Annotated in this window: 43 protein-coding genes (2 of these 43 running past the window's edge); 21 read left to right on the top strand and 22 right to left on the bottom strand. The window is 50.1% G+C overall.

Features of this window, described 5'->3' with window-relative positions; all coding sequences use genetic code 11:
• From IEX60_RS12170 to dxs, 9 genes are all read right to left on the bottom strand, one after another.
• Window positions 1-968, bottom strand: the 5' portion of a protein-coding gene (locus tag IEX60_RS12170; RefSeq protein ID WP_229717546.1) for a hypothetical protein. Its footprint begins 808 nt before the window's first position; 968 of the gene's 1,776 nt are visible here — the first part of the coding sequence; the start codon lies at window positions 966-968; its stop codon lies beyond the left edge, outside the window.
• A gap of 2 nt (window positions 969-970) precedes the next feature.
• The gene (locus IEX60_RS12165) at window positions 971-2,233 is read right to left on the bottom strand and encodes an MFS transporter (RefSeq protein ID WP_188750979.1); all 1,263 of its coding nucleotides are present in this window, start codon (window positions 2,231-2,233) and stop codon (window positions 971-973) included.
• Between the two features lie 15 nt (window positions 2,234-2,248).
• The gene (locus tag IEX60_RS12160; protein ID WP_188750977.1) at window positions 2,249-3,301 is read right to left on the bottom strand and encodes a glycoside hydrolase family 130 protein; all 1,053 of its coding nucleotides are present in this window, start codon (window positions 3,299-3,301) and stop codon (window positions 2,249-2,251) included.
• A 3-nt stretch (window positions 3,302-3,304) separates the two neighbouring features.
• Window positions 3,305-4,798, bottom strand: a complete 1,494-nt coding sequence (locus IEX60_RS12155; protein WP_188750975.1) for a RagB/SusD family nutrient uptake outer membrane protein — start codon at window positions 4,796-4,798, stop codon at window positions 3,305-3,307.
• Window positions 4,799-4,819: 21 nt separating this feature from the next.
• Window positions 4,820-7,903, bottom strand: a complete 3,084-nt coding sequence (locus tag IEX60_RS12150; protein ID WP_188750973.1) for a SusC/RagA family TonB-linked outer membrane protein — start codon at window positions 7,901-7,903, stop codon at window positions 4,820-4,822.
• A 121-nt stretch (window positions 7,904-8,024) separates the two neighbouring features.
• Window positions 8,025-12,149, bottom strand: a complete 4,125-nt coding sequence (locus IEX60_RS12145) for a hybrid sensor histidine kinase/response regulator transcription factor (protein WP_188750970.1) — start codon at window positions 12,147-12,149, stop codon at window positions 8,025-8,027.
• 41 nt (window positions 12,150-12,190) lie between these two features.
• On the bottom strand, window positions 12,191-13,831 hold the full coding sequence (pafA, locus tag IEX60_RS12140) for an alkaline phosphatase PafA (protein WP_188750969.1): 1,641 nt from the start codon (window positions 13,829-13,831) through the stop codon (window positions 12,191-12,193).
• A gap of 92 nt (window positions 13,832-13,923) precedes the next feature.
• Window positions 13,924-15,045 carry an acyloxyacyl hydrolase gene (locus tag IEX60_RS12135; RefSeq protein ID WP_188750967.1) on the bottom strand — a complete coding sequence of 374 codons (1,122 nt, stop codon included), beginning with the start codon at window positions 15,043-15,045 and terminating at the stop codon, window positions 13,924-13,926.
• 20 nt (window positions 15,046-15,065) lie between these two features.
• Complete coding sequence (gene dxs, locus IEX60_RS12130; protein ID WP_188750965.1) at window positions 15,066-16,994, bottom strand: 1-deoxy-D-xylulose-5-phosphate synthase; 1,929 nt, start codon at window positions 16,992-16,994, stop codon at window positions 15,066-15,068.
• A gap of 211 nt (window positions 16,995-17,205) precedes the next feature.
• On the opposite strand from dxs, the gene IEX60_RS12125 reads away from it, so the two are divergent.
• From IEX60_RS12125 to IEX60_RS12115, 3 genes are read left to right on the top strand one after another with little or no spacing between them, the layout of a single operon-like run.
• Window positions 17,206-17,826 (top strand): DUF5683 domain-containing protein, encoded by a 621-nt coding sequence (locus IEX60_RS12125; RefSeq protein ID WP_188750962.1) that lies wholly within the window; start codon window positions 17,206-17,208, stop codon window positions 17,824-17,826.
• Window positions 17,827-17,845: 19 nt separating this feature from the next.
• Window positions 17,846-18,598: a segregation and condensation protein A gene (locus IEX60_RS12120; RefSeq protein WP_188750960.1), complete on the top strand. Its 753-nt coding sequence runs from the start codon at window positions 17,846-17,848 to the stop codon at window positions 18,596-18,598.
• A gap of 44 nt (window positions 18,599-18,642) precedes the next feature.
• Window positions 18,643-19,923 (top strand): alpha-hydroxy-acid oxidizing protein, encoded by a 1,281-nt coding sequence (locus IEX60_RS12115; RefSeq protein ID WP_188750958.1) that lies wholly within the window; start codon window positions 18,643-18,645, stop codon window positions 19,921-19,923.
• Here IEX60_RS12115 and IEX60_RS12110 read toward each other — a convergent pair.
• The gene (locus tag IEX60_RS12110) at window positions 19,910-21,859 is read right to left on the bottom strand and encodes a tetratricopeptide repeat-containing sensor histidine kinase (RefSeq protein WP_188750956.1); all 1,950 of its coding nucleotides are present in this window, start codon (window positions 21,857-21,859) and stop codon (window positions 19,910-19,912) included. The two genes, IEX60_RS12115 and IEX60_RS12110, sit on opposite strands and share 14 nt — an antisense overlap.
• Before the next feature lie 107 nt (window positions 21,860-21,966).
• Here IEX60_RS12110 and IEX60_RS12105 point away from each other — a divergent pair, with 107 nt between their 5' ends.
• Window positions 21,967-22,590 carry a response regulator transcription factor gene (locus IEX60_RS12105; RefSeq protein WP_188750954.1) on the top strand — a complete coding sequence of 208 codons (624 nt, stop codon included), beginning with the start codon at window positions 21,967-21,969 and terminating at the stop codon, window positions 22,588-22,590.
• 63 nt (window positions 22,591-22,653) lie between these two features.
• On the opposite strand, the gene IEX60_RS12100 is transcribed toward IEX60_RS12105, so the two are convergent.
• Entirely contained in the window at window positions 22,654-23,181 is a 528-nt protein-coding gene (locus tag IEX60_RS12100; protein WP_188750952.1) for an outer membrane beta-barrel protein, read from the bottom strand.
• 190 nt (window positions 23,182-23,371) lie between these two features.
• Here IEX60_RS12100 and IEX60_RS12095 point away from each other — a divergent pair, with 190 nt between their 5' ends.
• Window positions 23,372-25,237: an outer membrane protein assembly factor BamB family protein gene (locus IEX60_RS12095; protein ID WP_188750950.1), complete on the top strand. Its 1,866-nt coding sequence runs from the start codon at window positions 23,372-23,374 to the stop codon at window positions 25,235-25,237.
• A 112-nt stretch (window positions 25,238-25,349) separates the two neighbouring features.
• Window positions 25,350-25,886, top strand: a complete 537-nt coding sequence (locus IEX60_RS12090; RefSeq protein WP_188750948.1) for a Riean_0653 family protein — start codon at window positions 25,350-25,352, stop codon at window positions 25,884-25,886.
• A gap of 13 nt (window positions 25,887-25,899) precedes the next feature.
• Here IEX60_RS12090 and aat read toward each other — a convergent pair whose 3' ends face one another.
• From aat to IEX60_RS12075, 3 genes are read right to left on the bottom strand one after another with little or no spacing between them, the layout of a single operon-like run.
• A complete protein-coding gene (gene aat / locus IEX60_RS12085) occupies window positions 25,900-26,565 on the bottom strand; it encodes a leucyl/phenylalanyl-tRNA--protein transferase (RefSeq protein ID WP_188750946.1) in 666 nt (221 codons plus the stop codon).
• Between the two features lie 5 nt (window positions 26,566-26,570).
• Window positions 26,571-26,942, bottom strand: a complete 372-nt coding sequence (gene rbfA / locus IEX60_RS12080) for a 30S ribosome-binding factor RbfA (protein ID WP_188750944.1) — start codon at window positions 26,940-26,942, stop codon at window positions 26,571-26,573.
• A gap of 58 nt (window positions 26,943-27,000) precedes the next feature.
• Entirely contained in the window at window positions 27,001-28,605 is a 1,605-nt protein-coding gene (locus tag IEX60_RS12075) for a Na+/H+ antiporter (protein WP_188750941.1), read from the bottom strand.
• A 461-nt stretch (window positions 28,606-29,066) separates the two neighbouring features.
• On the opposite strand from IEX60_RS12075, the gene IEX60_RS12070 reads away from it, so the two are divergent.
• Genes IEX60_RS12070 through IEX60_RS12060 form a run of 3 tightly spaced genes read left to right on the top strand, consistent with a single transcriptional unit; the run spans window position 29,067 to window position 30,461 of the window.
• Window positions 29,067-29,408, top strand: a complete 342-nt coding sequence (locus IEX60_RS12070; protein WP_188750939.1) for a response regulator transcription factor — start codon at window positions 29,067-29,069, stop codon at window positions 29,406-29,408.
• 60 nt (window positions 29,409-29,468) lie between these two features.
• Complete coding sequence (locus IEX60_RS12065; protein ID WP_188750937.1) at window positions 29,469-29,945, top strand: DUF4293 domain-containing protein; 477 nt, start codon at window positions 29,469-29,471, stop codon at window positions 29,943-29,945.
• 42 nt (window positions 29,946-29,987) lie between these two features.
• Window positions 29,988-30,461 carry a hypothetical protein gene (locus IEX60_RS12060; RefSeq protein ID WP_188750936.1) on the top strand — a complete coding sequence of 158 codons (474 nt, stop codon included), beginning with the start codon at window positions 29,988-29,990 and terminating at the stop codon, window positions 30,459-30,461.
• 1 nt (window position 30,462) lies between these two features.
• Here the strand turns inward: IEX60_RS12060 and IEX60_RS12055 are convergent, their stop codons facing one another.
• A complete protein-coding gene (locus tag IEX60_RS12055) occupies window positions 30,463-31,002 on the bottom strand; it encodes a tetratricopeptide repeat protein (protein ID WP_188750934.1) in 540 nt (179 codons plus the stop codon).
• Between the two features lie 112 nt (window positions 31,003-31,114).
• On the opposite strand from IEX60_RS12055, the gene ung reads away from it, so the two are divergent.
• Complete coding sequence (gene ung / locus IEX60_RS12050) at window positions 31,115-31,786, top strand: uracil-DNA glycosylase (RefSeq protein ID WP_188750932.1); 672 nt, start codon at window positions 31,115-31,117, stop codon at window positions 31,784-31,786.
• A gap of 4 nt (window positions 31,787-31,790) precedes the next feature.
• Here the strand turns inward: ung and IEX60_RS12045 are convergent, their stop codons facing one another.
• A complete protein-coding gene (locus tag IEX60_RS12045; protein ID WP_188750930.1) occupies window positions 31,791-32,261 on the bottom strand; it encodes an Lrp/AsnC family transcriptional regulator in 471 nt (156 codons plus the stop codon).
• A 233-nt stretch (window positions 32,262-32,494) separates the two neighbouring features.
• Here IEX60_RS12045 and sufB point away from each other — a divergent pair, with 233 nt between their 5' ends.
• The 3 genes from sufB to sufD are packed head-to-tail and all read left to right on the top strand — an operon-like array spanning window position 32,495 to window position 36,048.
• A complete protein-coding gene (gene sufB, locus IEX60_RS12040) occupies window positions 32,495-33,946 on the top strand; it encodes a Fe-S cluster assembly protein SufB (RefSeq protein WP_188750928.1) in 1,452 nt (483 codons plus the stop codon).
• A 21-nt stretch (window positions 33,947-33,967) separates the two neighbouring features.
• Window positions 33,968-34,732 carry a Fe-S cluster assembly ATPase SufC gene (gene sufC / locus IEX60_RS12035; RefSeq protein ID WP_188750925.1) on the top strand — a complete coding sequence of 255 codons (765 nt, stop codon included), beginning with the start codon at window positions 33,968-33,970 and terminating at the stop codon, window positions 34,730-34,732.
• Window positions 34,733-34,749: 17 nt separating this feature from the next.
• Window positions 34,750-36,048, top strand: a complete 1,299-nt coding sequence (sufD, locus tag IEX60_RS12030) for a Fe-S cluster assembly protein SufD (RefSeq protein ID WP_188750923.1) — start codon at window positions 34,750-34,752, stop codon at window positions 36,046-36,048.
• A gap of 412 nt (window positions 36,049-36,460) precedes the next feature.
• On the opposite strand, the gene IEX60_RS12025 is transcribed toward sufD, so the two are convergent.
• Window positions 36,461-37,855: an alpha/beta hydrolase gene (locus tag IEX60_RS12025; RefSeq protein WP_188750921.1), complete on the bottom strand. Its 1,395-nt coding sequence runs from the start codon at window positions 37,853-37,855 to the stop codon at window positions 36,461-36,463.
• Window positions 37,856-38,029: 174 nt separating this feature from the next.
• Between IEX60_RS12025 and glmS the strand changes: the two genes are divergently transcribed.
• The 7 genes from glmS to IEX60_RS11990 all read left to right on the top strand — a co-directional run bounded on the left by glmS (window position 38,030) and on the right by IEX60_RS11990 (window position 51,401).
• A complete protein-coding gene (gene glmS, locus IEX60_RS12020; protein WP_188750919.1) occupies window positions 38,030-39,871 on the top strand; it encodes a glutamine--fructose-6-phosphate transaminase (isomerizing) in 1,842 nt (613 codons plus the stop codon).
• A gap of 9 nt (window positions 39,872-39,880) precedes the next feature.
• Window positions 39,881-42,067, top strand: coding sequence for a DUF4954 family protein (locus IEX60_RS12015; RefSeq protein WP_188750917.1), 2,187 nt, complete (start codon window positions 39,881-39,883; stop codon window positions 42,065-42,067).
• An 89-nt stretch (window positions 42,068-42,156) separates the two neighbouring features.
• Complete coding sequence (locus IEX60_RS12010; RefSeq protein WP_188750915.1) at window positions 42,157-42,753, top strand: RNA polymerase sigma factor; 597 nt, start codon at window positions 42,157-42,159, stop codon at window positions 42,751-42,753.
• A gap of 54 nt (window positions 42,754-42,807) precedes the next feature.
• On the top strand, window positions 42,808-44,019 hold the full coding sequence (locus tag IEX60_RS12005; protein WP_188750913.1) for a FecR family protein: 1,212 nt from the start codon (window positions 42,808-42,810) through the stop codon (window positions 44,017-44,019).
• A 180-nt stretch (window positions 44,020-44,199) separates the two neighbouring features.
• Window positions 44,200-47,505: a SusC/RagA family TonB-linked outer membrane protein gene (locus IEX60_RS12000; RefSeq protein ID WP_229717545.1), complete on the top strand. Its 3,306-nt coding sequence runs from the start codon at window positions 44,200-44,202 to the stop codon at window positions 47,503-47,505.
• Window positions 47,506-47,518: 13 nt separating this feature from the next.
• Window positions 47,519-49,387 carry a RagB/SusD family nutrient uptake outer membrane protein gene (locus tag IEX60_RS11995; RefSeq protein WP_188750911.1) on the top strand — a complete coding sequence of 623 codons (1,869 nt, stop codon included), beginning with the start codon at window positions 47,519-47,521 and terminating at the stop codon, window positions 49,385-49,387.
• Between the two features lie 85 nt (window positions 49,388-49,472).
• On the top strand, window positions 49,473-51,401 hold the full coding sequence (locus tag IEX60_RS11990; RefSeq protein WP_188750909.1) for an ATP-binding protein: 1,929 nt from the start codon (window positions 49,473-49,475) through the stop codon (window positions 51,399-51,401).
• 12 nt (window positions 51,402-51,413) lie between these two features.
• Here the strand turns inward: IEX60_RS11990 and IEX60_RS11985 are convergent, their stop codons facing one another.
• Together IEX60_RS11985 and IEX60_RS11980 are read right to left on the bottom strand one after the other, a co-directional pair.
• A complete protein-coding gene (locus tag IEX60_RS11985; protein ID WP_188750907.1) occupies window positions 51,414-52,694 on the bottom strand; it encodes a sugar MFS transporter in 1,281 nt (426 codons plus the stop codon).
• 127 nt (window positions 52,695-52,821) lie between these two features.
• The gene (locus IEX60_RS11980) at window positions 52,822-53,931 is read right to left on the bottom strand and encodes an acyltransferase family protein (protein WP_188750905.1); all 1,110 of its coding nucleotides are present in this window, start codon (window positions 53,929-53,931) and stop codon (window positions 52,822-52,824) included.
• 398 nt (window positions 53,932-54,329) lie between these two features.
• Between IEX60_RS11980 and glgX the strand changes: the two genes are divergently transcribed.
• A complete protein-coding gene (gene glgX / locus IEX60_RS11975) occupies window positions 54,330-56,450 on the top strand; it encodes a glycogen debranching protein GlgX (protein WP_188750903.1) in 2,121 nt (706 codons plus the stop codon).
• A 17-nt stretch (window positions 56,451-56,467) separates the two neighbouring features.
• Here the strand turns inward: glgX and IEX60_RS11970 are convergent, their stop codons facing one another.
• From IEX60_RS11970 to IEX60_RS11960, 3 genes are all read right to left on the bottom strand, one after another.
• On the bottom strand, window positions 56,468-56,650 hold the full coding sequence (locus IEX60_RS11970) for a hypothetical protein (protein WP_188750901.1): 183 nt from the start codon (window positions 56,648-56,650) through the stop codon (window positions 56,468-56,470).
• Window positions 56,651-56,669: 19 nt separating this feature from the next.
• On the bottom strand, window positions 56,670-56,951 hold the full coding sequence (locus IEX60_RS11965; protein ID WP_188750899.1) for a hypothetical protein: 282 nt from the start codon (window positions 56,949-56,951) through the stop codon (window positions 56,670-56,672).
• Between the two features lie 69 nt (window positions 56,952-57,020).
• Window positions 57,021-57,671 carry the 3' portion of a M20/M25/M40 family metallo-hydrolase gene (locus tag IEX60_RS11960; RefSeq protein ID WP_188750897.1) on the bottom strand. 657 nt of this gene lie beyond the right edge of the window, so 651 of the gene's 1,308 nt are visible here — the last part of the coding sequence; its start codon lies beyond the right edge, outside the window; the stop codon is at window positions 57,021-57,023.

Here is a 57,671-nt window from a genome sequence, read left to right as displayed (position 1 = left end):
CCTTTGCGGCATACCGACGTGCCGTCAAAGGTCCATCCGAGAATCTTCTGTATGTCGAAGTCCGTGCCCTGCTCGGCATTCATCCGTGCGGCGGTATAGGCTCCATAGGGCATCAGGATTTCGTAGAAGCGATTCTCGGATTGCGATTCGAGTGCCCGCTGGGCCCGTTGGGCGGCTTCCAGGTAGCGCTTATCGCCGAACTTCCGGTAGGCGCCATATAGCACCCATGCGTGGCCGGCGGCTGCATCTTCCTGTGCGCAGATCCAATTGGATTCGGGTTCCATCCGTGCATAGTCGAAAAACGTATGGCTGTAATTGCCCGCCAGTACCGAGTCGGCCCGGTAAAACTGCTCGGCAATACGGCGCGCCAGCGTATCGAAACCGGCTTCGTTGGGATAGCGGTCGTAGATGGCGTAAAACAGCATGTTGGGGTAAACGTCATACCACCAATCGCGCCCATAGCCGCCGCCCAGCAGCGCGACTTCGGGGGCGGTGTTGTTCATCATGATGTTCCACCCGTTGTCTTTGTTGAAGTAATTGCGCAGCATGCCCACATAGTTCATGCCGTCCTTCCGCTGCTTGTCGATGCCGACCAGGGTAGCCCCAAGCACGCCTCCCATCGTGGCCAGCGATTCATGGAACATGCCCTTGTTGTTTTTCAGGCCCTGGCGGGCATCCCCCATGGCGGTATACAACCCCAGCGTGGGCTGGTTGAAGTTCTTATGGGTGCTGTCCATCCAGATCAGGGGCCAGTATTCACCCTGCGCGTCAAAATCGTATACGGTGCTGTCATAAGCCACGGCCATCGCCCGCCAATCGATTATTTCAAGCGGCTGCGGCAACTGTGCCATGGAGTCGATGCGCGGCAGCCGTTGCTGGGCTACCGGAGTGCCCTGGATGGCAGCGGGTTCGGAACAGGAGGCCAGCCACAGGCCGGCGACGAATAGAAAGATCGTATTTCGGAACATAATCAAGTTAGTTTATCGGCTGGCAACTGCTTACTCAGCTCGGCATTGCCACGCAACAGGCGTTTGGCAACAAAAATAGAACATAATTGCAACAACGCAATCAGAATGATGGCGTATCGGAGCGCGGCTTCTTCGCTCACGTAGACGGCCAGTGCGATGAACGTAAACGCCCCGAGTAGTCGGCCAGCATAAAGCCCCGCTTCGTGGTTGAGGATGTAGGCAAATTCATGGCGGTTTTCAATGCGCTTCAGGATATCGATCACACTGAACTGGATGGGGAAATAAGCCAGATCCAGCAACGGTTTGGCAATCAGCAAAAACAGCATGAAGAGCAATACGCCCATGGCGTCAAAAAACACGCCGTTGATCACCGCGGCCAACGCGAAACAAACCAACCCGATGGTAAAGATGAGCAGACGGTGTGAAGGTTTGGTGCGGCGGCCGAGGATATACATGATGATCGCGGCCACAATGGCCCCGGCTGATTGTGCCGTGCCGAGCGCACCTTCCTGTCCCACCAGCCGCATGATCAGCATGGCCGGGGCCGTAACCAGGAACCCTTGGGCAAGTCCCTTCAGCGCGGCCAACAGCAGCAAGCGGTACCATTGCCGATGAAATTTGAAATAAATGAAGCGCTGCCGGGCAGGATTGGTGAACGTACCGCGGAAACACATCACCGAGGCGATCACCGTGGTGATAAATACCGCGAGCGTTACGATGCGGTAGGCGGCATTGGCCTCCCCGCCGGTATGGCCCACCCACTCGATGAACCATCCGATACCAATGGGTACCAATACGGCGATAATCGTATAAAAAAAGGTTTCCAGCCCATAGTAGTAATTGCGGTTCCCGTCGTGTGTGATGGATAGAGCCAGGTAATCCCGGTTGGCCCAGTAGAATCCGAAAGACATACCCATGGTCAGCCCGGCTACGGCGATACCGGCGATATCCAATGTTTTCAGTGACATCATAATCGTCATCGACACCGCACTGAGCATCATTCCGACGGAATAGAGCGTTTTGATGTTGATGCGGTTGAGCAGATACCCGTTGAGCAGGAATGTGAGCGGAATACCTGTATAGATCGTAAGCTGGTAGACTACCACCTTAACCGGGTCGTTGGAGTTGCGCATGACGTAGGCGGCTACGAAAATGTCAATGACCGGCAAGACGAAAGCGTAGATCAAATTGGTCAGTACCAGCACCCGGAAGTTACGCGGTTGCTGCCGGAAATGGGCGGCCTCTGCCTGAAGTTTTTTGAACATATTTATACGGTTACATCAAAGGGTATCGAGGATTTCACGGACGGAAAAATGGGCGCCGCATACATATTCATCAGCAGCACCGTAGTAGATGGTCAGCCGATCGCCGTCAACCACGTGCCCGTTGGTAAACACGACATGACCGAAAAATCCGGTCGTCTCATACGGCGCGGTAGGTTCCATGATGGGGTGTTCGCTCCGGCCAAGGACAACCGAGGGATCGTTGAGGTCGAGCAGCAGGGCCCCGAGGCAATAGCGGTGGTTGGCGTCTGCTCCATGGTAGATGGCCAACCATCCCTTATCGGTACGGATGGGGGATGCTCCGGCTCCCACGCGTTGGCTGTCCCAATATCCGGTCCGTGTGCGGGCGATCAGCTTATGCCCGCCCCAGTGGATGCCATCGGGCGAGCTGGCGAGCCAGATATAATTGCCACCGAGGTCGACACTGCTGGGGCGGTGGAAGGCATAGTAACTGCCACCGATCCTGGCCTCGAACAATGCACAGTCCTTGTTATGGGGAGGGAAAATCAAGCCGTGGTGTACAAAGTCCTGCCAGTTTTGCGTGGTGCGCAGTCCCACGGCCACACCGTTGGGCGACACCGCGGTAAAGGTAAGGTAGTAGTCGGCGCCCAATTGGCTTACGCGGCAATCTTCGATGCCGAACGTTTCGTACAGTCCCTGACCCCACAAAGGGCCATAACCCGGCCCTTCGCGGAATACGACGCCATCTTCGCTGCTCAGTAGCCGCAAATGCGAAAGTGTGGTCAGGTAATCCACACCCCGGAAGTTGATGACCCGCGGATCCGAAGCGTCGAGGTCCGGATCGTCGGCCGGCAGGGTGATGATCTCCATGCCGCCTTCGGGTTTCAGTACCGGAAAAGACAGGATACCCGCCCGCTGCGGGGGGCGCTCCGCAACACGGACGATAAGCCAGGTTTTGCCCTGATACCGGAATACACCCGGATTGAGCAGGCAGGCAATCTCCAGCCCCGGTGTGGAGGGCTGGAGATCCGCTGGCGATAACAGGGGATTTTGTTCGAAACGGATGGATAGATCAGAATTTGTTGACATCTGCTAATAACCTTGGTTTTGCGTGATGGAACCCGCGGATTTGTCTACTTCGCCCTGCGGGATCGGATAGAGGTAATTGCGGTCCTGGAAGTTTTTGCCGAGGCCGGTCAGTACCGCTTTTGCCGTGCCCCACCGGCGCAGATCGCTGAAGCGGTGGCTTTCGAAGCCCAGCTCTACACGGCGCTCGTGGTCAAGCCACTGCTGTACCTGTGCCTTGTCAGTTACTGCTGCATTCCGGGCGGGCAGGGTACCTGCCGGGGCCGTGCCTCCGCCGAGAACCGGTGTGGTACGTGCCCGTGCTCGGATGTCGTTGATGATCCCTACGGCTTCGGCATAATTGCCCAGTTCGTTGTAGGCCTCGGCTTTCCAAAGTAAAACGTCTGCCCAACGGATATAGACCCGGTTGTTGGGCGCATCTTCATTGCCTTTGTTCCCATCGTTGGTTGCTCCGAGCAACTTATAGACATTTCTGTTTTCGGTGTCTACCGTGTAGGCCAGCCGGGGATCGTTGGGTTCGAACTCCGACAGGAAATCTTCGGAAGGAGCGATAAATCCCCAGCCCATCAGAGCAGTGAGTCCGTTGCCCCGGCGGGGTACCGTTCCCGAGCGGTGGTCATACGCGAAGATCACTTCGTTTTCGGTAAACTCCTTGGCCACATCGAAGGCATCAAAGTAGTTGGTGTTCAACTGGTAATAGCCAAGCTGTTCCAGTGCAGTAACCTTGTCCACCACGGTTTGCCATTGGCGGTTATAAAGCGCTGCTTTGGCTTGGAGAGCGATTACAGCACCCCGTGACGCACGCCATGGCTGGGCGGCATCCGCGTATTTGGTGGCGGGCAAAAGCTCCTCGGCACGGGAAAGGTCGGTCGCGATCTGCTGCCAAACCTCTTCAGCGGGCTGACGTTTGGCGGCCTCATAAATCTCGTTGAAATCGGTAAACGGATGGGTCAGGATGGGTACGTCTCCGAAGTTTGTGACCAACCCAAAGTTGTTGAAGGCACGGAGGAAATACATCTCGCCCAATAACCGATTACGCAAGGACCCATCCATGCCGATCTCAGTCATCAGCGCCTGATCTTCCAACTGGGCAATGGCCCGGTTGGCGCGGGTGATTCCCTCAAATCCATAGGCCCATACGCCGTTAAAGGCGGGATTCATGGATGTAAAATTAAACGAGCTCACTTCATCCATCCACGCCTGGTCACCGTCGGGCGCCCATTTTTTTAGCATATCGCCCGAAGCGATGTCTTCGATGATAAAGTCATTGCGGACGACCAGCCCATTGTCCCAATCCCAGTCGCCCAATAGGTTTAGGGTGGTGGATAAGGGCACATAAGTTGCATCCACCAGGGCCGACACCGTGGAAACGGATGGTTGAGTGGTAATCATGTCTTCATTGATCTGGCCGATGGGAGGACGGTCCAGGTATTTTTCGCAGCTGTTCAGTGTCAGGGCAGCAATAGCTGCAGTAGCACCGGTAACAAATATCTTTTTCATGGTTTCCTTTTTAGCTGGTTTTTAGAAGGTAACATTAATGCCGAAAAGAAACGCCCTGGATAGCGGATAGGTACCCATATCCATGAGATCCGTTGATTCAGGGTCCAGTCCGGTATACTTGGTATGTGTAAACAGGTTTTGACCCGATGCATACAGGCGTATGTTCTGTACACCCCAATTTGCCTGCTGCAGCAGGCTGCCAAAGGAGTAGCCCAGTTCGACGTTTTTCAACCGCACATAGGAGGCATCTTCCACAAAGATGCTGGAAATGCGGCTGCTGCCGTTATCCGTGAAGCTGACACGCGGAATGCTGTTTGTGCTGCCTTCGCCATTCCAGGCACCCAATACCGCAGTGGTATAGTTAAACGGACGGGTATCGTAGTCGAGTATTTTCTTCGCATCGTTATAGCGGTCGATCCCAGAGACACCCTGAACCAATATCGCCAGGTCAAATCCCTTCCATGCGCCGGATAAATTGATACCATACGTCAGGTCCGGAATGGGGCTGCCGATAAAGGTGCGGTCTACGTCGTTGATGATGCCGTCTCCGTTGAGATCCTTGAAGCGGATATCCCCCGGCACAGCCGATGGGTTAGCGGTACCGGACAGGTGTTGTGAAATTTCGGCCGTATTTTGATAAACGCCCTCCATGATAAAGCCGTAATAGGCATCCAACGGATGGCCCACTTGGGTACGGCTTACCGTACCGGAGATATAGGGTAGATTACTGTGCAGTTTTTCCACCTCGTTTGTGAGCGTTGCCAGGTTTGCGTTCAGGGCATAACTGAACCCTCCGGAGGTGCTGCCCCGGTATCCGGCACCGAACTCGAAGCCAGCGTTGCGTACTTCTCCGGCATTTACAACGGTGGGATCTACATCACCTCCCAGGCTGGGCAGGCTGATGGGCAGCAGAATGTCTTTGGTCTGCTTGATAAAGTAATCCGCTGTGAGGCTTAGTCGGTTGTTGAAGAAACCGGCATCCAGACCGACGTTGTGCTGCGTGGTGCTTTCCCAGCGCAGATCGGCGTTACCATACCGGGCTACGACGAAATTATCACCCTCCTTGCGGTACAGCGTCATGTAGTCGTAATTGCCCAGCGAAGCTTGATTGCCCAGCGATCCCGTACTGAGGCGAAGCTTCAGATTGGATAACCAGTCGATGTCGCGCATGAATGCCTCGCGGGAAATGACCCATCCGGCAGAGACGGAAGGGAAGTAACCCCATTGATTGTTCTGTCCGAAACGTGAGGACGCATCGGCCCGCAGGTTGGCGGTAAGCAGGTACTTGCCATCGTATACATAGGTGGCCGTTCCGAAGAGGGAGAATAAGGCCCATTCGGAGCCGATGCCGCCGTTCCAAAGGTCGAGTTCCGTACCACCCAGGTCGATATAGCGGAACGCATCGTCTTCGTATTCAAAGCGGCTTCTGGATACGTTGATGGACGAACCTGTGAAACGGATAAATTCCGTCCCGGCCAGGGCATTGAGGGCATGTTTGCCGCCGAACACCTTGTCGTAACTCAGCGTGTTGTTCCAGGTGAAGGTGAAATCGTCGCCACGGTCTTCGTTGAGCGTGTTGGGGCGGTTCTGGCGGCCCAGTCCTTTGTCGGTGTCGTTCCCGCCGCCATCGTCATCGCCGAAATTGCGGAAGAAGGCTTTGTTGTGATTGAAGTTGAGATCGGCACCGAAGTTGGTTTTAAATTTCAACGATTTGTCGCGCAGCACATCGAACTCGGCAAATACATTGCCGAACGTCTTAAACTGCGAACGGGTATTGTCCGTGAAGTAGGCCAATGCGATGGGATTGGAGGTCAGCTCATATTGGCTCCGCTGATCGGCACCCACACCTTTATAAAAAGGCAGGTCGGTAAACGGATCGTCTGCCGTATAGGTCGGATCGGAAGGATCTTTATACACGCTTAGGACGGGAGGCCTCAGCAGCGCATGCCGGATGATTCCCGGCGCATCGCCGCGGGAGGAAAGGGGGTTCCGCTGCTCGTAAGACAATTGTAAGTTGGTTCCAACCCGCAAGCGATCCGTAAGGTCGCTGTTTATGTTGGAACGGAAGTTGAGCCGCTCATATGTATCGTTGTCAAACACAACAATACCGTTTTGCCGGTAATAACCTCCCGAAAGCAGGTACCTTGTTTTTTCGGTTCCTCCGCTGGCTGTCAGTTGCACGTTCTGTGAATGACCGGTCTCAAAAAGTTCGTCCAGCCAATCGGTGTTGGCCAGATCGGTACGGTTCTTTTCGGCTGTATACGGATTGGTGCCACTGTAACCGGCATTATTCCACGCTTGTTCAAGCGTATTGAGATACTGTTGGCTATTGAGCATCGTGGGAAGATCGGCTACGCGCTGTACCCCGTTGAAATAGTTAATATCCAGGGTTGGTTTGCCTGCCTTGCCCTGCTTCGTGGTAATAACCACCACCCCGGCTGCTGCACGGGCACCGTACATTGCCGCCGCAGAAGCATCCTTAAGGACATTCATTGATTCGATATCCTGCGGATTGATGAAGGTGAAATTTGTTGAAGGTACGCCGTCGATAATATACAGCGGGTCATTACTGCCGATGGTGCCCACACCCCGGATACGGATGTCAATGGGATCGCCGGGAGCACCGGTAGCCTGGCTCACCTGGACACCGGCCACCTGGCCCTGCAGTACCTGTCCGATATCGGGTACCCGCCGTTTTGCCGCGGCTGCCATATCCACACTGCCCACTGCACCGGAAATATCCGTGCGGCGTTGCGCGGTATAGCCCACTACGACCACTTCATCCAGGTCATTGGCCGAAGACTGTAGGGTCACGGAAACCGTACCCGCGTTGCCCACGATGATCTCCTCGGAGACATACCCGATGAAGCTCACCAAAAGGACATCTCCCGGGGAGGCGCTGATCGTAAACGATCCATCGTTGCCGGTACTTGTTTTTTGTGTACCACCTTTTCGTTCCACGGTGGCTCCGGCAAGCGGAAGGCCCTGTTCATCCACCACGCGCCCATGGATGGGTTGTTGCGCCGCATAGGCGGAACCCAAGGTAACTGCCAATACCAACAGGGACACAAATAGCTTGTTAAATAGTTGATTAATTGGTTCCATTCGTCATAAATTTAATATAGCACAATTGGTAACCACAAATGTAAGATCAGGGTTGTAGCAAGGACTGTACTATAATCTCAATTTTATGTACAAACGGTTAAAATATCTGTAAACAAGTGTGTTATGTGTTGATTTGGGTGCGAAATCGATACTCGTTCGGCGAACACCCATAGTGTTTTTTGAATTCCCGGAAGAAATAGGACTGATTGTTAAATCCGGTTTGGTAAAAGATTTCGTTGATCGTGAGCGTAGTCGTAGCCAATAAATGCGTGGCTTGTTTGAGCCGGATATGGCGGATAAATTCGGCAGGCGTCATGCCGCTGATGATCTTCAGTTTCCGGTAGAGCTGCATCCTGCTCATCGATAAAGCTTCTTCCAGTACGGTGGCGTTCAGTTCGGGATCTTCGAGGTGCTTCATGATTTGGGCAACCAACGGCTCAAGGAAGCGCTCTTCCTCGGGATTGCCGGTATGGATCACTCCTTCGATTGAATCGGCCTGCAGGAAGCGTTTGTGCAGCCGTGCCTGCTGTTCAAAAAGGTTTTTCACCCGGATGAGCAGGTGACTGGCGTGGAAAGGTTTGGCGATATACGCATCTGCACCCACCTGATAACCTTCGTTGCGCTGCTCCAGCGTACCTTTTGCGGAGAGGATGATAAAGGGAATGTGACAGGTGGCAGGCGTATTTTTCACCTTGTCGCAGAGGGTAAGGCCGTCCATACCAGGCATCATCACGTCACTGATGATCAGATCCGGTGGATGCTGCTGGAGTACACCGATGGCTTCGATGCCATCGGAGGCTTCGTAAACGATGTAATGTGTTTTAAGTACCTCACGGATGAGAAATCGGATTTCCTGTTCATCTTCTACCACCAATACGGACTTTTTATGGGCCTCGGTGAGCTTTTCTAGCAATGCTACCTTATTGTAGGCTGCTGAATCCAGTGAGTGGGTAGCCGGCGTAGCCATTTCGGTATAGATCGGTGCAATGGACGTGTTGATCTCTGCCGGATGGAACGGCCGTCCTTCGGCAGGTATGGGCAGGGCGACATCAAAGATAATCCATCCTTCTTCAATGGAGGCGTGGATGCGGCCGCCCAGCACACCGACGAGTTCCCGTGTGAAGGCCAGCCCGATACCGGTGCTGTAGGTACCGGAAACGCCGGAACGCCGGCTCTGGAATTGTTCGAAAATGCGTTCGCTTTCCTCCGGTGCCAGGCGGCATCCGGAGTTGGAAACCTGCAGAAGCAGCGTGGATAAGCTAACATCCGTGCGTGCAGTAAAGGTAACGTGCTGGAACATCCCTCCGTGTTTGAATGCGTTGGACAGCAGGTTGAACACAATCTTTTCCAGTTTATCGCTGTCCACGGCAAATTGCATTCCGTCGGGTATGTGCAGTTCGTAGGTGTTCTGTTGCCGTACACTCAGGGGTTTAAATACCTCACAAAGTTTGGACAGCAACGCCGAAACGTCTTGGAGCTGATACTCTGCGGTGAGGTGTCCGGCCTGGGCCTTGCGGAATTCGAGCAGCTGGTGCACCAGGTAGGTGAGCCGCGAAGTCTGTTGTTTCAATAACGCAACCAGGGGCTGCGACCTGGCAGATCGGGGCGGTGTGGGATCGCCCTGCAGGTTTTCGATTTGCTCGGCAACGCCCACGAGTAGCGTGAGTGGGGTCTGTAATTCGTGGGCAATATTCGTAAAAAAGGACAACTGGCTTTCGTGTAGCGCTTCGTCTTTTTCGCGGAGTGTCCGTTCCAATTGCAGCCGGTGCTGGATTTTAAGCTTGTTTTTACGGCCGATATACCACCAATAGGCTACACCCGCCAGCGTGAGCAGCGCACTTAATGTCACCGGCCAGGTTTGCCACCAGTACGGGTTGACCTGCACGTCCATTACGGGGGTTGCTTCGGTCCACATGCCGCTGCCGTTGGACCATTTGATGAGCAGCCGGTACGTGCCGGGCGGAATGTTGCTGTAACTGATGTGCCCATCCGAGCGGTCGTATTGCCAGGTTTTATCATGCCCTTCCAGCATCCAGGCAAACTGGCACCTGTCGGCGTAGAGGTAGCTGAGTGCATGTACCGTTGCGGAAAAATAATTGTCTTTGCGCGATAGCGTAACCTGTTGTTCCATTCCTTTCCGGGGGCGGAGTACCCAATACTGGCCTTCGTTTAATCCCCGGTTGCCCAGTTGCAGGCTGCGGATGATCGCATTGGGCAGCAGCGTATCCTGGGGGATCTGCTGGGGGTGGAAGTAGCTGAAACCGTAGATGCCGCCGAAATAAAGGAATCCAGCAGGGTCTTTCCATACAGCACCGTCGCTGAACTCGGCACGGTGCAACCCATCGTTTTCCTGAAACTGCACCACCTGGCCGCTGGAGGGATCGATCCGGGCCAATCCCCGGTTGGTACTGACCCAAATGTGGCCGAAGCCATCGGCGGTAATAGCGTGGATGGTGTTGTTGGGCAACCCCTCGGCGGCGGTGATACGCTGGAAAACCGGTTCTCCGCGGGTAATGTCGGTAAGCGATAGCCAATTCAGGCCGTAACTGGTGCCCACCCATAGGCGGTCGTGCGTGTCGCGGTACAGCGAGAGAACGTCGTTGTTGCTGAGGCTTCCTTCGTAGGTAAATGCCTTGAAATTGATAATATGGCCACTTTTTTTGTCCAATAGCGATAGTCCACCGTAGCGGCAGGCAACCCATAGCTGGTCGTTCCGACCGAAACACAGTGAATAGACGATGTCATTTGCCAATCCCTGATTCGAGGTTTTGTATCGGTACTGTTCGATGAATTCAACATGCAGGTCGCCGTGATGCGAGCGGACGACGCGCAGGTGCAGCAATCCATAACCGCTTGTACCCACCCACAGTGTCCCATCGGGATCTTCGAGGATGGCATATACGGATCCGAATGCCGGGAAGTCGGCGTGGCCATCCAACTGTGTCCAGTTAGCCAGTTGTTTCCGGCGCGGGTCATAGATGCTCAGACCACTTCCGTCTGTGCCAATATACACCAGGTCGCTCTGTATACCCTGCACGATGGTAAATACATCCTGGTTGACTAGTTTGCCGGTGAGTCGATTGTCCCAGGCAACGTTATCTGCGTTTTGAGGAGCAAAATCGGACAGGATGGATATGCCACCTCCTTTTGTGCCTACCCAAAGGTCGCCGCTGATTTCGGCAAAAGCACGGACGGGGGGACGTGAAAAGGCATCGGAAGAGGATAAGGTACGGAAAGGCGTATTGTATTGCGAAACGCGGACAAAGCCGTTGCCATCCGTGGCCACCCATAGCAGCTGTTCCGGCCCGTTTGCCGCCCACCCGCGTATCTTCATCCCCTGCAAAGGTTGCAAACCCGCAGCCGGGGGTTGGGGTGCGAAAGAGACATCGAATGTACGCAAGCCTTGGGTAGCCAGCGCTACATAGTAACGCGAGCCGTACCAGGTGATGGCACTGACGGCACTCCCAAGATCAGCCACCTGTTCCAGTTCGAATGTACCGGGGTCAACCCGGTAAAGCATACCCTTTGGGTCACTTAAGAACAGGAAACCGTTTGCGAGATGTAGCCGTGATACAGATGTTTCGGCCGCCGGAAGGCGATGTGCCAAGTGAAAGCCATCTTCATTGAGCGTGTAGGCGGCGATTTCACCTGCTTCCGTACGTACCCAAAACCGGTTGACCGCGTCGATACTGAGATCCGAAAGGGTGCCGGTAAGTCCGGGGAGCTTACAGCTGACAAATGTGTCGCGCCCCGCATCGTAGCGCATCAGGGTTTCTGTAGGGGTGCGGGCAAACAAGCGGCCGTTGGTATCGGCAATCAGGCCAAAACCATTTTCACCGATCCCCTGCCCGCGTCCTGTTCCGTAAAAATAATGCTTGAAAGTGCCGGTTAATTTATCGTAACGGGAAATGCCTTCTACGGTACTGATCCATATGCGGTGGTCGCGATCTTCCAGCAATCCCCTAACAATGTTGCTGATCAGTCCCTGTCTTGCGTCGCTGCCGCCGAAGTTGAATACGTGAAATTCCTGCCCATCGTACCGGTTCAATCCATCCCAGGTACCTATCCAAAGCATTCCGTCGCTGTCCTGCAGCAAGCAGTTCACCGCACTGTTCGACAATCCATAGCGGTTATCCAGTTGCAACAGGGTATAAGCCGATTCGTTGGATTGGGAAAAACCGGGTAGCCAACTTGCCCAAGCAAGTACCAGTGTCGAAATGATTGTTGCTGCCCGACGGAAGTGCATGTTCAAAGTTACACATTCCCGTGCAATCCAGCGTATGGCCGCTACTTGTTTAGGATCTCTACCACCGGTTGCCCGATGTTGCCGTTGGGTTCTTCGATATGGAGCAGTGCGGCCACCGTAGGAGCAATGTCGGTCATGTGTGTCTCGCGGTTGGTACTGCCATGTTTGATACCCCAGCCCATCATCACAAAGGGAATGTGTGCATCATAGGAAGCCCAGGTGCCGTGCGTAGTGCCCCTTGAGCGGGGCGACCCGCTGTACCATTGGGGATCAAGGATGATCTGGATGCAGCCACTCCGTTTGGGATTATATCCATTGACAATACGCTCGCGGATGCGTGCGGGGATACTGGATGAGCCGGCATTTTCCATATCCGTTACGAAGGATACGCCTTCGAGTGTACGGAGAAATTTGATGGCTGTTTCCCTGATGTCCTCTTCGTCCAGCTCGTTTGCCTGAATGATGTCGTAATCCAGGTGCACCTGATAATTCATCAGGCTGCGAACAAGCTTTTCCTGCCCGAATTTTTCGGCCAGCAGTGCATTGAGGCCAGTCAGGGCGTTGCGTTCGTCAAAGTACCCCGCATTGCCGCGTTTGTCCAAAAAGAACAGTGGATTGTGGGACGCCCCGTGGTCTGCCGTAAGAAACACCGTATATTCTCCTTTGCCTACATGCGCATCGAGATAGGCAAAGAAAGCTTCCAGCTCTTTATCCAGCCGGAGGTAGGTATCTTCCACTTCAATCGCATTGACGGAAAACTGGTGGCCTACATAGTCTGTGGAAGAAAGGCTTACGGCCAGGAAATCCGTGAAACCGCCTGGGTTGTTGCCCATCCGTTCGTTATCAATAGCAGCCTTCGCCAAATCCAGCGTAAAGGTATTGCCGAACGGCGTGGAGCGGATAAGGCCTAAACCATTGTCTTTAATAAGGGGGCGTAGTTTTTTGGGGAATACCGGTGCTTCTTCACCCCGGTAGGTCGCTTCGTAGGCGTTATCGTCTTCGATGCTTTGGGTATAGGTTTCGATGGGATACAGGGTATTCCAGTCCTGTTGCAGGTATTTTTCGGCGAGTTTCTGTGCATTGAATTTTTTTACCCAATCGGGCAGATCCTGCATGTAGAAAGTGCTGGAAATCCAATCACCCGACTTCCCCTCAAACCAATAGGCAGCATCGGCAAAATGCCCCGCAGGAAGAATGCCTCCACGGTCTTTGATGGCGATACCAATGACCTTTGAGTGAAAGTTGGTGGCCAGTTTGAGCTGGTCGGTGATGGTTGATACAAGCAGGTTCCGTGGGGATTGCTTCCCTTCGGCCTGATCGGTGCCCACACCGCTCACGTTGTCATCCTGGGTACAGTACATGCGTTGCCCCGTCTGCTGGATGATGAAATCATTACCCGCGATGCCGTGTATAGCGGGAACGCTGCCTGTATAAACGCAGCTGTGCCCGATCGCTGTATAGGTAGGCACATACGGGATATAGGTATTTTCACAGGAAAACCCTTCATTCAGCATGCGTTTAAATCCGCCTTCGCCATACCGGTCATAAAAGCGGTACAGATAATCCCAGCGCATCTGATCAACCATAATGCCCACAACCAGTTTCGGTCTCGGAACCGACTGTTGTGCATGGGCATGCAGTGTAAATAAGCTTAACGCTACTATCGCTACACGTAATTTCATCGACTTCATTGTAAGTTGGTGTGAAAACAGCTAAGGTAGCAAATCCTGGCGCGAAATGAAAAGCAAACCGTAACAAGCCTGTTGCATAAAACCTAGATGCGAAAAACAAGCGCCCAGTTTAGGTAATCGGCTTGCATCCGGTGCATGTAGAGCGTGCTTTGCAAACCGATATTGGGAGTAATATAGTAACGTAGGGCAGACGTCCAGTACCATTGGACACCGTGGAAACTATTATAATGAAGGTATTTACCAAACATTCCATTTATAGCAAATCGTCCCAACGCTACTTCAGCGCCGGCACTGGTACCAAGGCGGATGCGATCGTATGACGATCCGTAATATTGAAAAGTTTTCTCAAAATTACCATCAAATACCTGATGGTAATAGACCATGTCCAATCCAGCCTTAAAACCAACGGCTTGGTTGAGGTAATAATTATAACCGCCATAAACGCCTGTGCGCCAGAATCCGCCACTGGTGCGGTATTTACCCCGTTGGCCGACACCGACAACCAATTCGCCGCTGCTGCCTACAATCGGTTGGAAATTGCTGCTTCCTGCCGATGGCGTATGCTTTGCATGGCCCAGCGCAGTTTTGATACCAATGGAACCATTGACAGTATTGATTCCGCCATTGGGGATTTTCAATCCACCATTGGAATAGTGGAGTACGTTGGCCGCAGCTAAGAAGCTGGTACGGTTGCTTACTGGTATTTCGAGGCCCAACTCGGCGGAAAGCGCCAGGTTCAGGTGGCTGCCCACGGTGGTGGTAGCCGGTTGGGTTTTAATGGTCTGGGTAATATAGGTAAGGCCTACTCCGGGTGTAAGGAGAAATTTGACCGATCCTGCTTGCAACAGTTGGAAATCCACTTCACTCAGCAAACCAATCGCCATCCCATGTGTATAAGCCTGGCTCTCCACGATTTCCGTCATATGATCCATGTTATGCCACAAAACCCCGAATGACAACCCTTTGGCGTTGAGTAGGTTTACCCAAGCCTGACTACTCGCCGATAAGTCGCGGTCATAGCTGGCATGGAGCCCATATAGGAAGTTGCGATTGCCCCCCCCTGTGTTGGCCATATCGAGTCCATAGGTGGGCTTAATTGAGAGCGCATGAATGGATGGGGGTTGCTGTGCCCGTCCGGTAGTCAGGCATAAAACTAACCAGACAATCACCGTTGTTGTTAGCTGCGGGAGTCGATTGTTTTCCATGGTACTATATCGGTGGCTCTTTAGCTCACCATCGTATCTGTTTTGCGGCTTATGGCCATATTTCGTACGGTATTGATGATATGGGAACTGTCGTATCCACAAATTGACCACAATTCGTGCTGTTCACCATGTTCTACGACTGTATCGGGGATACCCAAGCGCACCACAGTAGCTTGGTAGCCATGGTCTGCCATAAATTCCAGTACGGCACTTCCCATTCCTCCCTGAATGCAGCCATCCTCTATGGTAACTATTTTTTTGAATTTGCTAAAGACTTCGTGCAAGAGATCGGCGTCCAACGGCTTGACAAAGCGTAGGTCGTAGTGTGCCGGGAATATTCCCTCTTCATTCAGCGTGATGCGGGCTTTCACCGCCTCGTTGCCCACATGGCCAATGCTGAGCAGGGCAAGTTCTTCCCCATCGCATAGTTTGCGGCCTTTGCCGACTGCCACAGCGTTGAGTGGCCTCCGCCAATCGGGCATAACCCCCTGCCCGCGGGGATACCGGATCACAAATGGACCCATGCCCTCTTGTTGGGCAGTGAACATCAGGTTGCGTAGTTCTTCCTCGTTCATGGGGGCGGCGACAGTCAGGTTAGGAATACACCGCATATAAGCGAGGTCATAAGCCCCGTGGTGCGTCGGGCCATCGGCACCTGCAATACCCGCCCGGTCAAGGCAGAATACCACATGTAGATTCTGGATGGCTACGTCGTGTATCACCTGGTCATACGCCCGCTGCATAAAACTGGAGTAGATGTTGCAAAACGGTACCATACCCTGAGTCGCAAGGCCGGCGGAAAATGTTACCGCGTGTTGCTCAGCAATGCCCACGTCAAAAGCCCGATCGGGCATGGCTTTCATCATGATGTTCATGGAAGATCCGGAAGGCATGGCAGGCGTGATACCAAGGATTTTGTCGTTCTTCTCAGCCAGTTCCACCAGTGTGTGACCGAATACATCTTGATATTTGGGGGCAACGGGTTTGTCGTTTTTCGATTTCTTGATTTCACCCGTGATTTTATCAAACAGGCCAGGGGCATGCCAGGTAGTCTGATCTTTTTCCGCCAGCGCGTAGCCTTTCCCTTTTACGGTGATGCAATGGAGAAGTTTGGGGCCTGGGATGTCCCGTAGGTCATCCAGCGTATGGATCAGCCGCTTTACATCGTGCCCATCTACCGGACCGAAATAGCGAAAATTGAGTGATTCAAACAGGTTACTGTTTTTGAGAAGCGTCCCTTTGATGCTCTTCTCGATCTTTTTGGCGATACCGAGCGCATCTGGACCGATTTCGGATATCTTGGTGAGCACATGGGCAATGTCATCCCTGAATCGATTCCACGACCGTGATGTGGTGATACTGGTCAGGTAATCCTTAAGTGCACCGACGTTTGGATCGATGGACATGCAGTTGTCATTAAGGATAACCAGTAGATTGGATTTTTCGATACCGGCATGATTGAGGGCTTCGAAAGCCATACCTGCGGTCATTGCCCCATCGCCAATGACAGCCACGTGCTGCCGATCCGTTTCTCCTTTGTAATTGGAAGCTACTGCCATGCCCAACGCCGCTGAGATGGAAGTGGAAGAATGCCCGACACCAAATGTGTCGTATTCACTCTCGCCCCGCTTTGGAAATCCGCTGATGCCTCCAAGCATCCGGTTGGTATGGAATACTTCACGCCTGCCTGTCAGGATTTTGTGGCCATAAGCTTGGTGACCCACATCCCACACCAGTTGGTCATAGGGCGTATTGAGAACATAATGTAATGCCACCGTTAATTCCACGACGCCGAGGCTGGCAGCAAAGTGCCCCCCATGTACGGAGACGGTGTCAATGATATATTGACGCAATTCACTGCACAGCTTTACTAGCTCAGCTTGGCTGAGCTGTTTCAAGTCTGCAGGTGTATTTATTTTTTTAAGCAGCTCTCCGGCTTCAATCTCCATAGCGTCCGGTTTAAAAATCGTTACAAATTAAATAATAATTATTGAGACCCCGTGTCGTAAATTTCTTACATATTTGATAATTACTAATTATCTGGGGAACAACTGATTTGAGGGATTGTTTATGGCTCCAATTTGGTTGGATATCTTCGGAACTCAGTCAAAAGAGTTGTTTTTTTGTCTATCTACAAAAATTAATGCAACTTTACTGGGCATGGAACCAAGGATTATGCCATTCTTTTTAAAAATGCTTTTCGTAGGATTAATTGCCTTATCGGTAACGGCTTACGCATTTGCCCAACAGCAGGCAGCTGATGAGTTGAAAGGAGGGGCAATTTTTAAGGATTCGATGCGGACAGCTACCGAATTACAAATCAAGAAAACATGGAAGCGGTCTCTGCTACTGCCGGGTTTGGGGCAATATACGAACGGTGGGTTGTGGTGGTTGAAGGTACCCGTCATTTATGGGGGATTCATTGCTGGCATATGGGCTGTCGATTGGAATCATGATAATTACCGGGCGTACCTGGAAGAAGCCCAATATCGGGTCAAATACCACGACGCGGCTCCTCTTAACACCAACTACCCGCGTGCAAACGCGCAGATGACACAGGCATTCATCAACGGAAAGGATTATTACCGGCGTAATAGGGACCTCATGATTTTAACCACCGTGGGGTGGTATGCACTGAATGCAGTGGAAGCTTACGTCAGCTCCATGTTTAAATACCGGTGGAATGTTGACAACGATGTTTCGGTTCGCGTATCTCCCGCAGCGCAGCCGGTGTGGAATGAAACAGCAATCGGTCTACGGGTTGCTGTGACATTGCCTTAATTCTTATTTTTGGAACTGTATGACGGAAGCTGAAGGATATGAGATCAAGCTCCCCCAATTTGAGGGGCCTTTTGATTTGTTATTGTTTTTCATCGAGCGCGATGAATTGAATATCCACGACATCCCGATTGCCAAAATTACCAACGATTTCCTGGACTACATCCTGCATATGCAGGCACTCAACATCGAATTGGCGAGTGAATTTATCTTTGTGGCAGCCACCTTGATGCGGATTAAAGCAAAGATGCTGCTACCCCGGCCGGAATTGGACGAAGCGGGTAACGAAATAGATCCGAAGCAAGACCTTGTACAGAAACTGGTGCTGTACAAACAGTTTAAGGAAATATCGGAAGAGCTGCGTTTGCTCGAAGAACAGCGGTTGCTGCAATTCAGGCGGGGTAACCTAATTACCGATCTACGCCGGGCAGGGGAACACGCCGGTCAGGGAGAGGAGCTAACGACGTTCGACTTATATAAGCTGATGTTGGTGTATGAGAAACTCATGTACAACTATACATCACGCAATAACGAAGTGCGGCATACGGTGGTTAAGTATCCCTATACAATTGAGCAGCAGAAAAAAGCGATGGCTTCGTTGGTGGCTATCAACAAAAAGCTGGATTTCGGCACAATTGTTAGAAATTCCGAAAACAAGGTGCAGTTTGTCTACAACTTCCTGGCCATCCTGGAAATGCTCCAGCAACAACTCCTGGAATTGCAAAGCGGATTGGGTTTCAACAATTTTTGGGTATTGGAGCGGAAAACCCCTTAAAATTTATGTACCTTTAAGTCATTGTTCAAACCAATGACAGACAGATGGCCTATATCGATGCCTTGCAGCGGCAGAAAACCATTTTTTTAACCGGCATGTCGGGAAAGCGCGCTGCGGTACCCTTTCATGCGGACGAACTGCGTGCAGCGGCAAAAAAAAGGCTGTCCGCACATGCGTGGGCGTATTTGGCGGGCGGTGCGGGCGACGAATTAAGTGTAGCAGCCAACCGGACTGCGTTTTCAAAGGTTTCTATCCGGCCCCGTATGATGCGTGGCGATGCTTCTCCGGATTTTTCCACCCGGTTGTTTGGGCAGGACTTGGCATTCCCTCTTTTGCTGGCCCCCATTGGTGTGCTTGACCTAATCTGCCCGGAGGCAGACCGTTTGGTGGCCCGTGCCTGCCGGGAGGTAGGCGTTCCGTTCATATTCTCTAATCAGGCGGGCACACCGATGGAGCTATGTGCACAGGATATGGGCGATACTTCCCGTTGGTTCCAGCTGTATTGGAGTAAATCGGATGATTTGGTACGCTCTTTTGTGCAGCGTGCGGAAGCCTGTGGCTGTAGCGCGATTGTCCTCACAGTGGATACTACCTTATTGGGATGGCGTAACCGCGACCTGAAACTTGCCTATTTGCCCTTTCTGCGGGGGATGGGCATTGCGCAGTATACATCCGATCCGGTATTCAATGCCTTGCTTGCGGAAGGCGAAGGGATGGCTATGTCAGGAACACCCAAACCGGCTGTAACATGGGCCACGATCGGTAACCTGTTGCGGCTCAAAGCAAATTATCCGGGTGGTCTCGTTAAGAACCTTTTACGCAAAGCGCCGCTGGAAGCGGTTCGCTTGTTTGTCAATATTTATTCGAATCCGGCATTGAGCTGGGATCAGGTCTATGAGTTGCGGCAGCAAACCCAGTTGCCCATTCTTATCAAGGGTATTTTGCGTGCGGATGACGCGCTTAAAGCGGTGGATGCGGGGGCCGACGGCATTATCGTGTCTAACCATGGCGGAAGGCAGGTAGACGGTGCGATACCAACGCTTGACGCGTTGTTGGGTATCCGAAAGGCCCTTCCCAAGCCTTATCCTGTGCTGCTCGATAGCGGTATCCGTAGCGGTAGCGACCTATTCAAAGCACTTGCCCTCGGGGCCGACGCGGTGCTGTTGGGAAGGCCTTACGCTTATGGTTTATCGATAGCGGGACAGCAAGGTGTGGAGGCGGTTCTGCAGAACTTTCTGAATGATTTTGAGCTTACGGCAAGACTCGCCGGTTGCCGGCGTGTTTCGGAAATTAATGAAGACATGGTTTCCGTCAGATCGGAATGAAAATAACAATTACGGTTCCTCTGCCCGGTGCAGTGTCTACCTCCACACTTCCCTGCAACAATCCGACACGTGAGCGGATATTTTTCAGCCCTATGCCTTCGGTATAGTCAACGCTTGAAGGGTCAAACCCTTTGCCGTTGTCTTCAATGGTGACCGAGATTCCTTCTTCGTCTTTCATAAGCTGGATGGTCAACCGGGTTGCTTGGGCGTGCTTGACCACATTGTTTACCGCTTCCTGTACAGCGCGGTATAGCACCGTTTCAAGCTGTTGGTCCAGCCGGTCGGCCAAGCCGGATACACTGAGATTTACCTTGATGTTTTTGCCGTCTATTGCGTCCAGGAATTCTTTGATGGAAGTAGCCAGGCCAGCTTTCAGCAGTGCATTGGGCATCATTTGGTGGGAGATGCTACGCATTTCTTGATAGCTATCTTTTACTAGGCCCAATGCATTATCCATCGCTTGCGGATCGGGTGTTTTCCCTTCGGCTATGCTTTTGTGTAGGTAGTTAAGGTTCAGCAGTGCGGCGGATAAGGTTTGCCCTACGCCGTCGTGCAGATCGCTGGCGATACGGCGACGTTCGCGTTCTTCGGCGTCCAATACATCACGCGTGGCTTTTTCCTGTTGGATGTTTATTTCCTGTTGCAAGCGTGCTTCCGCTTTCAACCGACGTTGTTTGAAAACGAAAAAGACCAAGATGCCCCCACTCGCGAGTACAACCATAGCGGCCAGCAGAAGCAGACCACGTTGTCGTAACCGTAACTTTTGGATGGCTGTTTCCCGATGAAGAATTTCGATCTGCTGCTCTTTTTTTTCAGTTTGATATTTGGTTTCGAGTTCGCTACTGACTTCGATTACCTTATTATCCAGTTCGGCTGTTTGATTTTGTTTGTAAAGATTCATATAGTGGAATACACTGTCTACTTCGCCCAATCCGGCGTAAACTGCAATTAACTGGTAATAAATTGAAGTTATTTTCTCGCCACTACCCGTTTGTTGGAAATGGTTCAAACTGCTCAGAAGCAATGATTTTGATTTGGTGAAATTGCGTAATTTGGCGTAATTTATTGCCAAGGTAATGTTGCTACTCGCCACGTCAGATTCCAATTTCTCGCGGGTACGGATTTCCAGTGATTTTTGAATATAATCAACCGCTAATTTATGTTGTTCAAGATCCGTGTGTATTTGTCCCAAATTGTTGTAAGCGGAGGCTTCGGCAAGAAAATTTTGACCCTTTTTTGCAATATCAATGGTTCTTTGGTAACTGTCTTGTGCTTTGGCAGTGTCTAACAACGCATAATAGACGTTACCCATTGAAAGTGTTACGTTGGCAAGAGGTGCATATAAGCTATGTTGCTGGAAATAAGTTTCCGCCATCTTCAGGTAACTAAGCGCTTTGGAGTAATTATGCAGCGAAGTATAGACGACGGCAATATTGCTATGCAGGTTGGCGACTACATTTTCACTTTTGATTTGCTCATAATAGCGTAGGGCTTCTAAGTAATGGGACATCGCTTTTTTCAGTTCGGATTTTTTGAAATAAGCCGCGCCAATTTTAAAGTTGAGAGAAGCTATGCCTTCTTCGTCTTGTTCTATTTTCCGTATATCGAGCGATCGATTATATAAATCAAGTGATTTATCAATTTCTCCTTTTATGAAATAAATTGCACCTAAATCGCTTAAAGACTGAGCGATTAGTTTTCGGTCATGGATTTCACGGGCGATTTCCAAAGCTTCATTGCCGTATCGGAAGGCAGAGTCCAGCGATACGGAATTGTAATACCAAGATAAGTCTCCATATACTTTGGCCTTCTGAGCCTTGGTTAAATTCTTTCCGAGTTCCCTTTTCAGGCTGTCGATTTGTTGTTCCGCAGATAGCTGTGCATAGCAGGGCAGTTGAGCAATCAGTGTAAATAAAAGCAGGTAAAAGGTCTTCATGTCCATTAGGATTTGGTTGTGTCCATAATTTAGTTGAATATTGAAATAAAAATCGTAAAAAAATTTAACTTTGTGTTCAAGCTAAATTTTTTTCATATAAACCTGTGATGAAGCATAGAATTTTATTGGTTGATGACCATCCCATTCTTACCGAAGGGCTGAAAATGGTTTTCCGGGATAACACCACATTTGATATCGTGGCATCAACCCACTCAGGCACTTATGCATTGGCGTTGCTGAAAGTGAAGCCTATCGAGTTGATGGTAACAGACTATTCGATGCCCGATATGAATGGCCTTGACTTAATCCGGCAGGCTAAGACGTTGTTTCCAGGGCTTAAAACCATCGTGTTGACCATGCATGATGAAGCGCCCATCATTAAAGAGGTCATCGCTGCGGGTGCGGATGGCTACGTGCTGAAGAAGTGCGCCATGGAGGAATTAGCCCAGGCCATGGAATCGGTGCTGAACGGAAGACCGTACCTAAGTGCCGACGTTGGCCATAAATTATTTCAGCTGGCAAAACAACCCGAATCCGATGAGCCGCTTACCCACCGTGAGGTTGAGGTGCTGCGGCTGATTATCAAAGAACTTACCAATAAGGAAATTGCGGCCCAGTTGTTTATCAGCGACCGTACAGTTGAAGTGCACCGCAAAAACCTGATGCGCAAAATAAAATGTACCAATACCGTTGGCCTGATTAAGTATGCATTTGCCCATAATTTGGTTTGAGCCGCTGCGGTAACTATGAAACCGCAGCGTTCCCAACCCAAGTATGTACGATTTCCGGACATACTAAAACTTTAGCGCCACGCCCACGTTCAGCCAGGCGATGCCGTAGCCGACTTCTGCGAACGCACCGAATTTGGGGCTAAAAAAATACCGTGCGCCGGCATGTGCACCCCAGATAAATCCACCTGCCGAAGCGGTAGGCAAATTCGTATCGGTGCTTACTGATGCGATGTTGTACCCCAACAGCACACCGGCATAGGGATCCAGGTTTTCCACGCCGAAGTCAAAATGGTAAGAACCCCGGCCGCCTACGATGATGTAATTGTATTTCCAGTCGCCCACAACTGTTTCTACTTTGGCTCCCGCATAGCCGGCATAGCCGCCCACGCTGATTTTGTCACTGACGCCAAATTCTAGACTGAGGCCTACCGGCGGGGTACCTTTGGCTCCTGCGGCCATGAACTGGCTGCCCAGCCCTACACCGATGTTGAGCAGCTTGTCTCCTTGTTCAAACGCTTGGCCAAAGGAACTCGAAGTTCCGAGAGCGGTAAACAATACAATAAGTGATACGAGTTTAGTTTTCTTTTTCATTGTTTTTTGGATTAAAGGATTACTGTTTAAATCGACTCAAAAGTACGGGTGCTTATAAACGCAGCAAATACGGAACAGTACCGATTGTACCTACGTATAAACCCGTATACGAAATACGTAACCCTCCGAATAGGACGGTTTTTCATGCCGCGCTACCTTTACCCCAGTATTCAAAAACAGTTTATAGACCATGAAAAAATTACTCGTAACGCCATTGGTGGCATTTCTACTCACCGCCTATGGACAGAAGAAAGACCAACCGAACATTACGTATGATCTGGGAGGCAAGATTGAATTTATGACGCTCACGGAGGCGGGCGTATTGGTAGTCGCAGGCGGGGGTGGATTGGCGGGCATCAAGCCCGGAGCTAGCGCACCTCACTTTGTATTCCAGGAATACGGCAAAGTGAAGCAGGAGGAACTTGAATTTGTGCCGATGTCGCCTTATGTTATCGTCAATCAGGGCGGCATGCTGGGGTCAAAGAAGACGGTGATAGACGTGGTATCGGGCAAGATGCTCTTTGCCACTGAAGAAAATGGATGGAAGTTGGTGGCTAAGGCCCGCGTGTTTCTTCCCCAAAACAAGCTGGTCGTGGTGGGAAACCGTACGCGGGCTGAGAAAGATATGCTTGCCGTCGGAATCTACGATCTAGCTACCGGCAAACAGGAAGGGTTTTCTTCGCTGGATGCGGGAGCGGGCAAGGTACGCATGGGCAATAGCGTGCCAGTGAGTTCGGGGGAACCTTATCTTTCTGGCAACCAAGTGCTGGTACCTACTACAAAAAACCTGATCTGTGCGGATTTCAGCGATGGGAAAATCCTGTGGGAAGCCGATCTGGACAAAATCACCTGGCTGGTCGCTGATAAATCGGGCAACGAGATTTATGGATTCGAGGAACGGCCCAATGGTGATACACGCATCCATAAGGTGAGTAATTCCGGTGATCAACTGTGGAAGCAAGAACGCAAGATCAAAGGAAAAGTCACCCGCTTCGAAATTTTACCGCAGGGATTGGCCGTGGTAAGCGATGTGGACAATTCAGACAAAAAAGGCATTGCCGGCAAACTTGCCGGAGCTTCAGAATCGAAGATCAGTTTTCTGAGCGCCGCAACCGGCGAAGATCTTTGGGAGAAAGCTCCCAAGACAAAAGGATTTGTACAGCATTTCTACATCGTGGATGACGGCATCCTGTTCGGTATATACGAAGGAGGCATTAACAAGATTTCCTTTGATGGCAAAGCCTTATTTAAGAAGCCGCTCAATACGGGGGAAAATATCCACACGATGGCGTTAACGCCCCGCGGACTAATTTACATTACGGATACCGATGCAGATATTTTCAACCTTACTACTGGGGAATCCATTTGGAGTAAGCCCATCAAATACAAGAAAGCGAAAGCGGTGGCTAGCACGTACGACAAGGCGAACCAACGTTATCTAATCAGTACGGGCGACGAGGTGGTCGCAATCGATGAGCGTACAGGTGATATCAGTACCTTCGCGTCGATCGCTTTCAAGGAAAAAGAAGCACCCACTTCTATGATGGTAAGAAACGGGGGAATCCTGCTTACCTCCAGCCAGAATTTGATGCTGGTGGGTTTCGACGGGAAAGACATATTTCATGCCTACCATAAATCTCCTGGCCAAAGTGGTTTCGTCAAGGCTGCCACGGGTGTGCTGGCGGTAGCATCGATGGCGATGTCAGCGGCAGCAGCTTACCAAGGTGGTCGGTACGGCCATTATGCCGGCAGCAACATGCTGAATAGCTATGGTGAGGAGATGAAAGCCTATCAGGAGGGATTTGCGAATGTTGCGTCGGCATCTTTCGCCGAGATGAACAAACGTTTCCGGGCGACGGCGGCCACGCAGAATGCCCAGTTTATCCTTACCGACCTCGACGGTGGTGTAGGGCTGGTCCGTGTGGGGAAGGATACCGGGGAAGTGGAAAAGGAAATTGTATTGCGGGATAAGAAACCCGAATATCAAGTCGACGAATTAGGCGGAATGCTGTATTATAAATCCAAAGCCAACGAAATATCAGCCTATGGGCTGTGATTCCGGCACACATTTTCATGGTGCCTGGTCTGCGTGTGCCGCGCTTATGCGCGGCACGCCTTACCGGGTTATCGGGCAATCAGATTTTTAACTACTATCAAATACGTATCAAATGAAAACAACAAGAACAATGAATGGATTGAAAACTAACTTTGTATTGCTGCTGATGCTAGCCTGTGCCATGGCAACGACATCCTGCAAAAAAAATGAAGATGGAGGCCCCGGTGGCGACGCTGCCCCCGGTACCATCAAAGCCAAAATCAATGGTGCGGCCTTTGCCTCACTCAAAATGACGAGTGTGGCCAACCGCATCAACGTGGGCGGGACATCCATGATTACGGTACAGGGAAATGAGAGTTCAGGCAAAGCCATCGTATTGGTAATGAACGGGGTCGATAGCCCGGGAACCTATCAGATCGGTGGCAGTGCGAGTATCTCCATCAGCGCAAGCTATACGGAGGTCAACATCTCCAATCCCACCAATACACAGGTATGGCAAGCTCCTTTCGATTCCTCGGTGTCGGGCGAGATCAAGATTGCTGAGCTGACTGACAAAGTCATCAAGGGTACATTCCAATTCACCGCCAAAAACTCGAAGGACCAATCCATGCGAGAGGTTACGGATGGAGCATTCAACATGAGCCTTTAAATTCTCCAACGCATCAGTTAGCCCTTCGGTGCCCCGGAGGGCTTTTTTTTGGATCCAGAAGTGTCTTATATTGATCGCGCGGTATCATCCGCGCTCCCAGTGAGGCGAGGTGATCGGAATACACCTGGCAATCGATCAATCGGTAGGTTCCGGACCGGCAGAGTGCAATCAATGCCATTTTGGAAGCATTGGCCTCGCGGCTGAACATGCTTTCGCCGCAAAATACGTTGCCCACCGATACGCCATAGAGTCCACCTGCCAGCGCGTTGTTATGCCATGTTTCTACAGAATGTGCGTGACCCAGGGTATGGAGCCGTATGTATGCATCCTGCATGTCGTCTGTAATCCAGGTACCATCCTGCCCCGGGCGAGGCTGGGTAGCGCAAGCCAAAATCACCTGATCGAAAGCGCGGTCAACGGTCACAGCAAACCGACCCGATCGCATGATTTGCCGCATGCTTTTGCTGATCTTTAACTCTTCCGGAAAGAGGACAAACCGTTCATGGGGCGAATACCATAAGATGGGGGTGTCATCGCTATACCAAGGGAAGATACCCCGCCGATAAGCTTCCAAGAGACGTTCCGTGCGTAAATCGCCACCGATGGCTAACAACCCATCGGGCTCGGCGAATGCCGGGTCCGGGAAGCGGATGTCGTGCTCGTCCAGTTGAAAGATCATCCAACTTATTCCGGTTGTCGGGGTTCTTTGCTGATTTCGTCGAAAAGTTTATCCATGTGTTCCACGTATTCATTCGTGTCGTCAAGGAAAAACTCCAATTGCGGTACGATCCGCGCTTGGTGTTTGATGCGTGCTCCCAATTTGTAGCGGATCTCATTGGCGTGGGATTTGACATGAGCGATGTCTTCCTTAGCCTGCTTGGTATTCAGGAAACTCAGGTATACCCGTGCAATAGCCAAATCCGGTGTAACGCGTACGCGGGTCACTGTTATAAACGCTCCCGGTGCCCATGCACCGCCTTCCCGTTGGAAAAGCTCCCCCAAATCCTGCTGGATAACCCCAGCAAATCGTTGCTGCCGTTTACTTTCTGTACTCATGGTTGTAGGTGCTTAATTAAAAGAGGTAATCAATACGTTATGCAAAGATAGTGTTTTTTTATTGTTTATTCAACCGGGCCTCCTCAAGATCAAGGTTGTGCTCCAAATCGCGGATCACCTCGTCGTCATAGCGCTTTTCTTCAGCAATACGGTGCAGTTCTGCTCGCCGCAGCTCGATCAGCTCCAAGGCAATTTTTTTCTGCAGCCGCCGTACCGATGCCAGTTCTTCTTTTTTCCCGTCTTCATTGAGCGCCAGTTCGGTGGCCTGTATGCTGCGGACAAACTGCTCCTTGATGCGGGCGATCGTTTCATGCGCCGCCATCTCCTGCGGATAGTGGCTGTCCATGTGCGCAACGGCCTGTTTGCCAAGCCGCAGCCGGATAGATTCCATCTGTTCTTCAATGGGCACCACGTCATCCACTTCCTCCACTTTCAGGAGGCGGAGGAAGATAGGCAGGGTGAGCCCCTGAAACACCAGCGTGACCAGGATGACCACGAAGGTAATGAACAAGATAAGGTTGCGCTGCGGAAAAGCATCGCCGTTTTGAAGGGCCAGCGGAATAGCGAGTGCCGAAGCTAGGGATACAACACCGCGCATGCCTGCCCAGCCGATGATAAAAGGCAATTTCAATCCAGGACTCCTTTCTTTAGCCCTGACACGGGCACTGACCCACCGCGGTACGAAAGCGGTAATATAAACGAGGACAATGCGGATCACAATCACCATGGACGATATTAATAGGGCGTACCGGATGGCTTCTTCCATGGAATAATCACCCAATCCATCTACGATGACGGGCAGTTCCAATCCGATCAGGATAAACACAAAGCCGTTGAGCAGGAAGCCCACTGTTTCCCACACCTCTTTGGTCTGCATGCGGGTATGGTAGTTGAGGTAGTCTTTTGACCGGAATGAGAGGAACAGCCCGCCGCTCACCACCGCAAGGACGCCCGACCATTCCAGCTCTTCGGCTACGACGTACATGATATACGGAGCGATGAGGGTGATCGGCGTGGTGATGCTGGACGACTTGGCCCAATAGCGGAGAATGAAATAAAGCAGGTGGCCAATGACCAGCCCTACGAATACACCCATGACGGCCAGCACAAAGAAATCCGTGACCGCCTCCTGCAGCACAAATTGTCCGGTCAGGATAGCGGCTACCGCAAAGCGGAATACGGTGAGGGAAGCGGCATCGTTGATCAGGCTTTCGCCCTCAAGAATGGTGAGCCCCCTCCGGGGCATGTTGACCCCTTTGAGTACGGAAGTGGCCGCAACGGCATCGGGCGGAGAAATAATACCGCCCAGCAGGAAACCGAGGGCCAGCGTAAAACCGGGGATGATGTTGATTGAAAAATAAGCAATGGCCAGCGATGTAAAGAACACCAGGCCGAATCCCATCATCAGGATGGAACGCTTCCACCGCCAGAAGTTGTTCCAGGATGTGTACCAGGCCGCCTCAAACAGCAGCGGAGGCAGGAAAATGAGCAGGATAAGATCCGGACTGACCGTGATATTGGGGACCGTGGGAATAAAACTGATACCCAGCCCACCGATGACCAAAAAGATCGGATACGAAATGTTAATGCGCTGGCTGAGCAGGTAAAGCAGAGCCATTGCAAAGAAAAGCGCGAGAACGAGCAGAAGTTGGTGTTCAATCATGGGAGTAAAAATACATTTTTCTGCTCAAGTTCAGTGCATTGGATGATGAATGCACGCAGTGTAAAAAGTAATCTCTTTGAGTGACCGCTAACTCAAAGAGATTATTCACCATCCAATTGATTAAGTATTTGGCGCAGTTGCCCGCTGTAATATCCGAGGCGGTTGGGTTGTATGCATTGCCACGAACGTCATATGTGCCACCTATACCTTTGGAGGTGACTAATTTGATTTGATGCTGGCATCGGAATGGAATTGACGATGTCAAAGTGCCCTCGTATTTCTTCCAGCTTCTTATTGAAGCCGTCTAAGTTTGTCAGGGGCATAACAATTTTCGAGCAGGAAGCGGCCGGCGCAGGCTTTCAGTATGGACATGTCAAACGAGGACATTTTAGGTGCTGAGAGAAAAAGCTGGCCTTCCGTTGAGGTAACAGCTTCTAGGACGGGGAGTCCGAAAGAAGTCAATGCTGACGAATGGATGTACAGACTACCCGATGTCTTTAATGCGGCTTCGTGCCGAACAATGCGGTTGGCAAATCCAATGGATAGCTCATGAACCCGGTGGCACATCGGTAGGCGACCAGCTACCGGCGTCTGAACGGCAGGAGATGCCACCCCTGCTCACCGAACGGGAAAAGGAAGTATTGCGTCATCTTGTAAACGGATGGGATGCCAAACGCATCGGCCTAGCCTTAGGTATCAGTTACCTGACCATCCGCAAGCATATGGACAATATTTACCACAAACTCCATATTAACTCGCAGGCGCAAGCAATCAGCCTCGCTCACAAACACAAGTGGCTTTAGGTTGTTTGTTTTTGTAGGCAAGTTTGGCTAAGTTTGCCTGTCCAGTAAATCACGAGCGTTATGATCCAACGTATCCAAAGTATTTGGTTGTTTTTAGCATCAGCTACCCTGTTTGCTTTGTTCCTTTTCCCTTATCTTCAGTATTCGGACATAGGTGGCTTGGGCAAGGCGTTGAAGGTAACCGGAATCTATCATGGCCTTGAAGGGCAGGCGATACGCGATGAGTTTTTCATTTTGCAAACGGTTGCTACTGTGTTGCTTGGGGTATTCCCGCTTTATATCATTTTTAAATTCCGGAACCGTAAGCAACAAGTCCGGTTAATTTTGTTGGCAGTGGTGCTCATTCTGCTATTTGGTGCCTGGCTCTACGGGGCGGCAAGTGCAGCGCTGACAGCGGCTAGTCAATCGCTCTCGGCCCAAAACATCGGGGTCGGTTTCTTTCTGTTACCCATCAGCATCATCTTTCTGTTTATGGCCATGGGGGGTATCCGGAAAGATGAAAAGTTAATTAAATCGGCGGATCGACTGCGGTCATAAGATCGGATTGGGATGAAAGCGATACAGATAATACGACTGGTAATGATAGGAATGTTGATGTTCCCTGTTTTAGTTACGTCAGCACGGCAGGTATCCCATGGAGTTATCGGGCAAGATTCCAGTGTGGTCGTTGTCGACGATATCCGGTTCGAAGCAGAGCAATTCGCCATTGACCCGGCCACCCGAAAAGCCACCGTGACACTATCTCTTACCAGCCTGAAAGACAAACCAAGGGAACTGAAAATCAATGTTTATGGAACACAGTTGGTAGACACCGCTCGGAACGCATATTATTTTTCAACCCTCACGATGGGACGCGTTCTCATGCGTTTTGAGGACAGGCAGAACTACCTGCATTACCTGTTGCAGCCGCAAACACCCGCGAAGCTAACCATCACTGCTGATGAAATCCAGGGCGAAGCAATCCAGCTGGTGAAGATTGTGTTTGAAGATAGTACGGAAGAAGGCCGGTTTTTGGATGTTTATATCATGGGGTCTTCTGCCTTGGAAGATTAACTTATCGATAGCGGATCTGCTGCTGCCGATCCATCATACCCATCTGATCTTTCATCATTTTAATCTGATCGGCCAATAATTTGTTTTTATCCGCCCGTTTGGCCTCCTGTAAATACTTGGTGGCTTCCCGTTTGTTGCGCTTTGCCATGGCGATGCCTGCAAGGCTTAGTTTGGCTAAGGCAACATTATGTCCCATGTGCAGGCCTAACGATAGGGCTTTTTTGAAGTACTTTTCCGATTGCATGGGAGATTTCTGCGATTCCATGAGGCCCAACAGCAGATGATAGTAGCCATGTTGGGCACGGATCAGTTGTTTTTCGTAGTGGGTAATGCGATTTAACCATTGACCCGCCTTGGCCATGTTCTCTTTGCGCAGGTAAAACTGGGCGAGCAGCATGTTCTCATTAAAAAATACCGTCACAAAAGCCAGAATGGTAACGAATATACCCAATATACCCCATCCCCATTGCCCGTAGATGAACAGGGCGACGGTGCCGATTAGGAGAAGGGTAGATAGGATGATGCGGACGATATTAGACATGTTGATCGATTTAATTCTTAAATGTGCACTCAATAATCGTGCAAATATCCGTTTATTCGCGCGCTTTAACAAGGGAGCGTAAACTTTTTACAAATAACTGTATTTTTGCGTTATGAGCATACAATTAGAAAGCAGTTGGAAGGCTGTGCTGGAGCCCGAGTTTAACAAGCCCTACATGCACGAACTCAAAAAATTTCTCCAAATAGAAAAAAAGCAGCACACGGTTTTCCCTCCTGGTCATCTTATTTTCAATGCCTTTAATCACACACCCTTCGACCAGGTCAAGGTGGTTATCTTGGGGCAAGATCCTTATCACAATGTGGGGCAGGCGCACGGCTTGTCATTTTCTGTCCCACGGGGTGTGGGAATTCCCCCGTCACTCCGCAACATGTATCAGGAGCTGAGTACCGATATACCCGGATTCCAGATTCCGGCGCACGGAGACCTGACGGCTTGGGCCAATCGGGGAGTCCTGTTGCTTAATGCGACGCTTACGGTACGGGCTCATACGGCAGGGTCGCATCAGGGAAAGGGCTGGGAAGCTTTCACGGATAAGGCCATTGCCGAGTTGTCCGCAAGGCGGAGCGGCATCGTATTTTTGCTATGGGGCCGATACGCCAAAGACAAGGCTGCGCTGATCGATTACCGGAAGCATCACATCCTGACAGCCGCCCATCCTTCGCCGTTTTCAGCACATAACGGTTTTTTTGGCTGTAAGCACTTTTCCAAAGCCAATGCGTTTTTGGTGGAACAGGGGTTGGAACCAATCGACTGGCAAGTGTAACCGTTTAATATTCCATCGGTACGATGGGTTCTTTTTTACTGGTAGACATGATCATCATGGTTTGAAAAGTCTTTACGTACGGAATTTTACTTATTTTTTCCATGATAACGGCTTCATAGGCTTTGATGTCTTTTACGTAAACTTTCAGGATAAAATCACATTGGCCGGTCACGTGATGACACTCGGTTACCTCTTTGATATGTTGAACCGCTTCTACAAATTCGGGAATGGCATTGTGGGTATGAAAGTCGAGCGATACCTGGATGAATGATTTAATACCTAACCCCAGTTTTTCTTCGTCGACGAAAGCGTGGTAGCTTTTAATATACCCCGAGTTTTCGAGTTTGCGCACGCGTTCCAATGTGGGAGCCGGCGAAAGTCCGATGCTGGATGCTAACTGCAGGTTTGTAATCCGGCCGTTTTCCTGCAATAGTTTCAGGATTTTGAAATCTGTTTTGTCGGGTTGAAAAGGCATGTTTGAGGCAACCAAATTATATTTGGCAATAATACGATTTATTTTCCAAATTGTCTGTTTGGATGTAAATCATCTTCATTATCACTGATTTGTAAAAATATAACGAGAATGTGAGCTGGTGTAAATGAAGGTTCGGGTATATAAGGTTTATTGCCACTTAAATTGTAACTTTGCAGTTCGAAAGGCTGGCGGCTACACGCTGGCTTAATTACAGTCATCGAGAAAGGTGTGTTATGAGTACAAAAGACGATGAATTATTGAAAGAGCTCGCGCTCGAAGAATATAAATACGGGTTCACGACGGATATCGAAATGGACATTGCCCCCAAAGGGCTTAACGAAGATACTGTCCGGCTGATTTCGGCCAAGAAAAACGAACCCGAATGGCTGTTGGAATGGCGGCTTAAAGCATTGCGTCATTTTTTGCAGATGGATATGCCCACCTGGCAGAACTTCGAACATCCCGACGTAGATTTCCAGGACATCTCCTATTATGCGGCACCCAAAGCCAAACCTCAGTTGGATAGCATGGACGAAGTGGATCCTGAACTGGTTTCTACTTTTGAAAAGTTAGGCATTCCGCTGAATGAACAGAAGGTATTAGCCGGTGTGGTTGCGGTGGATGCCGTGTTTGACAGCGTGTCCGTCAAAACTACATTTCGTGAGAAACTGAAAGAGCAGGGTGTTATTTTCTGCTCCTTTGGTGAAGCCGTTCAAGAACATCCTGAGCTGGTTAAGCAATACCTGGGTTCGGTAGTGCCGCAAACGGATAACATCTACGCCGCTTTAAATTCGGCCGTATTTTCTGATGGTTCCTTTGTATACATTCCCAAGGGAGTGCACTGCCCTATGGAGCTTTCCACCTATTTCCGAATCAACGCGGAAAATACTGGGCAGTTTGAACGCACGCTGATCATTGCTGACGAAGGTGCTTATGTAAGCTATTTGGAAGGATGTACTGCGCCCATGCGGGATGAAAACCAGTTGCATGCCGCCGTCGTAGAATTGATCGCGCTCAAAGATGGGGAAATTAAGTATTCCACGGTCCAGAATTGGTATCCGGGAGATAAGGATGGTAAAGGAGGAATCTACAACTTTGTCACCAAACGCGGTATATGTAAGGGCGATAACAGCAAAATATCGTGGACACAGGTCGAAACCGGTTCGGCGATTACGTGGAAATACCCGGGAGTTATTCTGAAAGGCGATCATTCGGTGGGCGAGTTTTATTCTGTGGCATTGACTCGCAATAAGCAGGTGGCGGATACCGGGACAAAGATGATCCACCTGGGCAAAAATACACGCAGTAAGATTGTATCCAAGGGGATTTCAGCCGGTGTAAGTCAAAACAGTTACCGCGGGTTGGTTAAAATTGGCCCGGGAGCTGAAAACTCACGTAACTTTACACAATGCGACTCGTTGCTGATTGGTGACCGCTGTGGAGCGCATACATTTCCATACATCGAAAATCGGAATAAAACCGCTAAATTGGAGCACGAAGCCACGACCTCGAAAATTGGCGAGGATCAATTATTTTACCTCACGCAGCGGGGCATTGACCCCGAAAAGGCTGTAGGATTGATTGTGAATGGTTATGCTAAGGAAGTACTGAACCAATTGCCTATGGAGTTTGCTGTGGAGGCACAGAAATTATTGGCCATTTCCCTTGAAGGAAGTGTGGGGTAAAAAAATAGTGAAAAAGAAACCATGTTAAGTATAAAGAATTTACACGCATCTGTAGACGATAAAGAGATATTGAAAGGGCTTAGCCTCGAAGTGAAAGCAGGAGAGGTACATGCTATTATGGGGCCTAATGGCTCAGGCAAGAGTACGTTGGGCAATGTGCTTGCCGGAAGAGAGGCGTATGAGGTCACCGAAGGCGAAATATTGTTGGATGGAAAAGATTTGTTGGAGCTTTCACCGGAAAACCGCGCACGGGAAGGAGTATTCCTTGCGTTTCAATACCCGGTGGAGATACCAGGAGTTTCCAATATTAATTTTCTTAAGACTGCGCTTAACGAGATACGTGCCTATAAAGGACTTCCCCCGTTGGAAGCCCGCGAATTTTTAAATCGCGTCAAGGAGAAGCAGAAATTGGTCGAATTTGATGCCAAGCTAGCCAATCGCTCTTTGAATGAGGGATTCTCTGGCGGTGAGAAAAAACGTAATGAAATTTTCCAGCTGGCTATGCTGGAACCCAAACTGGGTATCCTTGACGAGACCGATTCTGGGCTGGACATCGACGCATTGCGTATTGTTGCAAGGGGCGTGAACCAATTGCGGTCTCAGGAAAATGCCTTCATCGTTATTACCCATTACCAGCGGTTATTGGAATATATTGTTCCTGATTTTGTGCACGTACTGTACAAGGGACGTATTGTCCGCTCGGGTACCAAGGAGTTGGCGTTGGAACTCGAAGAAAAAGGATACGATTGGATTAAGGAAACGGTGGATGCCGAAAAGGCAGTCTAAACCACCACAAAGAAATCATGATTACACAAGTAAGCGATTCATTATATAGTCAATTGATTAAAACCTACGGCGGGAACCTGCCCTCCGCAGAACCCCGTTCGTTGGATGAAATCCGGAAGCAGGCGTTTGAACGCTTCAAAAGTACCGGATTTCCCACTGTCAAAAATGAGGATTGGAAATACACCAATGTCCAACCGCTTATCAGTCAGCATTACGAACTGGATGCCGAACCATCTTTGGTAGCGGTCGATCTTGATGGTGCTAATATTCCTCAACTGGATGCCTACCGTGTGGTATTGGTGGACGGAAAATATCACGCGGGACTTTCGGATACGGTTGATATGCCGGGCTTGTCCATCATGCCCATTGATCAGGCGTTTGAACGCCTTTGCTTTGCCAAGTATTTTGCTGAGTTTGCCGACAAAACGGATAATCCGTTTGTAACGCTGAATACAGCGCTGTTTACCGCTGGGTTATTTATCGAAGTGGGTAAAAACACCCAGTTGTCAAAGCCCATCCACGTGATCTATGTATCCAACGCGCGTCAGCCGGTATTTAATCAGGTGCGTAACCTATATGTGATCAGTACCTTCGCGGAAGCGGAAATCGTGGAATCATTTGTAACAGATCCGCAAGCGGCACGTAGCCTGAATAACCAGGTGACGGAAATCGTGGTACGTGAAGGAGCTAAGTTTCAGCATTACTATTTGCAGACGGCGGCTTCACAAGGCAGTTATCTTAACCATACGGAGGTATATCAGGAAAAGCACAGTCTGTATAATAATTACAATTGCACATTTCCGGGGCCTGCATTTGTACGGAATAACATCAACGTACGGTTGGGCGATAGCGAAGTAGAGAGCCATTTGTACGGCGTGACCCTTACGGCCGACAATCAGTTTGTAGACAACCACACCATCGTAGACCATATCCATCCCCATTGCGAGAGTTACGAATGGTATAAGAACATCACACAGGATACGTCTACGGCGGTATTCAACGGGAAGATATTTGTGCGTCCCGATGCCCAGAAAACGAACGCCTTCCAACAGAACAATAACATGCTCATCGGTGAAAAATCGGCGGTGTATACCAAACCTCAATTGGAGATTTTTGCCGATGATGTCAAATGCAGCCACGGTTGTACGATCGGGCAGTTTGATAACGAAGCGTTATTTTACCTTCGGGCAAGAGGCATCAGCGAGGCACAGGCACGGGTACTGCTGGTGCACGCCTTTGCGTTTGATGTGACCAGTCGCTTTGCCAATACCGTAGTACGGGAGTATGTTGAGCATTTAGTGGAAGAAGGGCTTTAGCCTTGTCCCGTTGCCGTGCGGATATGTGTTGGCGGTCGGGACGTCTTGACGGTGCTGTGGAGACACACCTAAAAGCACGGGGACGTTTGTTACCTCGTTATTACCACTTGCTTACCATTTACTTACCAATTGGTTAGTTCTCGCTTACTGCTGACTTACTTTTCCTTTACCACAGGCTTACCATTTCTTTACCTCCGCCTTACCATTTCCTTACCACAGGCTTACCATTTCTTTACCTCCGCCTTACCATTTCCTTACCACAGGCTTACCATTTCCTTACCACAGGCTTACCATTTCCTTACCACAGGCTTACCATTTCCTTACCATTTCCTTACCAGGGAAGTAAAGAAAAGGTATAAAAAGGGTAAATTAGGGCTAAGGGAGGCGCTTATCAGGGATACGGCTGCCCAAATCAACGCAGCGCCTCTTGCAATTGGGCAAAGCCGTGTAACGCATTAGCTGGCAGTTTTTGGCTGTCCATTTCAAACGTATAAAGTTTCGCTTCCTCTTCCACCACGCAGCCTTCCTCCGAGAAGTGGCCCGAAGGATCTTTGAAGGGCGGTGTTTCCAGCGAAAAATGTTCCGCAACAAAGGCGTACATGGCCTGGCGTTTCGCAGGGCCATAGTCGTGTTTATCGTTAGGAAGGTGGACATTTTGTATCAAGTCCTCCTGATTGTATAAACTGTATACCTGCTTCAGATAAGGCAGATCAATAGCGGGGAAGTCAGCCGTCCAATCGTTGCCATCGGAAATAAGCAACTGGGGCCGGGGAGCAGCCATTGCCGCAATTTCGACGTTGTTGGTGCCACCGCCACAGAAATGATGCCCCGCTCCGGTTTCGCAGGGACATCCTCCAGAGAAATAGGAAGAGACCATTACGACCGGCACGCTTAATTTAATGCGATCATCCAGGGCAGTCACTAAGATAGATTGACTTCCTCCACCCGATGCGCCGGTAATGCCGATTCGGCTCGTATCAACCGCTGCAAGGCCGTAGATAAAATCGAGCATCCGTAGATTGTTGATCGTTTGTATGGTAGCAGTCAAGCTGCGGCGATGATCGCTTTCTTCAAGCTGCAGGATAGACTCTCCATAGCCTACCAGATCATAACTAACGGCGATGACACCCATCCTGGCCAGCATTGCGCAGCGCAACTGATGATCGGGCCGGTACCGTCCACTGACAAAGTGCCCGTTGGGACACAGCATGGCAGGCAGCTTCCCGCTATGACCGGTCGGGACATAAAGAGAGCCCGCCAGGTAAAATCCAGGTAACGTTTCGATGGCAATATTTTCCACGGTATAGCCATCGTATTGACGTTTGGAGTTTTTTACCGCCGCAGTTACCGGAGTACGGTGTATACGTTGCAAGCCAAGCGTTTCACGGATGCAGGAAGATAAATCGCCGGAACGACTTTTCCATTGGGACAACGTGCGATAACTGGCCATCAACCGCGCAAGTTCCTGCGCTCCCTCCTCGGGATGCTTCCGGAAATACTCATAACTGGTGATGCGGTACGTGCTGTCATCCAGTTGGCGGTAGGTCAGCGGCAAGGGAGCAAGTACGTTTGTGAGTGTCTGTGCAGGGGTTGTGCGGTATTGCCACTGGGCAAAAGCAACCCATAGTTGTGCTAGTTTCGCCGAATCGTATTGGATGGTGATGTGGTGACGCTTTTCAATGTCGTCCACAACCTTGGAAAACCGTTCCCGGAAGTCATTCTCCCAAACCGGGCGCTCCTGAGCCAATCCATAGCCATTGAACAGCATGCACAGGAGAGTCGTTAGAAAAAAATAAAGCCGCTCCATCAGATACGAATATAGCAGTTATGCTGTTTTGAACCAAGGGTAAGCTGTTTTATTGTAGGAAGTACTTGGTAACCCGAAGTTAGCTTGGGTAAAAAAAACACAAAACAATCGATTGATTAATACTAAAAACACTATTTTTGCCGACATTCTATCGAAAATTAATTTCGAAAAATTATGTGTGGAATTGTAGGCTATACCGGCCAAAAACAAGCTTATCCGATACTGATAGACGGATTAAAAAAACTGGAATACCGTGGCTATGACAGTGCCGGGGTTGCGTTGCATTTGGGGAATCACCTCGCGGTTTATAAAAAACAAGGTAAGGTAGCTGCACTTGAGGCCTATGCGGGAGATCATCCGGTTGCATCTACAACGGGTATTGGTCACACCCGATGGGCTACTCACGGCGAACCGTCCGATCGCAATGCACATCCCCATTACTCGGCATCGGGCAACATCGCCATGATCCATAATGGCATCATCGAAAACTATGCACAGCTCAAGAACGAGTTAGCCGGCAAAGGTTATACCTTCAATAGCGATACAGATTCCGAAGTGCTGCTGAACTTCATTGAAGACATTAAACATAACAACGAATGCACGTTGGAAGAAGCGGTGCGCGTAGCCCTGAAGCGGGTTACAGGTGCTTATGTAATCCTGTTGATTGATACCGAACATCCCGATACCATCATCGCGGCTCGCAAAGGAAGCCCGTTGGTGATCGGCGTCGGCAAAGGAGAACATTTCCTCGGGTCGGATGCTTCGCCGATGCTGGCTTACACCAAAGAGGTGGTGTACATCAACGATTATGAATTGGCAATTGTCAGACCTGACGAACTTATTCTCAAAAATCTAGGCAACGAGCGTATTACGCCGTTTGTGCAAAAGCTTGACCTCGAATTGGCGGCCATCGAGAAGGGGAACTTTGACCACTTCATGCTCAAGGAAATCAACGAACAACCAAAGACTATTCTCGATTCGTTGCGTGGTAGGCTCAATGCCGAACAGGGTTACATCACGCTGAGCGGGCTGGACAAAATTGAGGAGAAACTACGCCAGGCCCACCGCATCGTTATCGTGGCTTGTGGCACCAGCTGGCATGCCGGACTTATCGGTGAATACCTTATTGAAGAGCTGTGCCGCCTTAATGTGGAGGTGGAGTACGCCTCGGAATTCCGTTATCGTAATCCCATCATATCGCCTCAGGATGTGATCATCGCGATATCCCAGAGTGGCGAGACCGCCGATACGCTTGTAGCCCTCGAAAATGCCAAGAAGCAGGGGGCAACCATCTTTGGCATCGTTAACGTGGTGGGTTCTTCCATCGCGCGGATTACGGATGCAGGAGCCTATACCCACGCAGGGCCGGAAATCGGCGTGGCCAGTACCAAGGCATTTACTGCACAGGTGGCGGTATTGCAGCTGTTTGCCCTGAAACTCGCTCAGCTACGGGGCACCGTTGATCCCGCGTTTTTCCGGCAGCTGCTGCACGAACTTGAAGCGGTGCCAGCCAAGGTAGCGTGGATTCTTGACACGCAGGTGGAGGCCATCAGGACCATTGCCCGTAGGTATAAAGAGGCAGATAACTTCCTCTACCTGGGCCGCGGATACAATTTTCCCATTGCGTTGGAAGGGGCATTGAAGCTCAAAGAGATTACCTACATCCATGCCGAAGGATATCCCGCGGCTGAAATGAAGCACGGACCTATAGCACTGGTGGATGAAAAACTTCCGGTGGTCTTTGTAGCTACCAAAGACGTATATCACGAAAAGATCGTGAGCAACATTCAGGAAATCAATGCGCGGAAAGGCAAGGTGGTGGCCGTGGTCTCGGAAGGAGACGAAACGGTGAACGACCTAGCCGAGGCGGTGATGGTGGTGCCGCAGGCTCATGAAATCGTGGCTCCCCTCCTGTCGGTCATCCCGCTGCAATTACTGGCGTATTACATCGGCGTGGAACGGGGGTTGGATGTGGATAAACCCCGCAATCTAGCCAAATCGGTAACCGTTGAATAGTTGTACCTTATGACGCCAAAACGGAAACCGTTGACCAAGTTGGGGTATGGCTTCGTCCCAGAGGAATACCTTCCCAAGGGTGCGGATGAATACCATTTCAGAAATCAGCAGCAATTGACGGTTCGTACGTATCGACAGCTTCGTGACGACGAGATCGTGATCCTAAACCGAAATGGCAACTATTCCCCCAATTGGGCAGACGTGTGGGTAACGGATCGGTTTCTGCCCGAACAAATACAGCAATCTAAGTTCTACGGTAGAGTGCGAATCGGTGATATGGAGGAAAGTTTTCTCGATTTTCGCGACCTGCAGTTGCCAATAGGCATTTACAACAGCGTCATCGTCAGCAGCGATATTGGTGGGTGCAATGCCATCCACAATGTACGTTACTTGGCACACTTCATCCTGGGCGAAGAGGTGATGCTCTTCAACATCAATGAGATGGAAACGAGCAATAATGCCAAATTCGGCAATGGTATCCTGAAAGAAGGCGATGCGGAAAGCAGCCTCATCCAGTTGGAACTCTGTAATGAAAACGGAGGCCGTGCTGTGCTGCCATTTGAAGGCATGCAGGCTTCTGATGTATATCTTTGGACCCGCCAGCGGCACGATCGTGTGCTGCAGTCGCGCTTCCGCGAAATTACCTTCCGTCGGTTTGATTCCCACCGGGGCTACTATAGCGTAGTGGGCCACCGTACTGTTATTAAAAATTCGCATACCATCAAAGACGTAAAAATCGGCACAGACGCGTACATCAAGGGAGTGAATAAACTTAAGAACGTTACGGTTAATTCCATCGCGGGTGCCTACACCCAGATCGGGGAGGGTTGCGAACTGGTGAACGGTATTATTGGCCATGGATGCCGCATTTTTTACGGCGTTAAGGCAGTCCGCTTTATCCTCTGCTCGTTTTCGCAACTCAAATACGGCGCACGGCTGATCAACTCCTTCCTAGCCGACAACAGTACCATCTCTTGCTGTGAAGTGCTAAACTCACTCATCTTTCCTGCGCACGAACAGCACCACAATAATTCCTTCCTGTGTGCATCGCTGGTGATGGGGCAGAGTAACATGGCGGCAGGGGCCACGGTAGGTTCTAACCACAACTCACGCGGTGCGGATGGCGAAATCATTGCTCACCGGGGCTTTTGGCCCGGACTCTGCGTAAGCCTCAAGCATAACTCGCGTTTTGCATCATATACGCTTATCGTAAAAGGAGATTTCCTCCACGAATTGGATATCCGACTACCTTTTGCTATGGTGAGTCACGATGTGGCAAACGACTGCATTGTAATCCTCCCGGCCTATTGGTTCTTGTACAACATGTATGCACTCATGCGCAACAACGCTAAATTCATCAGTCGCGACCGGCGCTCGCTGAAAAACCAGCATTTCGAATATGATGTGCTGGCACCCGACACGGTGAACGAGGCATTCGTGGCCCTGCGTGAAATCGAAATCGCCGTAGGCAAGGCTTACCATCCTGCAGGGAATCCTTCCGATTGGGCCGTCAAAGGCAAAGCGATATTGATGGATACAACGATTGATTTGCATGAAAAGGAAATTCTACTCGATCATGTGGAGAATTCCAAGCGAAAGGTAGTGCTCATCAAAGTGCGCGAAGGATACAACACCTACCGGCGCATCATCGCTTACTATGCGGCTACTCAACTTAAGTCTTATTTGGACACCCACTCGGTTGCCGAACTCCGGGCCGGTTACCTAGACCGGCCCGGCCGGCCGGAACGGATCGAGTTTGAAAATGTGGGCGGACAGCTTATCCGAAAACCGGATCTTGACGATTTGCTGGACCGCATCCGTAACGGGGAGCTCGTCGAATGGGAAGCCATCCACCAGCAGTATCACCTGCTGAGCAGCCAGTACCTGACGCATAAATTCGAACATGCACTCGCCGCCCTGCTGGAAATCCATGAACTGGAGAAATCAGCGCTGACCCCAGCATACCTCGATGCCTGCCTGGCGGAAAGCGTAGCCACAAAGGAATGGATCTGCCGAGAAATTTATAAAACACGTGCCAAGGATTACCGAAATCCGTTCCGTCAAATGGTGTATGAAAATGAGGAAGAACGGGATACGGTAGTGGGACGCTTGGAGGACAATGCATTTATCCAACAGCAACAGGAAGAATATACACAATACGCGGAATCCGTCAAAGCAATCCATCTGTTGCAATAGCATAGTATTACATACGGTTTCGGTTTCGGCAAATCAAAAAAATAAATTAGATTTGTCCGATTAACAACCAGTTAAAAAAGCCGACGGCAGTGTTTAAAGGACATCCAAATGACGAGATTCTTTTGGCCAAAATAGGCAAGGGAGATAAAACCGCCTTTAGCGTCCTCTATAACCGTTACCGCCACAAGGTGTATGCATATGCCGTCCGGGTGGTGAAATCCAACGAGCTGGCTGAAGACATTCTGCATGAAGTGTTTTTGAAGTTATGGCTCAATGAATCTGCCGCGGCAATCATGAACCTGGATGCCTACCTGCAGGTGGCTGCTAAAAACCTGGCACTGAATGTGCTACGTAAGCAGAAGCTAGAAGAGCTTTATAAACAACATGTTAAGAACGACGAGCGGGATTATATTGCGGATACGACAGCCGAACACATCCACGGCCGCGAAACTGCCCGATTAATCGATACCGCAAAAAGCCTGCTTCCTCCCCAACAACGAATGGTTTATGAATTGTGTAAGGAAAAGGGCATGAAATATGAGGAAGTGGCCGATCAGCTTTCCATCTCTAAACTCACGGTAAAAACGCACATGCAATTAGCCTTACGATCCTTAAAAGCCTACCTGATGGCGCATACGGACACTGCACTTTTGATCGTTGCGATCATCCCCTGTTATTTTTTTTAAAATTTTTCGCCGGCCATTACTCCTTAAGGGATGATCGTTTGTCATTAAGAAACGATGGAGGATAAGCGGCTAAAACAATTGGTCCAACGGTACCTGGATGGAGTATGTACGCCCGAAGAACTGGCTGCACTGCAAGAGATATTGAGAGATTCCGCATACCAGGAGCGGCTGGAAGCACTATTAGGCGAAGCTTGGCAGGATGGAGCGGAGGGAAGTGTGCCTCGTCAGGATGAACGTAGTGCTGACGAAATTCTACGGCGGATACTGGCCCATGATCGCCAAAAAAGACCCATATGGCTCAGCCGTTGGTCCATTGCTGCGACTGTCGTGCTGATCGTGAGTATCTCAGCCCTATTTTACCTCCGGTTTGGAGCAGGATTGGGAGACAATCAATCGGTGGTTAACACACCGCTGGATGCCGACCCGGGTACCTATAAGGCTGAGCTTTCCTATGATGGAGGGAAACCTTTGTTACTCAAGACCAGTCAGGAGGGAATTGTCATGACGGAACGTGGCGTATCGTATATAGACGGCACGGGAGTGGATCTATCCGCACAGGGAAAGCCAGTTAAGGAGAGCTACTATGAACTCCGAACACCGCACGGAGGTAGTTATCAGGTAACATTGCCTGATGGGACCCACGTTTGGCTAAATGCGCAGACTACCCTTCGCTATCCCGCTCGTTTTGCGTCGGATGCGCGGATAGTGATGCTAACAGGCGAAGCTTATTTCGACGTTGCAAAAAAAAAGGATGATAATGGGCGGGTGGTCCCTTTCTCGGTCATTACTGACCAGCAGAACGTACACGTGCTGGGTACGGAGTTTAACTTAAAAGCCTATCCTGATGAAGCGCTTACTACTACTACACTGATCGAAGGGCGTGTCCGGGTGGAGCGCCCGGTATCCGGGGAATCGGAGGGGGGGGCAGCGGTTATACTTTCTCCCGGACAGGAAGCCATCACATCAGGGACTGACGATGGACTTGTTGCCCGGGAGGCAGAAGCCAGTATTGTGGGGGCTTGGAAGGACGGATTATTTGTGTTTAACGATGAGCCATTGGAAAAGATCATGCAGCGCTTAAGTCGCTGGTATGATATTGAAATGTCCTATAAAGGGGGCGCAGAGCACATTCGGTTCACCGGCAATTATGCCATGGACAAGAGCCTGCGCAACCTGCTCGAACATATCACGCTAACCGAAGGAATCCGGTTTGAAACAGTCGGAAACTCCGCAAACGAAAGGAGGATTATTGCGATAAAAGACTAAGACAAAATCAATTGGTCTACGTCATAGAAGGTCAGGGGTGTCGTTACCACCCCTGAGACCTAATGTAGGCTAACAACTAAATTATAAGCATAACATTCGTTAACCACTTTTCAAATGTATACAAAATTCTCAGCATTGTTATGCAGGGACACCCCCTGCTATCCAATTAGGTATCTCATCATGGTTAAATTGATTACCCTGTTCATGACTACGGGCTTATTGCAGGTTACTGCGGCTACCTACGCACAGCAGGTTAGCCTGCAGGTGAAAGAAGCACGTATTCAGGAAGTATTGTTGAGGCTGACCAAGCAGACCGGTTATAACTTTATCGCTAAGTCAAACATATTGCAAGGAGTAGGTCCGGTGACAATCGACGTCGCCAACCGGCCACTTGAAGAAGTACTCCAACGGTGTTTTGGAGACCCCCGTTTCGAGTTTCTTTTTCAGCCAGACCATACCGTTATCATCAAAAAGCGCTCATCAATAAACCCGGCGGCGGGCTTACAGCAGCGTATCATCACAGGGCGCGTCAATGAGGAAAACGGCAATCCGATGAGCGGAGTGACGGTGAGCGTTAAAAGCACGCAGGTAGCCACCACGACAGACGTCAATGGCCGCTATCAATTAGCAATTCCTGAAGATGCTTCCGTTGTCGTATACTCATTGATCGGCTATGTGGAAGAGGAACGTGTGATTGGTAACGACCTGACCGTAGACGTGGTATTAACAACGAACGTGAGTGAGCTGGATGAGGTGGTAGTTGTGGGTTTCGGTACTCAAAGGCGGGCATCTGTGATCGGAGCCATCACCACCATTGAGCCAAGGAAGTTACAACTTGGCACATCCCGGTCGTTAAGCAACAACCTGGCTGGTCAGCTGGCTGGCGTAATTGCCGTTCAACGTTCGGGAGAGCCCGGGTACGATAATTCGAATTTCTGGATCCGTGGCATCAGCACATTCGGAGGCACGCGCAGCCCCCTAATATTAGTGGATGGGGTCGAACGCTCATTAAATAATATGGATCCGGAAGAAATAGAGTCCTTTTCCATCCTGAAGGATGCCGCGGCCAGTGCGGTATATGGTGTACGGGGTGCCAATGGTGTGATCTTGATCAACACAAAACGGGGCAAGATCGGAAAGCCAAAGGTATCCGTGCGGGTTGAGCAGGGAATGACCCAACCGGTTCAGTTGCCAGAGTTTATTGGTGCAGCCGATTACCTGGAAGTTCTGAACAGCATCCGCACGGAACGAGGTGCAATTCCAGCTTATAGCCAGGGACGCATAGACAGCACCCGCAATGGCCTTGATCCCGATCTTTATCCCGACGTGAATTGGCTGGATGCCATTCTGCGTGATCAGGCAGGCAACACGCGGGCCAACCTGAGCGTTAACGGTGGGTCGAGTATCCTACGGTATTCCCTGGTGACATCCTACTACCGCGAAGAAGGTCTTATCGAACGTGATCCCAGCCAAACCTGGAACTCTTCCTCCAAATTGAACCGATATAATGTACGCTCCAATGTCGATGTGAATATCAGCCCAACAACCCTTTTCAGGTTGAATATCGGTGGTTATCTTCAGGATAGGAGCCGGGCGCCATACAGTGTGGACGAACTGTTTCAACAGGCGTTTATTATTCCACCGCAAGTACATCCAACCGTCTATTCTTCGGGAGAGATTCCACGCACACCGGAACGGACTAACCCCTGGGCCCTTGCTACACAACAGGGGTATGAGCGGTTCAGTGACAGTAAGATCGAATCACAGGTAGCTTTGGAACAGGATCTGGAATTTTTCCTGCCCGGATTGAAAGTACGGGGGTTATTTGCGTTCGACCGTTTTTCCGGCAATTCTGTTGTGCGGAGTAAACAACCGGATTATTACAACCCCGCTATCGGAAGAGATGAAAACGGAAACCTGCGCTTAGTGATCGACCGTTATGGGCAGGAATTCCTGGGATACAGTACCGGAGCAGAATGGGGTGAAAAAAGCGCGTATTTGGAAGGGGCCATCAACTATGCCCAGACGTTTGGCGGGCACAATGTAGAATCCATGCTGCTTTACAACCAACGGAATTTCGACAACGGTGATTTAGTTCCCTTTCGTAACCAGGGGATAGCTGGCCGCTTTTCCTACAATTACGAAAACCGGTATATTGCCGAATTCAATTTTGGCTACAACGGTTCCGAAAACTTTGCTCCCGGCAAGCGTTTTGGTTTTTTCCCTTCTGTGGCGTTGGGATGGTATATTTCTGAAGAACCTTTTATGCGACGGACGAAGGAAGTATTATCGAAACTGAAGCTAAGAGGATCCTATGGTCTAGTGGGTAATGACCGCTTGGATGGACGTCGGTTTGCCTATATCACCACCATTAACACAACCGGTGGATATACCTGGGGGCTTAATAATGATTTCAGCCGAACTGGCCGGTTTGAAGGCGATCAGGGTATCGCCAGCCTTACCTGGGAATCGGTGGCCAAGGCTAATATAGGATTCGAACTTGGCCTGTGGAATGCTCTTGAACTTCAGGTAGACGTGTTTCACGAAGATCGGCGTGATATTTTTATGCAACGCCGTACCATACCGGGGTCAAGTGGATTTACGTTTGCTCCCTGGGCAAATTTCGGGCGCGTCAAAAACCGTGGCATAGACCTGTCGCTTGACGTCAATAAAGCCATTGGCACCGATTGGTTCGTATCTGCCCGCGGATCCTTCACGTACGCAGCCAATAAGATCATCGAACAAGATGAACCCAGTAGTGTCATCGGGCAACCACGGTCCACAACCGGTAAACCGGTGAGCCAATTAACCGGTTTTATTGCCGAGGGTTTATTTACAGAGGCTGATTTTTCGGATGTCGACGAGGGAACTCTTGCCCCAGGGATTCCAGTCCATACATTTGGGGTGGTGCGTCCGGGGGATATCCGTTATCAGGATATCAATAACGATGGAGTAATCAATGAACTGGATCGTACCACAATCGGAGGTACGGAAGATCCGCAGATGGTGTTTGGGGTGGGTGCCAACGTACGCTATAAGAGCGTCGATTTCGGCTTTTTCTTCCAGGGTGCTGGTGAGACGTATCGGATTATTGGAGGTTCCAACTTCATCCCCGGAAGTGCCAACGGCTCCATGGGCAATATTTTCTCGAATGTGGATAACCGTTGGACCGTGGATAATCCGCGGCAAGATGTGTTCTATCCGCGGCTATCTGACTACCAGAGCGCCAATAACAATATGCCGTCTACGTGGTGGCTGCGCGACATGAGTTTTATCCGCCTGCGCAATGTCGAGGCCGGATACAGTCTTCCTTCGGGTTGGTTGGATCGGATAGCGGTTAGTAACCTACGGATATTCCTTCGGGGCAATAATCTGCTTACCCTATCCGATTTTAAACTGTGGGACCCCGAACTCGGTGTAAATAACGGCATGCGCTATCCCATTCTAAAATCCGTTTCGGTCGGATTGGAGCTCAATTTTAAGTAAATACAAGTTTGAGATGAAGAACATATTGATGAAAATAGCAACCTGTATCATCGGCTTGGCAGTGTTGTCCTCCTGCAGTAAGTTTTTGGACCGCATGCCTGATGACCAGCTGACGCTGGAAATGGTTTTTAACGACAAGACCCGTACGGAAGACTGGCTGGCGGGTATTTATAGTAATATCCCCGATCCCTATTGGGGTTATACGCGGGACATTGTATTCGACCCGTTGTCGGATGATATGGCGCCCTCCACAGGGTGGGAACAGTTTGGCTGGACGGTTATAGGCAAACAGACCGGCAACTGGAATACGCTGAGTGACTGGCAGCCTAACTACTGGGTGGAACTACCCAAGCGGATCCGTTCTGCTTATATCTTTATTGAGAATGTAAAGCCCAACCCCGCACAGCTTGTCTCCGAAGAAGAGGTTAACCTGATGCGTTATGAAGCACGCTTCATGATCGCTTATTATTATTCGTTGTTACTGGATGCTTACGGAGCCATTCCATTTACTTTGGGGCTTACCAACCCCGCTGCGCCAGAAAGCGAGCTGATGATCGGGCAGACGCCGTTTGATGAAGTGATCAACTGGGCTGATCAGGAGTTGCTTGAACTCTCCACGCTATTACCCTCTTCGTACGCAGCAGCCCAAAAGTACGGTCGGGCTACCTCAATTATGTGTCTCGCCGTGCGCGCCCGGTTGCTGCTATTTGCGGCCAGTCCCCTGGTCAATGGTAATGCGGACTATGCTGATTTTGTCAACAACGAGGGTGTGCCCATTTACAACAGCACATACGATGCGGGTAAGTGGGAACGTGCTGCGCGCGCCTGTAAGCAGCTGATTGACGCAGCAGAAGCGGCGGGCCACCGTCTTTATTACGAATATACGGATGGTCGCATCGACCCCTTTCTTTCCTATCAGAACATGCTGTTCCGCAGGCCACAGGATGGGAATCATGAGATATTGTTTGCCCGGCCAGACTGCAATCATTGGGAATACGATAAGCATGCACAACCCCGGGGCACAGGCGGTAATGGCGGATTGGGGATTACCCAATCGTTGGTAGATGCTTTTTTCATGGAAAACGGGCTGCCCATTGACGACCCTAATTCAGGATATGTCGAAAAAGGCTTCTCCAGTGAACCTGAGGTCCGCAATACGGCTTGGGGCGAAGTACAGGGCGGCGGACAGGTTACCCTCGCGGGTACCTATAACATGTACACCCACCGAGAGCCCAGGTTTTACATTTCGGTACTGTACAATGGGGCCTGGTACCGCCGTGAAGGGCGGACGACAGAGTTTTACAGTGGCAACTGGGATGGTGGACCTACGCATGATGCACCGCAGAATGGGTACCTGATCCGTAAAAAAGTACATCCCGACCATGATCCGCGGAACGGTACAAACCCTTATAGGCCCGGCATTCTCTACCGGTTGGGAGAGGCGTATCTGAATTATGCGGAAGCGCTTAATGAAACCGATCCATCACATCCGGATATTTTGAAATACCTCAACCTAATCCGGGAACGTGGGGGTATCCCACAATATGGTCAAGGTGAAGATGCACTGCCCATTCCTGCATCACAAGAAGCCATGCGGGAGGCCATCCGGCGTGAGCGCCGTGTAGAGCTGAATAACGAAGGCATCCGTTACCGCGACATCCGGCGTTGGAAAATCGGCGAGCAAACGTTGAACGGGGATTTTTACGGTATGAATTTTTCCGGTACTCAGAAAGACGACGATGAAAATAATCCGTTGGCGTTTTTTAAGCGTACGGTATATCAACGTCGGGTATTCACCAAGAAGAACTACTGGTTTCCCATCCCTCAAGGCGAGATCGATAAAAATCCAAATTTAGTTCAGAATCCATTTTGGGCAGAATAGCAGATGTTTTCCCTGTCAATACCGAACGGTATTGACAGGGAATTTTCGATTTAAACACTTACAATGCGTACATTTGTTACCGAAAATGACTGAACTTGTACGCAAACCGGTGTACATCGTGCTTTTGATCATTACCGGGATCGCGCCATTGAAGGCACAGATCAAGGACATCACAGAATTGAAGGCACGCATTCCAGCACTCCGCGACAGTATGGAGCGGGCAGCGCTTTATGCGCAGTTGGGTATGCTTTATACGAACCGCTCGCTTGACTCGTGCTATTATTTCGGTGCTCGGGCACTGGATTTGGCCAAACGTATCAACGATAAAACGGGTGAAGCCGAAGCACTGAATGTGCTTGCATTTTACTACATGGAGAGAGGTAATCCATACCTAGCCTATAAATATATCAATGAATCCCTGGCCCTGTTTGAACAGTTGGGCAATAAACCAAAGATCTGTGAGGTGACGATGAACATCGGTGTGCTTTTGAGTCAAGAGGGTAAATTGGATCAGACGTTGGCGCAATACGAAAAAGCACGTGATCTCAGTAAAAACCTGGTGCAAGACTCCATCCGGCCGCTGGTGCTCATTAATCTGGCCCAGGCCCAATCGTTCACCCCGAACCCACCCGATGTTACCCCCCTATTGGACGAAGCCGAACAACTGGCCAAAAAACAGGGTAATGAGCGTTTCTTGATAGTTGCCCGGATGGCGCGTAATGTCACCCGCCTACATAGCGGTATACCGCCGGGTGATATCATTCCAGATCAGCACGCCGTTATCGAGGAAACAAAAGCAAATGGATACGAGTATTTTACAGCGTTGGCTTACCTAGAAATGGGGAATATGTACTTACCCATATCCCTAGACAGCGCGTTACGCTACTTCGATATGGCCATCAATCTAGCTGAGACGACGGGCTATAAAGGACTCCATTTCCATGCCATGGCGCAGGCCTATGATGTCTTGACACACATGCAGCCCATACCGCCCCAGGCTGATCTATACAGCCGAAGGCTGCTGGAGCTGTCGAAGGAAAAAGAACTGGAAAATCAAAAGACGGGTATGGATTTCCTCCAGTTGGCGCTTAAGGAACAGGAAGTGGCTGCCGAAGAGGCCAAATTGCAGTCGAGACGTTTGTTAGCGACCTCGATGGTGGTCATTTGCTTACTGGCCAGTGTCGGTTCGATACTGGTATTGCGGCAATACCGTAAGCAACGCAAGTTAGCCTGTTACCTGAAAGACAGCAACGACAAGCTCGAAGCCAAGAACCTGCAATTGGAAGATAACGATACGTTTCATCAGAAATTAATCTCAATTATGTCTCATGATTTGCGGCAGCCCCTGTCATCCATGCTGATGCTGGGTGACGGCGGTATGGTGGAACACATGAGCGATGCCCAACGCCAATATGTGTTTGACCAGATCAGTCTCAGTGCAAAGACAAGCCTGCAGGCGATGGACGGTTTGGTTCATTGGATGAAATTGAATACGATTGGGCTGGCATACACCCCTTCAGTGGTCAGCCTCAGAGACAACATGCTGACAGCCCTTGATTACAATCGTACGGTAGCCGATCAAAAAGGCATCGCGATCATGGACTTCGTGCCCGAATCAATTGAGCTGCTGGCACAGAGCGAAATGCTGCTTTTCATAAACCGCAATATCCTCGGAAACGCCATCCGTCATACCCCTGAATCGGGGCAGATTATTGTGACGGCGAACATGGACCCAGAGGGGAGACAGGCCATTGTGCGTATTTCGGATTCAGGTGGAGGAATTTCTGAAGAGGTGCTTCCTAAGCTCTTCAACAAGGAACGGTCCGAAATGGCGAGCGGAGGCTCCGGTCTAGCGCTGATTGTATGTCGGGAGATGATCGAAAAGATGAACGGCCGCATATGGGCGGCCAATAATCCCGAAGGTGGTGCCAGCTTTTACTATAGCCTGCCGGTTTCTTCACCCTTAGCTGAAAATGCCGCTCCTGACGCGACCACGATTTCCGTATCTCCGTAAGCTTTGGGTTTGCTAAGCCTTGATTTTATACCCTTCAATTGCGTAATAGGCAATAAAGGCAAATAGGGGGATCGGAACGAAAAAACCTGCTGCCATGCCGTATATGTCAGAAACATAGCCCATTATAGGTGGAAATACAGCTCCGCCACCAACAGACATAACTAAAAACGAAGCGCCTTGCTTGGTATGGGTTCCTAGGCTCCTGATGGCCAATGCAAATATGGTTGGAAACATGATGGACATGAAAAAGAAAACACCATAAAGTGCAACGAACGAAACCCATCCCAGTTTTAACGACACGATAGGCAATAGAACGCATATCATCAGTGCATAGAAAGCCAGCATGCGGGGAGGCTTAAAATACCGCATAAGTGCACTGCCTGAAAAGCGGCCCATCATAAATAGGAAAAACCCCAGGGATAAAAAATAGGGACCGTATTGCACATCAAACCTGGGATGCATGTCGTGGTCTGTAACGAAATTAATCAGGTAACTGAAAACACCGGTTTGGGCCGCTACATAACAGGCCTGTGAAGCAACACCCAGTTTAAAATGTCTGTTTTTCCACAACGGTTTTTTGGAAATATAAGCGGGATGCGAAGGATCTGTAATTTCCATGTCGCCCCCGGGTGTAGGAGCTGCACCGTGTGCATGCACTAAATCTTCCTCGTCAATTTTTGGCAGTTTTAACCGGGAGAAAAGAAAGGCAATGGCAAGAACGGATAATCCGATGATCGCAAAAGGGAGAATAATGGAAATCATTTTCTCTCCTTCAACATGACTGCGGTTACCGTAGATCGATAAAGCAATCAACGGACCGACTACCCATGCAAAGCCATTGAAGGACTGGGCGATATTAATTCGCCTTTCAGCGGATTCCGGAGGGCCGAGTTTGGTCGTATAGGGATTGGCTCCCGTTTCCAAAGTCGCCAAGCCGGCACCGATCACCAATAAGCAAAATAAAAAAAGAACAAACGACTGCAACGGTGCTGTTCCCGCAGCGAGTAATGCGCCGATTCCAAAAAGGCTCAATCCGAATATAATGCCCTTTTTATAGCCGTATTTCTTGGTATACAGACCGGCTGGTATGGCTGTACAAAAATAAGCCCCATAGAGAGAGACCTGTATGAAGCTTGACTGCCACTTTTTCAAATGCAATAGTTCCTGGAAGTTCTTGTCAAGCGTGTCCAGTAAGCCGTGTGCGATTCCCCAGGTAAGAAACAGCGTGCTGATTGCCATGAAAGGCATGGTATAGTTCACGCCATCCTTAATGAAAATTGATTTTTTGCTCATAAATATAGGCCCCCATTGAAAATGGAACGCCTAAAATAGAGAAATCCGGTGGATTGGATCAATATTTTTCAATAATTCTTTTTCCATCCTACGCTTACTGACCGCCGTCCCCTTTGACTGCCACTATCTATACCTTGAGAAACCATTTGTTTTTATACAGCACATACATCAAGCACCACTGTACAAGTATATAGGTTAATACCTCCCCGAGCTCGGCAGCGGCCGGCCCGAGGGAAGCAAGCAACCCCCCGAACAAAGCGTTTGCCGTGTAGCCGATATCCACAAAGTGGCTAAGCAGGTAGATGACGATTGAATTGGTACCGATGACTACAAAAAACAGCGTCCAGCGCCGTAATTTCTTCACATCAATGACCCAATAGAAAAGTGCCAGCAGAAGAAAACTGATGCCCCCAACAACGAGTACAAAAGATCCGGTCCATAAATTTTTGTTAAGCGGCCAGAAAAATGACCATACAACACCTAGGATAAGCGCTATGGCTCCGTAGCGCATTAGGTAGTGGACCTTTTTCTCTCCCGATTGGGTTTGATGATTCCTTATTCGCATGCCGGCCAATATCCCCAACAATCCGGTCATCACGGCTGGAATCGTAGAAGCGAAGCCTTCAGGGTCGTGAATACCTTTATACAGTTTTCCCGGCAGGATAAGCTGGTCGATATAGCTGGCAGGGTTGCATTCCATGGTCATTGTTCCCAGCGGGCAGCCGGGAACAGGGAACCAAGACAAAAAGGCCCAATAGATCAGCAGCAAGACAGCTCCTTGGATCAGCAGCTTTAATGCAGAAGGGTTATATAGGTAAAGCAATTGCGCAAACATACCGGCTAGTCCGATCCGTCCCAATACGCTGGCGTAACGCATTTCGGAAAAAGATTTTACCAGTATTCCGTTGTTGTAGACGATACCGAGTAAAACCAAAATAAGACCCCGTTGTATGGCTTTTTTTGCCAGCTTATGCTTAGGCACTCCTTTTTCCATGCGGCTGCCGAACGAAAAGGGAACGGATACTCCGGCCATAAAAATAAAAAGGGGAAAAATACAGTCATATGCGGATAGTCCGTTCCACTCGGGATGATGGAACTGCTGCGAAAGGACGACTAGCCACCCCCAGCCGAATATTTTTGCTCCGATATGGATGAGCTCATCTCCCCCGGTTATCCAAAACATATCGAACCCCCGGAGGGCATCCAAGGACAGAAGCCGTTTGTTTTCCTGTTGCATATTAACGTATACTTACTGCTGCCGAATCAGTGGCCGTGATTAATTGATTGGTTTTTGGTGCAAACTTATCTGAGAAGCATTGCCCCGACAAATATAATACATGTCCGGGTTTTTCAAATTCATCCACTTATTTTCTTTATTTCGTGATTCCTGCCAACAATCCGCCTAGCTTAGCGTAATCTTCTGCTCATCGGAATATTCCTGTTGATTCATCCGCTGCTGCGGTAACCTGAAAAATCTTGTATATTAGCTGTCCGGCCTTCATCGTCCGAAGACTAGGCAACTGACTATCGAGTTGCAACAGTTATAACGTGAATGGCCGTGGCTATATGCCGCTGGAGAATTAAAGACAAAAGCAGGCGATCTAGGTCGTATTTTTCAAAATCATAACAAAAACTATGGAATATTCGATCTATCCGGGGAAGCCTTATCCGTTAGGTGCCACATGGGATGGAAATGGAGTGAATTTTTCCTTATACGCTGAAAATGCAACGGAGGTACAGCTTTGCTTGTTCGATGGTGACGCAGCCGATGCACGTGAAGAATTGATTACGCTCACGGAGCGCACCCACCAAGTGTGGCATGGCTATATTCCCGGGTTAAAACCCGGGCAGCGTTATGGTTACCGGGTACATGGCCCTTTTTTACCCAACGAAGGGCATCGATATAATGCACATAAACTCCTGATCGATCCGTATGCCAAAGCAATAGCGGGCGTAGTCAATGCACACGAGGCCCATTTGGGTTATGAACTTGACCACCCGGATACTGATTTAAGCTTCAGCGAGGTGAATAGTGCACCCTATGTGCCTAAATCTGTGGTGATCGATCCGACATTTGATTGGGAAGGTGATCAGCAACTCGACATTCCCTTTCACAAAACCATTATTTATGAGGCGCATGTTAAGGGATTTACCAAGCTTAACATGGAAATTCCCGAAGCCCTGCGCGGTACCTACGCTGGGTTGGGTCATCCCGCTACGGTGGCTTATCTACAAAAGCTGGGTATCACTGCGATTGAATTGATGCCGGTGCATCAGTTTGTCAACGACCGGCAAACCGAAGGGTTATCCAATTACTGGGGATATAATTCAATCGGTTTTTTTGCGCCCGAGGCACGCTATGCCTCTTCAGGTACAATGGGCCAGCAGGTACAGGAGTTTAAGCAGATGGTGAAGGTGCTTCACGCAGCGGGCATTGAGGTAATTCTGGATGTGGTATACAACCATACGGCTGAGGGTAACCACCTGGGCCCCACATTATGCTTCAAGGGCATCGATAATGCCAACTATTACCGGCTCACCGAGGATCCCCGGTATTACATGGACTATACAGGAACCGGCAATACCCTGAATGCCAATCTGCCCAATGTACTCCGGCTTATCATGGACAGCCTCCGGTATTGGATTACCGAAATGCATGTTGACGGATTCCGGTTTGATTTGGCAGCAACGCTGGCGCGTGAGTTTCACGAGGTAAACCGCTTGAGTGCCTTTTTTGACATTATCCACCAGGATCCGGTGATCTCGCAGGTGAAGCTCATCGCCGAACCCTGGGATTTGGGCGAAGGCGGGTATCAAGTGGGTAATTTTCCGCCGGATTGGGCCGAATGGAACGGTAAATACCGCGATTGTGTGCGCGATTACTGGCGGGGAGCAGACAGTATGCTCTCAGAGTTTGCCGAACGTTTTACGGGAAGTTCGGATTTGTACAGAGATGACTACCGGCGACCTACGGCGAGCATCAACTTTGTGACTGCCCACGATGGTTTTACCCTGCATGACTTGGTGTCTTATAATGAAAAGCATAACGAAGCGAATCAGGAAGACAACAAAGATGGGGAGGATCATAATCGATCGTGGAATTGCGGAGTGGAGGGGCCTACCGAAGATACGGAGGTCAATGCCCTGCGCACACGGCAGAAACGTAATTTTCTGACCACTTTGCTGCTCTCACAGGGAGTGCCCATGTTGGTTGCCGGGGATGAAGCGGGCAGGACGCAGCAGGGAAATAACAATGCGTATTGTCAGGACAATGAGATTTCATGGCTGCATTGGGACCGGATGGACCGGGACCTGCTGTTGTTCACGCAAAAACTCATTGCGCTGCGTATGGCGCATCCGGCATTTTGTCGCAGAAAGTGGTTTACGGGCCAGCCCATCAAGGGAATAGGAGTAGAAGATATCGCTTGGTTCCTACCCGATGGCTGTGAAATGCCGGATGAAAGCTGGGATCATGGTTTCGCGCGTTCTTTAGCTATATTTCTGAGCGGCGAGGGCATCCACTCCATTGGGGAAAAAGGAGAGCAGATCGTGGATGATAACTTTTACCTGATTTTCAATGCTCATTACGAAGGGCTGGAATTTGTGCTTCCCAAAAAAAAGAAATATGGCCGTGTATGGGAGAAAGTGATCGATACGGATCTTGATGGAGGAGACACCCCGAATGAAACCTACACAGCTGGCAGTGGAGTCCAGATAGCCGGCCGGGCGATTCAGGTGTATCGTTGCATCGAGTAGCACAGACCTTCCACCGATTAAAACCGGACCTTGGGCGTATCCACTAAGGAATCGGGATCCATCCGGTCTACTGCAGTATCACTCGGGTTTATCGGATCCCCTATGCTGTCTCTGTGCGAAGAATCCGTACCATGGGGAGGTGTGTGGTTGCATGCAGCCCCTATAATTCCCAGCATCATAAAAATGAGAAGTGTTTTCATCGTTATTCTATTACCCTTGCTATTCGCGATTGACGAATTTATGGAAGGTGCTTGGTTCGCCATCTGCTTTCTCTTCCTGATAGAGGAAATTAAGTTTTTCCGCATCAAATTTATCAAAGAAATCAGACCAGGAAATCTCCTCCAACTGGTCATCACTTTTACTGTTTTCCGGAAAATGGATGCGTAGGACTCCCTCATCGTCGCCACGGCCGGTACCCCGTACCTTGGCAGGTACACCACCCCGTTGTTCTGCCCATTTCCGTATGGTATTGTGGTCGCTGGTTTGTTTGGATGTGCTCATGATATTGAAAATTTGAATCCATTTAGCCAACACCCCGGATTTGAATTTGTTTGAGCTTTTTGGGCAGGGTTATCGCTTCAGTTTGGGAACGCGGGTCGGCGTATCTTTACCCGCCACAATGCTTTTCGCACCGATGGCAATGGCTTTGATGGACGATACAATGTTGTCAATATCCAGTGTTTCGATCTCGTCATCTACAGTATGGTAATAACCGTCCTTATCGATCTGAACCGTGGCAAACGTATGGGCAGGAACTCCCAGTGCTGCCAGTGATGCATTGTCGCTGCGATAGAAAAGGTTTTGTGTGGGATATGGATCGGGATGGAATGTGAAAGCGGTATTTTGAACGTTCTGCTGCATGATTTGCGCCAGATTAGATTGGTTATACCCCGTTACGTACAGTGAATTGGGACCGAATTTTGAATCTTTACCAATCATTTCAATGTTAATCATGGCCACCACACTGTCGGCATGTAGCTGTTTGGAAAAATAATTGGACCCTACCAAGCCGATCTCTTCTGCAGTGAAGGCAACAAAGAGGAGCGAACGTTCATTGTTGTTCAGCCGTTTGTAATAGTTTGCCAAGCTGATTACGGCAGACACACCCGAAGCATCGTCATCCGCGCCATTGGCGATTGAATCCTGCCCCACGGGTTGAAGGATGCCGATGTGGTCGTAGTGGGCCGAGAAGATAACGTACTCCCCGGGTTTTGATTTGCC

The organism is Parapedobacter defluvii (assembly GCF_014642075.1).
In the GTDB taxonomy this organism is placed as follows: Bacteria; Bacteroidota; Bacteroidia; order Sphingobacteriales; family Sphingobacteriaceae; genus Parapedobacter; species Parapedobacter defluvii.
The sequence above is the reverse complement of the archived record's forward strand: the minus strand, read 5'-3'. Positions and strand labels throughout refer to the sequence as shown.

Bases quoted from the DNA above. Each gene is read 5' to 3' on its own strand.
- IEX60_RS12065 (WP_188750937.1), top strand. From the start codon at position 29,469: ATGATCCAACGTATCCAAAGTATTTGGTTGTTTTTAGCATCAGCTACC.
- IEX60_RS12150 (WP_188750973.1), bottom strand. From the start codon at position 7,903: ATGGAACCAATTAATCAACTATTTAACAAGCTATTTGTGTCCCTGTTG.
- glgX (WP_188750903.1), top strand. From the start codon at position 54,330: ATGGAATATTCGATCTATCCGGGGAAGCCTTATCCGTTAGGTGCCACA.
- IEX60_RS12165 (WP_188750979.1), bottom strand. From the start codon at position 2,233: ATGTTCAAAAAACTTCAGGCAGAGGCCGCCCATTTCCGGCAGCAACCG.
- IEX60_RS11995 (WP_188750911.1), top strand. From the start codon at position 47,519: ATGAAGAACATATTGATGAAAATAGCAACCTGTATCATCGGCTTGGCA.
- IEX60_RS12120 (WP_188750960.1), top strand. From the start codon at position 17,846: ATGACGGAAGCTGAAGGATATGAGATCAAGCTCCCCCAATTTGAGGGG.
- IEX60_RS12155 (WP_188750975.1), bottom strand. From the start codon at position 4,798: ATGAAAAAGATATTTGTTACCGGTGCTACTGCAGCTATTGCTGCCCTG.
- IEX60_RS12045 (WP_188750930.1), bottom strand. From the start codon at position 32,261: ATGCCTTTTCAACCCGACAAAACAGATTTCAAAATCCTGAAACTATTG.
- IEX60_RS11965 (WP_188750899.1), bottom strand. From the start codon at position 56,951: ATGAGCACATCCAAACAAACCAGCGACCACAATACCATACGGAAATGG.
- IEX60_RS11985 (WP_188750907.1), bottom strand. From the start codon at position 52,694: ATGAGCAAAAAATCAATTTTCATTAAGGATGGCGTGAACTATACCATG.
- IEX60_RS12160 (WP_188750977.1), bottom strand. From the start codon at position 3,301: ATGTCAACAAATTCTGATCTATCCATCCGTTTCGAACAAAATCCCCTG.
- IEX60_RS12055 (WP_188750934.1), bottom strand. From the start codon at position 31,002: ATGTCTAATATCGTCCGCATCATCCTATCTACCCTTCTCCTAATCGGC.
- IEX60_RS12005 (WP_188750913.1), top strand. From the start codon at position 42,808: ATGGAGGATAAGCGGCTAAAACAATTGGTCCAACGGTACCTGGATGGA.
- IEX60_RS11970 (WP_188750901.1), bottom strand. From the start codon at position 56,650: ATGAAAACACTTCTCATTTTTATGATGCTGGGAATTATAGGGGCTGCA.
- sufD (WP_188750923.1), top strand. From the start codon at position 34,750: ATGATTACACAAGTAAGCGATTCATTATATAGTCAATTGATTAAAACC.
- sufB (WP_188750928.1), top strand. From the start codon at position 32,495: ATGAGTACAAAAGACGATGAATTATTGAAAGAGCTCGCGCTCGAAGAA.
- IEX60_RS12125 (WP_188750962.1), top strand. From the start codon at position 17,206: ATGGAACCAAGGATTATGCCATTCTTTTTAAAAATGCTTTTCGTAGGA.
- IEX60_RS12075 (WP_188750941.1), bottom strand. From the start codon at position 28,605: ATGATTGAACACCAACTTCTGCTCGTTCTCGCGCTTTTCTTTGCAATG.
- IEX60_RS12000 (WP_229717545.1), top strand. From the start codon at position 44,200: ATGGTTAAATTGATTACCCTGTTCATGACTACGGGCTTATTGCAGGTT.
- IEX60_RS11980 (WP_188750905.1), bottom strand. From the start codon at position 53,931: ATGCAACAGGAAAACAAACGGCTTCTGTCCTTGGATGCCCTCCGGGGG.
- IEX60_RS12135 (WP_188750967.1), bottom strand. From the start codon at position 15,045: ATGGAAAACAATCGACTCCCGCAGCTAACAACAACGGTGATTGTCTGG.
- rbfA (WP_188750944.1), bottom strand. From the start codon at position 26,942: ATGAGTACAGAAAGTAAACGGCAGCAACGATTTGCTGGGGTTATCCAG.
- pafA (WP_188750969.1), bottom strand. From the start codon at position 13,831: ATGAAATTACGTGTAGCGATAGTAGCGTTAAGCTTATTTACACTGCAT.
- IEX60_RS12100 (WP_188750952.1), bottom strand. From the start codon at position 23,181: ATGAAAAAGAAAACTAAACTCGTATCACTTATTGTATTGTTTACCGCT.
- sufC (WP_188750925.1), top strand. From the start codon at position 33,968: ATGTTAAGTATAAAGAATTTACACGCATCTGTAGACGATAAAGAGATA.
- IEX60_RS12070 (WP_188750939.1), top strand. From the start codon at position 29,067: ATGCTGACGAATGGATGTACAGACTACCCGATGTCTTTAATGCGGCTT.
- IEX60_RS11990 (WP_188750909.1), top strand. From the start codon at position 49,473: ATGACTGAACTTGTACGCAAACCGGTGTACATCGTGCTTTTGATCATT.
- IEX60_RS12145 (WP_188750970.1), bottom strand. From the start codon at position 12,149: ATGCACTTCCGTCGGGCAGCAACAATCATTTCGACACTGGTACTTGCT.
- IEX60_RS12115 (WP_188750958.1), top strand. From the start codon at position 18,643: ATGGCCTATATCGATGCCTTGCAGCGGCAGAAAACCATTTTTTTAACC.
- aat (WP_188750946.1), bottom strand. From the start codon at position 26,565: ATGATCTTTCAACTGGACGAGCACGACATCCGCTTCCCGGACCCGGCA.
- IEX60_RS12060 (WP_188750936.1), top strand. From the start codon at position 29,988: ATGATAGGAATGTTGATGTTCCCTGTTTTAGTTACGTCAGCACGGCAG.
- IEX60_RS12110 (WP_188750956.1), bottom strand. From the start codon at position 21,859: ATGAAGACCTTTTACCTGCTTTTATTTACACTGATTGCTCAACTGCCC.
- IEX60_RS12095 (WP_188750950.1), top strand. From the start codon at position 23,372: ATGAAAAAATTACTCGTAACGCCATTGGTGGCATTTCTACTCACCGCC.
- IEX60_RS12105 (WP_188750954.1), top strand. From the start codon at position 21,967: ATGAAGCATAGAATTTTATTGGTTGATGACCATCCCATTCTTACCGAA.
- IEX60_RS12025 (WP_188750921.1), bottom strand. From the start codon at position 37,855: ATGGAGCGGCTTTATTTTTTTCTAACGACTCTCCTGTGCATGCTGTTC.
- glmS (WP_188750919.1), top strand. From the start codon at position 38,030: ATGTGTGGAATTGTAGGCTATACCGGCCAAAAACAAGCTTATCCGATA.
- IEX60_RS12090 (WP_188750948.1), top strand. From the start codon at position 25,350: ATGAAAACAACAAGAACAATGAATGGATTGAAAACTAACTTTGTATTG.
- IEX60_RS12015 (WP_188750917.1), top strand. From the start codon at position 39,881: ATGACGCCAAAACGGAAACCGTTGACCAAGTTGGGGTATGGCTTCGTC.
- dxs (WP_188750965.1), bottom strand. From the start codon at position 16,994: ATGGAGATTGAAGCCGGAGAGCTGCTTAAAAAAATAAATACACCTGCA.
- ung (WP_188750932.1), top strand. From the start codon at position 31,115: ATGAGCATACAATTAGAAAGCAGTTGGAAGGCTGTGCTGGAGCCCGAG.